Genomic DNA, 57,671 nt, shown 5'->3' on the forward strand with positions numbered 1-57,671 from the left:
ATCCACTCTGCCAAAATATTAACAATCAGTGTCATAATAAACAGAATTAGCCCAGTGTACATCAGAGCTGCTACTTGCAACCCGGAGGCTTCCGCAAACTGATTTGCCATCAGAGAAGCAATAGTATTTGCCGGAGCTAGCACAGAAAGACTTAACTGATTAGAATTGCCAATTAACAGAGTCGCAGCCATTGTTTCTCCCATCGCGCGACCGAGCCCAAGCATAATTCCGCCGACAATGCCGGAAAAAGCCGCCGGTACGAGTACCCTAAAAATCGTTGTCCACCGAGTAGCCCCTAAACCTAGAGATGCTTGTCGCAAATCGGGCGGGAGACTTGCCAAAGAGTCGCGGGAGATAGCAGTAATAATGGGCAAAGTCATGATTCCCAAAATTACTCCTGCTGGTAACATTCCCGGCCCAACTGGCGAGGTGCTAAAAATCGGCAGCCATCCGAAAGTGCCGTTGAGAAACTTGCCGAGAGTGGTAATCAGGGGAATCAATACAGCAATTCCCCACAAACCGTAGACTACGCTGGGAATGGCAGCTAAAAGTTCTACTAAAAAAACCAAAGCTGTGCGGACTGGCAGCGGCAAAAAATCTTCACTCAAGAAGATGGCAGTCCCTACTCCTAATGGTACAGCAATTAGGAGCGCGATCGCCGAACTGACGATCGTCCCGTAAATCATCGGCAGCGCACCGTACTCTTCTTTAACCGGATTCCAGCTACTGCCAAACAGAAAGCCCAAACCGTACTCTTGAATCGCCGGTAAAGCCCTGTAACCAACGGTGAGGGCGATTACCAGCAAAATTACACCAACTCCTATTCCCAAAATCCGCGTCAGCCAGATAAAGCCTTGATCTAAGGATTTTTCTGCCCCAGAGCGCGATCGGCTCTGTGATGGAGCGCTGTTATTATCTGAAATCATAGAAAAAAAAACCAAATATATAGTAGCGGAAAATAGCCTGTTTCGGAAAAAGCTAGAAGGAAGCAGAAAGAAAGACGATAAATAAAATCAAAGAGGGGCGGGTTTATTAATCCCCTGACTTTTCAACAAATATTTCTGGTAAAACCCGCCCCTACAGAAATATCTCTCTTTTTTTCTTCCTTCTTCCCTCTTTCTTCTTCCGTCTTCCTTCTTCCTTCTTCCCTCTTCCTTCTTCCTTCAATTACTATTTGGCAACCTCAATCTTGTAGTCTGGGCTGATGCCGTCTGCGGCCGCGGCTACTTTTTCTCTAACGTTTTGGGGTAGAGGAACGTAGCCCAATTCGGAGCTCACTTTTTGACCTTCAGTTAAGCCGTATTCAACCATTGCCTCGATGGTTTTGGCTTTGTTGGGGTCAGCAACTGTTTTGGGGACGAGCATCCAAGTGTAGGTGACAATTGGATAGGATTGAGCGCCTTCGGGGTCTTCGATAAATGCTCGCAGGTTTTCCGGCAGCGGCACAGTCGCTAAAGCTTGAGAAGCTGACTCGTCGGTAGGTACTACAAATGTGCCTGCTTTGTTTTCCAAAGATGCAAATTTGAGATTGTTGTTTTTGGCATAGCCGTATTCTACGTAGCCGATGCTGCCAACGGTTTGCAGGAGTTGGGCTGTGACGCCTTCGTTGCCTTTTGCGCCTACGCCTACGGGCCACTGTACTGTTTTGCCGTCGCCTACTGCACTTTTCCAGTCGGGGCTGATGGCACTCAGGTGTTTGGTGAAGACGGCGGTGGTACCGCTACCGTCGGAACGGTGGACGATGGTGATGGCTTGGTCTGGCAATTTAGCGCCCGGGTTGGCCGCTGCAATTTTGGGATCGTTCCAGTTGGTAATTTTACCGGCGAAGATATCTGCGTAAACGTCTCTGGGCAGTTTCAGTGGTTCGGTTAAGTCTGGCAGGTTGTAGCCCAGGACGATGCTGCCGGCTGTCATGGGCAGCAGTATCACGCCTTTGTCTGCTGGAACTTTGGCGATTTCGTCGTCTTTCATGCCGGTGTCGCTGGCCCCAAAGTCTACTGTGCCTTTGGTAAATTGTTCGACTCCGGCGCCGCTGCCTACTGATTGATAGTTAATTTGTACTTTGGGGTTGATTTTGTTGAAGTCTTGAAACCAACGCTGGTACAGGGGGGCGGGGAATGAGGCGCCGGCTGCGGTGATGGCTACGTCTGAGGCTAGGGCGAGTTTGGTGTTTTCCGCTGTGCCGGTGGCTGCAACGGGGGATGCGCCGGGAGATGCTGCGGTGTCGCCGGGGCTGGGGCTGCTGCTCGTGTTTGGGCTGTCACTGCGGCAAGCTGCTACACTGAGGGCGATCGCCATTACGGTAATTGCTGTAGTCAGACGCTTTGGATTAATCAAGTTGAGACGAAAAAGCATAGGTATAAAAAATCTGCGATCGTTATATGGGTGTCCCGCATCAGCATAGCGCGCAAAAGTAAAGGTTAGGTTAAGAATCTTTACACTTAATGGCAATTTAATATTAATTAATATTATTAATGTTATATATGAGCTTGACAAGTGTCAACATATAAGGTATATGGCAGAGACCGAGCTACGGAAACAAGCAGTCGATCGCCCGTTAGCGAAGCCCTCGAAGAGGATCGCGAAAAATTCCCTATTAAATTATCACAAGATCGAGGCTTGAGAATCAGAAAACAATACAATGGTGGTTATTTTGATAGTAGTGCTATTATTAAGAATTTAAAAGCTGCGGGCATTGAAGCTGGCATCTGACAAATACATTCTGAGGAATGCCGTTTGATGATATAGCAACCGCCCTGACGGTTAGGACGTTCTTAATTGCACAAACATAAACGGTCGATTGCAACTTCGGTCTTCCTTCTTTCTTCTGCTATAATGCCTGCTCCTATTGAATTAATCTGGGCTGTTATTGGTTTGCTCCTGACGATAGGAGGCACTTTTTTGCCTGCATCTGTCACAATTCCGATTGGGTTGTGGGACGATCGAGGACTTCAGGCGTACTCTTTAGGTGTTACCTATCAAATTGGAGCCGTTTTGCTAGTAGGCTGCATGGGGGGGAAAAATGCTGCGGCTCTCTCGCAAATTGCCTATTTGGCATTAGGATTAACTTTGTGGCCAGTTTTTTCTCAAGGCGGCGGCATCGGCTATCTCAAAGAAGCGAGTTTTGGGTATTTGCTGGGTTTTGTACCGGGTGCTTGGGTGTGCGGCTGGGTGGCTTTTAAGGTGGCTTCGCGGCTGGAATCTATGGCTTTTAGCTGTTTGTGCGGTTTGTTCACTGTTCACGCGATCGGCTTAATTTATCTAATTTTTACTTACTTGCTGCCTCCGGCAAAAACAACACCTTTATTCGATGAGATTCTTAAATATTCGGTTTATCCTCTGCCGGGACAATTGGCGGTAGTTTGTGCGATCGCAGTGCTGTCATTTACTTTGCGCCGCTTGATGTTTTATTGATTGGGAAGGAAGAAGGAAGTTCGGCAACGGATTGTGTAACGGATTGTGTAACGGATGTAACGGATGTCAGGAAGAAGGAAGAAGGAAGAAGGAAGAAGGCAGAAGGAAGAAGGCAGAAGGAAGAGAGAAGAAGGAAGAGGGAAGAAGGAAGAGGGAAGAAGGAAGAAGGAAGAAGGAAGGAGGAAGAGGTAACTGGTAATTGTGCAAAATAAGGTTATACTATAAATTGCCCAACGGGAGAGTCCTGTCGCTGCGGCTGGGATTGCTTTTATCCACTGCATTTTGCTCGCAATGACAAGTGAGATTGGAGTAAATTCTCTCATGTCCGATGCCCCATTTTCTATTGCTTAATTCATGCGTTTTAAAAGAAATCCCTTGTTCTGGGTTGCTGCTGTTATCAGTTTAGTTTTAGACCACCTGGCTAAGTTTTGGGTGGTGCAAAATTTTGAATTGACGGTTCCTCCGCAAACGCAGCCACTGTTACCTGGGGTGTTTCACTTCACTTATGTTGTTAATACCGGTGCGGCTTTTAGTCTGTTCAGCAATGGCGGGGCGATTTGGTTGCGCTGGCTGTCTTTGGCCGTTAGTGTCGGATTGATGGTACTAGCTTGGTTCGGGCCGCGAATTAACCGCTGGGAACAAGCTGGCTACGGTTTGATTTTGGGGGGAGCACTGGGGAATGGGATCGATCGATTTGTTTCGGGCCACGTTGTAGATTTTATCGATTTTCGGATCATTCGGTTCCCCGTATTTAATCTAGCCGATGTGTTTATTAATGCTGGGATTATCTGTTTGCTGATTGCAACTTTTCACAGTGCACCGCCTACTCCGACTACTCCGAGAACTCAGGACGATCGCAATTCTATTTCAGAGTAACTTGGATTTAATGCGATCGCGCTACACTAACCCAGTGATTCGATTCGATTGATAACCGGGAAAAACTCGATCGACCTCTTCTTGATTCAGGCCTAAATGAGTCTGCAACAAAGTCGCAATCGCATCTCGGAAATCCGTCGTCACTGCTAAATCGCGCTTTTGATACAACTGACTTTCATCCAATCCCGGCCACTCGCCGTAAACTTTGCCGCCCTTAATTTTACCGCCCAAAACCCACATCACATTTCCGTGTCCGTGATCCGTGCCACCGTTGCCGTTTTCGCGCACAGTGCGGCCGAATTCTGAGATAACTACGATCGCACTTTCGGAGTAAACATCGCCCAATGCCTGCACCAAATTCGCCAAACCCTGTCCCAGAGGGCGCAATCTTCCGGCTAATAGCCCTTGAGAACTTCCTTGATTGATGTGGGTATCCCAGCCGCCGAGGGCGAGGAAAGCTAGCTGAATGCTGGAGTCTCTCGCCATCAGTCGCCCCAATTGCGTCGCGTGGCCGGGGAAACCGTCGGCTAAGGGTGCGCCGTTATTGGCGGCTTTCATTTCTGCATCCAAGCCGGCAAGCAGGGTTTGGCGGGCGGCGCGGCCTTGTCGGTATGCTTGACCTAGTTGGTCGCTGTCGCTGTAAAGTCGATCGAATGCGGTGGCGGTTTGGGGTCTGTCGATCGCGATCGGGCGGTCAGCATTTTTACCTGGCCTAAAGCTGGCAACTGCCATTTTTCCCGACAGGATGCGCGGTGTGGTGGCGCCACCATTCAGGGCTTGGACGGGGGAATTGGCGGATATGACTGACAGCAGGCGGTTCATCCATCCGTCGGGGGTTTTGTTTTTGCCGGGGGTGCCGCTTTCCATGTAGTCTTGGGCCTCGAAGTGCGATCGGGTGGGATCGGGGGAACCGCAAGCGTGGGCAAATGCGAGGGTTCCTTGCTGCCACAGCGGGGCGATCGCGCTGAGTGCGGGGTGGAGCCCGAAACGGCCGTCAAGGTCGATCGCACCGCCTTGTAGCCCCGGTTTTGGGATGGCTATTTTGGGTCGAGATTGATAGTAATTCGCCTCTTGGTAGGGAACAATTACGTTTAAGCCATCGACTGCCCCGCGCAAAAAGATGACGATTAATCGTTTATTGTTGTTGGGTGCGGCGGCTTTTACGGCTAAACCGTGGAGTCCGACTGACACAATTGTTGAAGTAGAAAGTAATCCGGTTTGGATTAAAAATTGGCGTCGGTTCATGGTAATTGGTAATTGGTAATTGGTAAAATACAAGATTGCACTCCCAAGCTTTCCCTTCTGGAAATTATCTGCGTTGATCTGTGTTTATCGGCCCTATATCTGCGGTTGACCTATCAATCAAAGATTTATGCAAGAAGTCTAATTGGTAATCGGAAATTGGGAATGGGAAATCATCAGTTCAAAATTCACACCCTGTTCCTTGTTCCTTCTTCTGCCTCTTTTATCGGTGCATAAATTCTGGACTGCCCAGAATTAAGGCGGCGCGTAAATTAGCCGGACTAGACTCGATCGCACTTTTGGTATTCGCCGAAAAGTTATTCCCCAAAGTATTAGCTAACTGCGACGAATCTATGAGAACCCTACTCTCTTTCGGGCCCATTGGTAAAGAGGAGTTAGAGGGAGTTACGATCTGAGGCAACATCCATCCCGACTCATTTTTGTCAGCGGGAGGAGAGTTTAAATACAAGGGATTGCTCGCCAAAGCAGTGACAAAACTTAACCGACGGGGGATCGCATCTGGATTCAGCCAAGCATCTCGAGTATTCTTGTAACCGTCTGGAGTTGGGCAGCCGTAAGGTGGCATTCCTAGCTGTTGCAAAGTGCCGTACAGAGGCAGAAAGTTTTCTACTGTCTTATTTGTGGCTCGCACCGCTGATATAACATATTGGTAGGGAGTTTTAAACTTAGCGCTGTAGTTTTTTTCATCCCAAAATTCCCGGCTGCGGAACAAAGTATTTAAGACTTCGCGGATATCTCCATCTGTTTCTAGAAAGCGCTGGCCCAGGCGATCTACTAAGGCATTTGGCGGGCTGTCCGCTACAAAATATTGAGCTAATTTATAACTGACGTGTTTAGCTGTGGCTGGGCTTTTGGCTAAAATATTTAAAGCTTGTTCTCCCTCGGTTTCGCCAGAACCTTTGATAGTTTGTCCCAGAAATACTTTATCGCTAAAATCATGGCGTTTGGCATCAAAATAAAAGCTGTAACCATCTTTTTTTTGCGGTCGTGGCGAAAATCCCCATCCTGTAAAAATGCGAGCTAATGCGATGACATCTTGTTGCCTATAACCGCCGTTGACGCCTAATGTATGCAGCTCCATTAACTCCCGCGCATAATTCTCATTTAATCCCTGAAACCTCCCTTGAACTCCGCTAGTTTTGGGAGCGGTATTTAGCCAGTTATCTAAATAGTATAACATGGCAGGGTGACGGGAAGTTGCACCTAGTAATTCGCGGAATTTTCCCAAAGCGTAGGGTCTAATTGCTTCTTGTTCGTAGGCTCCAACCCAGAGTCTATCTAATCCTTTGTCTGAGGAAACATTAAAATGATTGTACCAGAAATCAACCATAACTTCTTGCAGTTGGCGGGGACTTTCTGCCGATCGCAATAAACGGGCCGCTACTGCTTGTTTGAGGATGATGCGGGATTTTAGGCTGGCGGCTCTGAGTGCTTCTGGCGTTGGTTTTTGACCGTTTTGCCTGGGGGGGCGACCGTATTCGGCAAACAGTTCGGCTGGTGTTTTTTGCAGGGTTTCTAAGCTATTGATGCGGGCGGTAAGGTTCGGAGGTTCGGGGATGGTTTCTGGGGAGAGTTGCTGTTGGATGTAATTTTCTGTGCCGCGCGATCGCACTTTTTCGATATCACCCAATCGGGGGCCAAAACTGATGCGGTTGAGGAGATGCAAAATTTTGGAATTGTCGGGGGGACTGGCGGCACTGCTTGAGGCAATCAGTCCCAGCCACAAGTATAGCAATAATGCCCCATATTTAAGTTTTAGGTTCATACTAGGTGCTGGGGGAACTGTTGGTTAATTCTGTATGCTTTAGACTGGTTTGGCGGCAAAAAAAGGTTCAATAGTTTAGGGTTTCGGCACGGGCCATCGGAAACCGGATGTTTTAACCAAATACTTGCTTAAAACTCTCAATAAGAGTTAAAAAACCCGGTTTTTTTGTGGGCGAGTGCGTAACTCCTACGGTTGTTAGTCCTTAGCGATCGACACGCATACGCGGATGACACAAAATTGCGCTCGGTATATACGTGTCGATCGCTGTCGGGCTATCAATCTAGTATATAGCATAAAATGAGAGATGAAAGAGATATTATATTTTTAAGGCTAAACTTGCCCGTGACTCCTAATCCCTTTGCCCAAGAACGCTTACTATTTGCCCCAGCAACCCCCGATGCTGATGCTATCCCGACTATTTTTGCTTTTCCCAACGAGTATACGGTGGGTATTACCAGTCTCGGCTATCAGATAGTGTGGGCAACTTTGGCTGTGCGATCGGATATTGAAGTGGGCCGTTTATTTACTGATATCCGCGAACCACTTCCCCGACACCCAGAATTACTGGGATTTTCGCTTTCTTGGGAACTAGACTATGTAAATATTCTAAATTTATTGGAATCTCTCGAAATTCCGATTTGGGCGTCAAAACGAACTGATAATCATCCGATAGTATTCGGGGGCGGCCCGGTTTTTACTGCGAATCCAGAACCTTTTGCCGATTTTTTTGATGTGATTTTGCTGGGAGATGGCGAACATCTCATTGACAATTTTATTGATGCTTATAAAGAAGTCCGTACCGCCGACAGACAAACTAAATTGCGGCATTTAGCCCAAGTTCCGGGAGTTTACGTCCCCAGTTTGTACGAAGTAACTTATCTGGATGCGGCTGAGGGTATTAAATCGATTCAGCCTGTCGATTCGGGAATTCCCAGTATGGTTGAAAAACAAACTTATCGCGGCAATACTTTATCTGCTTCCACTGTGGTGACAGAAAAAGCGGCTTGGGAAAATATTTACATGGTGGAAGTGGTTCGGAGTTGTCCAGAAATGTGCCGTTTTTGTTTGGCAAGTTATCTGACTTTGCCGTTTAGAACTGCGAGTTTGGAGGGTTCGCTAATTCCGGCGATCGATCGCGGCTTAGCTGTGACTAATCGTTTGGGTTTGTTGGGTGCTTCGGTGACTCAGCACCCGGAATTTGAAGCGTTGCTGGATCATTTGAATCATCCGAAATACGACGGCGTGCGGTTGAGTCTTTCTTCGGTAAGGACGAATACGGTGACAGTTAAGCTAGCAGAAATATTGACAAACAGAGACAGCAAATCGGTGACAATTGCGGTGGAAAGCGGGAGCGATCGCCTCCGCAAAATCGTTAACAAAAAACTCACAAATGACGAAATTATTCAAGCGGCGAGCAATGCTAAAGCTGGTGGATTAAAGGGAATTAAACTTTACGGAATGGCGGGAATTCCCGGCGAAGAAATGGAGGATTTAGAGGAGACGGTGGCGATGATGCGGGCGATTAGAAAAGCTGTTCCCGGTTTGCGCTTGACTCTGGGATGCAGCACTTTTGTCCCGAAATCTCACACTCCTTTTCAGTGGTTTGGAGTGAATAAAGATGCGGAGAAGAGGCTGAAGTTTTTAGATAAAGAATTGCGGAAGTTAGGTTTAGAATTTAGACCTGAAAGCTATAATTGGTCGGTGATTCAGGGTTTGTTGTCAAAGGGCGATCGGCGGTTGTCTCGGCTGTTGGAATTAGTGCGGCATTACGGCGATACTTTGGGCAGTTATCGGCGGGCTTTTAAGGAGTTGCGGGGACAGTTGCCGGAGATGGATTTTTATGTTTTTCAAGAGTGGGAATTGGATCAGGTTTTGCCTTGGAGTCATTTAAAAGGGCCGCTACCCGAAGCGACTTTGAAGAAGCATTTGGCTGAGGCGATGAGTCATACAACACGACAGCCAAATCAAGAATGTGAGAATTCACTAAGTCCCGTTTAGTAAAAAGGAGAACTGGAAAAATGACGACGGGTTTAAAAACTCCTAGTAGCTACTATATGGAGATAATCACAACTTTTCCACCGCGTCCAATTACTTGTGAAGCTGAGTTAATCGCTACACAAAATCGGATTGATTCTATTGTGAGTCGGAGAAATCTCACGCAGGACGATCGGGATTACTTAAACGTGTTGGGTACTCTTGTTTATGATTACGAACAAAAACATGAGCCAATGCCAGTATTGAAAGGTATCGCACTACTGAAAGCATTGATGGTTGAGGACAATATTCAAGAAAAAGATTGGGTTGATATTTTTGAATCCGAGTCTTGGGTATCTGAGGTGATGAAGGGAAAGCGGGAACTGACGGCGAGTCAAATTCAAAAGTTAGCTAAGTTTTTCCATCTTTCCCCTGTGGCATTTCTTGAGTATAATGAGGAGTGAAAATAATGCTTACAAGTTTACCTTACCATCCCTCACTAATACAATCTCTCAAAAACCCCATAGATTCTGCTATGTATATAGAGGCTTTTTTTGAAGAAGAAAACCCGGAAACCGAACTGCTAAAAATGGTACTCAGCAATATATCTGAAGCTCTTGGCAAACAGCAGATGTCTCGCGAACAATATGAATGGCACTTAAAAAAACTGGATGAATTGCTGTCGCAGCACGGAAGTGATGCGATTTATAATCTGGGAACTTGGCTGAATGCTTTGGGATTGAAACTAACAGTTGCTGTTTGTACTGATACAGAGGATAATACTGCAAATGCTGAAACGCGATCGCAAATAACTGTTTAACTTAATCTAGAAAATGCCCAATTTTAAATACTCATCCTTAATTAATGCCACCGTTGAAGCTGTCTGGAACTTTCACGAAAGGCCCGACATTCTGCAACTTTTGACTCCGCCTTGGCAACCGGTGAAAATCATTCGCCGCGAAGGGGGACTCGATGTGGGTGCTGTATCAGAATTTCGCCTGTTATTGGGGCCGATTCCTGTAAAATGGGTGGCGACTCACACTGAGTGCGAACAATATCGCTTGTTTGTTGATGAACAAACTGAGGGGCCGATGGCACGTTGGACTCACCGACACGAGTTTACCTCAGAAAATGGCAAGACTAGATTGACAGATGCGATCGCATTTTCGATACCGGGCGGCCCAATTGTCGATTTGTTGTTAGGTTGGTGGGTGGAAATGCGGTTAACAGATATGTTTCGCTACCGCCACGAAGTCACAAAAAGAGAGTGCGAGAAAGATGCAAACAACGGCTGAATATTACTGTGCTTTCTGCGGCGAACCGAGTACAACTTTTGTTGATATCAGCGGTGGTATGGAACAATCTTATATCGAAGATTGTCAGGTTTGCTGTCGCCCGAATGTTCTGTATGTCAGAATAGATGAAGATACCCTGGATATTGAAATAGATACTGACTATCAAGAATAAGTGACTATCCAAATGTATGAATTGCCTGTGATGCTGACTTGGTAGAGTTCATGAATTTTGAAGCTGCTGCTTCTACGAAAGCCTGAAAAATTCGAGCGTTGAACGAACAGTTGGGCGACATTTCCGGATGCCATTGAATTGCTATCATCCAAGGGTGATAGCAGTGTTCCATTGCTTCTACCAAAGTGTCAGGTGCATTGGCTACTATTCGCCAATCGGATGTTACCTTCCGCACTGCTTGATGATGCCAGGAAACAACTGTTGTTGAAGTTTTTCCCATAATTTTTGCTAGCCGACTGGTTGGCTCAATTTCAATGGTATGCTCGATCGCACGCGGGGGAATTCCCGATCCGTGATTAACCTCGTCTCCGTAAGCATCCGGTACGTGAATCACCAAACTGCCACCGCTGGCTACGTTCAACATTTGCATTCCCCGGCAAATCCCCAACACAGGTATGTCAGCCTTCAAAGCTAGCTTTGCTAAGTTTAATTCAAAATTGTCGCGTTCTGCATTAACCGAGTAAACTGTGCGATCGACATAACCGCCATAAAGTTCTGGGTTGATATCTCCCCCGCCGGAAAAAATCAAACCATCTACTGCATCCAAAATACTAGCCGGATCTAATTGATGGGGCGGCAGTAAAATCGGAATGCCACCAGCCGCCTGAACTGCATCAATATAAGTTCCATTTAAGCGATATTCGCCTGCTGAACAGCGGTTGTATGTTGTGATGCCAACAATAGGAAATTTTTTCATTTGCTAGAGACTGGGAGATAATTATTTACATTAATACTCAGATTTGGCAGTATTTGTAATCAGTGTTTCATGGGCGGGCTACTAGGAGCAACGACCCACAATAAAACTTACTTATTGTTGTGAAACAGGCATCTTGCCTGTTTCTTGTCTGATTACTTGTGATGGATTTCTAGATTAAACTGAAAATTCCCTGCACTGCTGTCTAATTTGTAACAGTTTCAGTATTAATTTCCGGTAGGGGTTTGCGCGTGCACAGATAAGCCAGCGGCCCGAACAGCGGCACTAATGTTACTGCCCAAAATGCTGTAGAGTTCTGCATTCCTCGGCGCGCCATATCGTCTCCTAATAAGGCAGGAAATAGTAGGCAAAGCATACAAAAATCTAAACTCATTACATGGATAAAGCGGCTAGTCTGCCACTGCTGAATAAAATCAGACCAATCGCCGTTTGTCAAGCCAAAGGCAACTAAACCAACCGCAGCTAATGTTAAGAAAATTCCAGTAAAACGGGAGTCTAATATCTTTAAAAAGATATTTTTATGACTGGGAAATTCTGGATTCGGTTCGCGCAGGGCTAAATAAGGCAGCAAGGAAAAAGCGCCGACGCCAAAGGATAAAGTGGCAAATAACCATGCAGGTATTTTCTGGCCCCTGCCGTCAGCAAATAAGACGCAACTGTAGATGAGCGGCCAGACTCCCATGAGGTTGAATAACGCTACAATTAAAGGGTTGATGTCTGCTATTTTGCCTGTGGAAATATTGGTAATTAGTGTGATGGTTTTTTCTGGGCTGTCGGGTGGTGCAAATACAAAGGCGTAGGTGATAAATGCAATCCAAAGCAGCCCAAATCCAATTTTTCTGAACATAGTTAGTTTTTCTTACTTCTGATATTACTATAGCAAGCTTAAAGGGTTTTTGAATAAGACTTTTTTTATTTACCGCAGAGGACGCAGAGGACACAGAGGAAGAGAGGAGAATATCTGAATGTCTTGCTATTTGGTATGGCGGGTTTTGGGCAGATTGCTAAATTTTTGCATAAATTGGCGATCGATCCAATCTTTCCAGTACCACAACAACCGTGATTCCCACATGAAAGATCCGCGAGATGCGATCGCCCTTTTATTCCCAGTACCAATTAAGCCTAAGTATTGTTCTTGCGGTACAAAGGGTTTCAGCGGTTTTCCCAATAAAAACTGCTGCAAATTTTCAAACAGCGGTTTGCCCTGACGCACGGCAAACACGCCTGCTTTGGGACGGGGATAATTAACCATCGCAGCGATATCTCCTGCCGCAAATACGTTGGGGTGAGAGACGGATTGCAGGCAATCGTTGACTTGCATAAAGCCGTTTGAGTCGGCTGCTAAACCGGATTCTCTTATCCAATTGGCGGCCGATGCTTGTGTTACCCAAAAAATGCGATCGCACTCTAATTCTAAACCTGATTGACAGGAAATTTTGGCATTGGGCATTGGGCATTGGGCATTGGGCATCGGGCATTCTTGATTATCTTCTATGTCAATCGTTTCTGGCTTTTCTATAGCACTAACTTTTTCCATTAAATGCAGTTTAATCCCACGACTAATCAGAATTTCTTTCAGGCGGCGACGCACTCGCTGGTTATGTGCAGGCATTAATTCAGCACCGCTGTGAAACAAATGAATTTCTGATGATAAATTTTCTAAAGTTTCTTCCCTCTTCCTTCTTCCCTCTTCCTTCTTCCCTCTTCCTTCTTGCCTCTTCCTTCTTGCCTCTTCCTTCTTGCCTCTTCCTTCTTCCCTCTTCCTTTTTCCTTCTTCCTTCCCCAATCGAAACTGCATATTTAATGCTAATTCTACGCCGCCTGCACCGCCGCCAACAATCGCTATCCGCAGCGGTTTTTCGGGATGGTTTTGCCTTGCGGAAATTAACTGATTCCAGCTAGCTAAAAACTCCGGTACGGGTTTAGCTGCAATTGCATATTCAGCAGCACCCGGTACAGATAAAGTCGCAGGAGTGCTGCCGATATCCACAGAAAGCACGTCAAAGTTAAGGGGAGGGTGAGTTTGACAAATAACTAAATTTTTGTTAAGGTCGATCGCGATCGCCCGATCGATTAATATTTGACACCCGGCAAATTCAGCGAGCGATCGCAAATCGATGTGACATTCATCATAATCGTAAAACCCGGCAACGTGTCCCGGCAGCATCCCCGAATAAGGCGCGTGCAGCACATCGCTAATCAGAGTCAAACGCACACCGGGCAGCGGTTTGAGCCCGAACATTTTTAATACAATAGCATGACTGTGACCGCCGCCAATTAACACTAAATGTTTCACAATTACAGATGTTCGATCGAGATATTCCAGCACCGATATTGTACAGCACTTGCACTCCTTGGGCCGCACAGTCCGGTAAGGAAGGCTTGCAGTGCGTAATTGATTTTCCAGCAGTTAGACAGAATGCTGTCACTTACCCTCTGTCTCAGAGATTATACTGAGCTCAGTTGCGATCGCATAATACCAATTTTTTATGAAGTTGCACATATCTCGCTCCCCCTAAATCCCCCTGATTGTTGGGAGTAGGGGTTGACTTTGAGAAGAATCTTGTCCCCCCCTTATTAAGGGGGGCTAGGGGGGATCGGATTCTATGCAACCTCATAAAAAATTGGTATAACATCAATTCACCCATTTCAGTTAACCGATCCCACATTCAGCGCAAATGGCTGTAGACTGTAGAGCGAGCAAATTTTATCACCAAATTATGCCGGGGTGTGTTTCAATAACTAACTCACCATTCAAAACTATGACATTACGCATCATTCCGCGCAGTTGGCAGCGATCGATTAAAACTCTTTTCCCGCTTCTGTTTGCCCTCTCATTCATTATAGTATTGCTGGCGAACAACTTCATTCCGGCGATCGCCCAGCAACCCCGCCAGGAAATTCGCGGCGTTTGGATGACGACAAACGACAAAGACATCCTCAGAGATCGTCGCAAACTAGGAGATGCTGTCAGCAAACTAAAACGGTTAAATTTCAACACAATCTATCCCGTTGTCTGGAATTCTGGCTATGCAATGTATCCCAGCGATGTAGCGCAGCAAAAAGACATTCAACCCTTTATTTACAGAGGGTTAGAGGGACAGGATATGATCGGAGATTTAATCGCTCAAGCTCACCGCCAAGGCCTGCTAGTAATTCCTTGGTTTGAGTTTGGTTTCATGGCTCCTCCCACCTCAGAATTAGCCTTAAATCATCCCGATTGGCTGACACAAAAACAGGACGGCAGCCAAACATCAATCGGTGCAGGTGGCGAAGTAGTTTGGCTCAATCCCTTTCATCCAGAAGTGCAGCAATTCATTACCCAACTCGTACTAGAAATCACCACTAAATATAACGCCGACGGTATTCAATTTGACGATCACATGAGTTTGCCGTCTGAATTTGGATACGATGAGTACACAGTTGCTTTGTATACCAAAGAAACAAAAAAAGCTCCGCCAAAAGATTTTCAAAATCCAGCATGGGTGCAGTGGCGAGCCAATAAAATCACCGCTTTTATGTCGCAGCTAAATCAAGCCGTCAAAGCAGTAAAACCCAATGCAATTTTCTCAATTTCTCCCAATTACTACGAGTTTGCTTACAAACATCACCTACAAGATTGGCGGGCTTGGGTGCGTTTGGATATTGCCGACGAGCTAATTGTGCAAGTGTACCGTTCCAATCTAGAATCATTTGTAGACAAGATTAACCGTCCAGAAATGCAAGAAGCGCAGCAAAAAATTCCCACCGGAGTTGGGATTATGACAGGTTTGAGAAATAACCCCGTACCGATTCAGCAAATTAAATCTCAGGTGCAAGCAGTCCAAGGATACGGCTTAGGTGTCGCTTTCTTCTACTACGAAAGCTTGTGGGAATATGCACCAGAACCTCTAGCAGTTCGACTTTCTCAATTTAGCGGTTTCTTCCCGTCTTCTGCATTCCGAACAGCGCTACAAATACCCAGACGCGCGGCGACTTTCCCTCCGCCTGCGCCACCAAAACCAGACCCCAAAGCTAAGCCAGAGGAACCTACCAAAAACAGCCCACCTTCGCCATCACCAACCACGTAAAAGAATTAAAGAGTCATCAGTCATTAGTAATTTTGTAGGGTGTGCAATTAGTCCGACAGTCCGACAGGGGTTTAAACCCCTGTCTCATAGCTGAAGTCGTCTAAAGACGACTGTAGCAATTCTATCAAAGCTGTTTTTGTATAGAGTTAGCGCCGAATATATGTGTAACTCTAATTTTCAAAATTGAGATTACTATTTGAGTCGGTTTTAACTGAGATGTTGCACCATTCTCAATAAGCTTTTTAGGAACAGGCAAGATGCCTGTTCCACAAGAAAATTCACTCTTTGTGGAACAGGCATCTTGCCTGTTCTTGACAATGGTGCAAGATGTGAGTTTTAACCGACTTATGCTATTAGACAGGGACTTGAGTCCCTGGCGGCCCGTGGCAGAATGAAACAGCTATACTGGGGGCTAGGCGATACCGAGTTATGTTCCTATAAAATATCCGTATTACCAACAACTACCATCAATAAAAATGCCAACTAACCAAAAACTTTTACTTCCAAAAATGGGCTGCGGCACTTGGGCCTGGGGCAACAGATTGCTCTGGGGCTACAATGAAAGTATGGACGACGAATTGCAAGCCGTTTTCAATCTTTGTGTTAGTAACGGCGTCACTTTATTTGATACGGGGGACTCTTACGGAACAGGGAAATTAAATGGCCGCAGCGAGCAGCTTTTGGGGCAGTTTTCTCAACAATATCAAGGTGCAAATAAAGACAGTATTTGTATTGCGACAAAACTAGCTGCTTATCCTTGGAGACTGACGCGACAATCAATGATATCGGCTTGCAAAGCCTCGGCTGCGCGCCTCGGAAAAAATGTAGATTTGGTGCAAATGCACTGGTCTACAGCTAATTACGCTCCTTGGCAAGAGGGGGCTCTTTTAGATGGTTTGGCTGACCTTTACGAGCAAGGATTAGTTAAGGGAGTGGGCTTGTCTAATTACGGGCCGAAACGGCTGAAATGGGTGCATCAAAGATTTAGCGATCGCCAAATTCCTATTGTTACTTTACAAGTGCAATATTCGCTACTTTCCACCTATCCGGTGACAGAACTCGGATTGAAAGATGTTTGCGATAAATTGGGGATAAAATTGATTGCTTACAGTCCTCTAGCCTTGGGTTTGCTGACGGGTAAATATTCCGAAAATGGATCTCTTCCTAAAGGTATTCGAGGTTTGGCGTGCAAGCAGCTACTTCCGGGAATGCGATCGCTTTTGGAATGTTTGCGAGAAATAGCAACATTCAGAAACAAGACTGTTTCGCAGGTAGCAATTAACTGGTGTATCTGCAAAGAAACTATTCCGATTCCGGGGGCGAAATCTGCGGCACAGGCGAGGGATAATATTGGTGCTTTGGGCTGGGAGTTAGACTCCGGGGAGATTGCCGAATTGGATAAGGCGGCGGCAAGTGTAGATAAAAAAATGGTGCAGAATATCTTTCAAACTCGGTAAAAAGACTCTCGCGTGGGGTGGGGGCGGGTTTATTTAAGCTGTCTGCATTCTTTAAATCTTTTGGTGAACCCGCCCCTACAGTTTTTTGACGGCGGGTGCAAGAGATCGGGTTAAATAGATATGATTGCTGTAGGGGCGGGTTTTACAAACTATCATTGCCTAAAATCAATAATCTCATAAACCCGCCCCCACCGGATGACACAATCTTTCATTGATTCACACAAAACTTTTCCACACACCGCACAAACATTTCTACACCCATCCCCAACGCAGTTTCATCAAAATCAAAGCGCGGGTGATGGTGCGGGTAAGCCAAGTTTTTCTCTGGATTTGCCGAACCTAAAAAGAAATAGCAACCGGGGACTTCTTGCAAAAAGAACGACATATCCTCGCCGCCCATCGTTTGACATTCTGGAACGATTCCCGCAGGAGTTTCGACAACTGATTCTGCCACGCCGCGCACCAATTCAGCTATTCTCGAATCATTAATAACTGGCGGATAAAGCGCACAATAATCTAATTGGTAATTTGCCCCGTGACTCTGACAAATTCCGGCAATTACTTGCTCGATTCGCTGTGCAAAATAACCTTGATATGCTGGATTGAAATAGCGCACCGTGCCACCGATTTGAGCGGTGTCGGCAATGACGTTGTGGGTGTGGCCTGCGTGGAATTTGCCGACAGTTACTACCGCTGAGTCGATCGGGTCAATGTTCCGCGCGACAATTGCCTGCAAAGCGCTGACAATTTGGGCTGTAACTACGATCGAGTCCACAGTCTGATGTGGCATTGCGCCGTGTCCACCTTTGCCAAAAATGGTGCAGTCAAAAACTTCGACAGCCGCCATCAGCGCGCCGCTGCGGACGCCTACAGTGCCCAAAGGTAGATTGTTCCACAAATGCAAGCCGACGATCGCATCAACATCAGGATTCTTCAAAACACCCGCTTCAATCATCGGTTTTGCGCCTCCTGGGCCTTCTTCGGCGGGCTGAAAGATAAATTTTACCTTACCCGAAAAGCTGTGTTTGTGCTTTGCCAGATAACAGACAGTACCAAGGGCGATCGCAATGTGGCCGTCGTGGCCGCAAGCGTGCATAATTCCATCATGCTGCGATCGATAATCCACCTCATTTTCTTCTTGAATAGGCAAAGCATCCATATCCGCCCGAATTGCCAAAACCCGCCCCGGTTTGCCGCTGTCTATAGTGGCGACAATACCAGTTTTAGCAATATTAGTTTCATGCTCAATTCCCCATTCCTGCAACTTTTGCGAGACAAACTGCGCCGTTAAATTTTCATCAAAACTCAACTCCGGTCTTTGATGCAAAAGGCGACGCCATTCGACTAGCAGAGGCTGCAAATTTCTAATCTCCAGCCGCAACTGAGATAAATCGACAGAGGTGAAATTCGGTAAAGTAGAAACCATTTTTTATTCTCCTTATAGCAATTCTGAATGAATAATTTGTGAAACTCTCTCTTCTCTTTCTCTGCGCTCTCTGCGCTCTCTGCGGTTAAAAGAAAATCTTCTTCAATCTTATCTGAGTTGTGCAGGAGATTTTTTTATGAACCGCAGAGGACGCAGAGTACGCAGAGGAAGAGAAGAATGAGAAAGAGAGGTGTTGAGAATAGGGTTATTTAGAAGTCTGAGGAACTAAATTAACCCCTGGCAGTAACTGTTCTAAATCTAAATCTGAAGCAACTTTAGCTAATTTAGCAAGGTCAGTCGGGTCATCTAAATGCGGCAAAATACCCAACACAGGTATTTGAGTCAGCGACTGGATCAAATCAACGGGCGCTAAATCGGCAATTTCTTGTTCAGAATAAGCTTTAACGCAATTAAGCACAATACCTCTGAGCTTAAAACCAGTGTGTCTGGCGAGAGCAACATTCGCCACAGCTTGCCCGATCGCCCCCAACCTCACAGGTACTACCAAAACCCCCCTCAGCCGCCAATCTCTGGCAATATCGGCCACCGTCAGTTCCCGCGTTACAGGTGAGCCCAGCCCTCCCAAAGCTTCCACCAACACAAAATCCTTGCGTTCAGAGAGGCTTTGCCACGCCGTCCAGACCTTTTCTAGTTCGATACGTCTCCCCTCCCGTTCCGCAGCAATCGGCGGTGCTAGAGGCGCATCAAAGTGCAGCGGATTGAGTTCTTCGGGGGATTGGTCGAGGGCAAACAAACGGGTGTAGAGTTCGCGATCGCCCGTTCCCGTTTGCATGAGTTTCATAATTCCCAAACTGCGATCGGGAAAATACATTTGCCAATAAGCAGCCAGAGCGCTGGTCAAAACAGTTTTGCCCGCGTCGGTATCAGTTCCAGCAATTAGCAGCGAGTTCATTGGCAGATAGCTAACAATTAATTGGCATCAACCTCAGTCTAGGGGAATTTTGCCAGAAGTTTAGAGTTCTGGCGATGGTGCGGGTGTTGGTGCTGGTTCCGGTTCCGGCGCTGGTTCCGGTTCCGGTTCCGGCGACGGTGCAGGAGTTGGGGCAGGTTCCGGCGATGGTGCGGGTGTTGGGGCAGGTTCCGGCGATGGTGCGGGTGTTGGGGCAGGTTCCGGTGTTGGTGCGGGTGTTGGCGCGGGAGTTGGTGCTGGTGTTGGCGACGGCGCGGGCGTCGGTTTGGGTGCGGGAGTTGGTGCGGGCGCCGGTTTGGGCGCCGGTTTGGGCGCCGGTTTGGGCGCGGGAGTCGGCGCGGGCGTCGGAGTTGGTGCTGGGCTTGGTTCTGGGCTTGGTTCTGGCAAAGGTTCTGGGCTCGGTTCTGGCAAAGGTTCTGGGCTTGGTTCCGGCAAAGGTTCTGGGCTTGGTTCCGGCAAAGGTTCTAGGGTTGGTTCCGACAAAGGTTCTGGGCTTGGTTCTGGCAAAGGTTCTGGGCTTGGGGTTGGCAAAGGTTGGGGGGTTGGGGTTGGCAAAGGTAGCGGGTTTGGTATGGGAGTTAGTGTCGGGGTTGGGCTTGTAAGTGCTGGCGGTGTCGGAGTGGGTTTGGGGCGCGAATTGTTGAGAAATGAGCCGACTAAAGCCCAGGAACCGAAGCCTGTCAAGATTACTAAGCCGGCCAGCAGTCCGATCGCAGCGATGGGATTGTCCCAAAAAGTGTCGCCAGCAGGCTCAATTAACGGGTCTGGCTGGTTTTTTTGCGGGTGGGAACTCTGGGCGACGGGCTCTGGCGGCCTGCCCACGGCCACCGTTGCTATTAGCGAAGGGTTTGTCGGTACCACTGCTGGCGGCGCGGGCGGTACAGTTGGCTGGCTAGGTTTAGGATTAGTTTGGGCGTCGAGTGCTTGGGCGACTTCGCTGACAGATTGATATCGATCGCCGGGAGACCGGCTCAACATCCGATTCAGCACCAAAGCCAAACCCGTGCTCACCTGCGCTTGCTGCTGCCAATTCCACTGCAGCGTTGTTTGATCGAGCAATTCCTGCGGTTCTTTGCCTGTCAGCAGGACGATCGCCGTTACAGCTAAAGCGTAGAGGTCGCTGCTGGCTGTTGCCCGCCCGCTTTGCAACTGTTCCATCGGCGCGTAGCCGATTTTACCGACAGTGGTTGCGTGGGCTGTTCCTTCGGGAGACTGGACTTTGGTGGCGAGTTCCTTCACCACTCCAAAGTCAATCAGCACCGGCATTTGGTCGTTTTCGCGCCGAATTATATTTTCTGGGGAGATGTCGCGGTGGATGATGCCGCGGGCGTGGATGTGAGCGAGTACCGGCAGCATTTGCCGGATAAATACCAAGACTTCGGCTTCGGTGAAGGTGCGACCATTTGAAGTTCGATCGAGCATTAGTTCGCGGTAAGTCATTCCTTCCACGTAATCCTGCACTAAAAACAAACGCTGGTTCTCTTCAAATATTGCCCGAAACTGGGGAATTTGTGGGTGCCCAATTTGGTAAAGTATTGCCGCCTCTCTTTGAAACAATTCCTTCGATTTTTCCAAAACGTATGGCCCGCTTTGCACCGGAATCAATTCCTTCAGGGCGCAGCGTTCTTGAAACCGTCCCAAATCTTCTACTAAATAAGTCCGGCCAAATCCTCCTTGACCTAAAATATTCACCAAGCGGTAGCGGTTTTGTAGGAGAGTTCCAATAGCAATAGGTGGCTGCATAAGTTTAAGTAGAAACTGTTAAAAAATAGACGATCGCTCACAGACTTAGTAATGCTAGGTCTTTCATGCTCTTGAGCAGACTTCACTCTCTGTAGTCCCCAGTCCCGACCAAAGTTAGTATTTTACATTTTTTTGACATTCTTGGACGCCATGATGGTCAGAAACCGGGTTTTTTCACGAAAACACAGAGGTTGCCACCTGCATATCCGATCGAAAACCCGGTTTCTGCGTCAATATCTCAAGGGAGAAATGCACGATTTTTCGTAGAAACCGGGTTTTTTGGCCTTAGCCCTAATAAATTGTCGCCCCCCGGCCTAAGCCATACATCTCTATAAAACTTGAGATTATTTATGGGAGATGTCTACTGACTACTGACTACTGACTACTGACTACTGACTACTGACTACTGACTACTGACTACTGACTACTGACTAAGCTTTGCTTTCACCATGTCTTGAATTCTGTTACCGTCTGCTTTGCCCTTAAGCTGCTGCATTGCCTTGCCCATCACCTTGCCCATATCTTTTGCAGAAGTAGCGCCAACCGAGGCAATCACTTCGTCAACAACTTGACTCACCTCTTCGTCTGACATCTGCGCCGGCAAATACTCTTCAACAATTGCCAACTCCGCCTCCTCTTGTGCCACTAAATCTTCGCGGCCACCTTTGCGGTATTGTTCGATCGAATCCCGGCGCTGTTTGGCTATTTGCATCAAAATTTCCATTTCTTGAGCTTCTGTCAGCGTTTCTTGCCCGGAGGGACGGAGGCTGACTTCTTTTTCGAGAATAAATTTCTTGATGCCGCGAACTGTTTCCAAGCGAACTTTGTCCTTGGACTTCATGGCTGCTTTGATTTCTGCGTCAATGCGTTCTCTTAAGCTCATCGATTTCTACCTTGCTTTGCCCGTTATCAAAAATCTGGAGTATGCTCCGATTCTTAACTTTTTTTACAGTATTTTTCCAGTTTATTGCCTGTTGGTGGCATTTTTATCGCCTTGAACCCGGATGCCTTGGGCTTTCGACTGAATTTGGGGTGGCTGCGCTTGCAGCCTCAGCCCCAAATTGACTCTCGCCAGAACTTTTAGACGCAGTGGCACAAGTGCGATCGTACTTCTGCCAGTACAGAGTTCGCTAGAACTCACATCTTGCACCATTCTCAAGAACAGGCAAGATGCCTGTTCCACAAAGAGTAGATTTTCTTGTGGAACAGGCATCTTGCCTGTTCCTAAAAAGCTTATTGACAATGGTGCAACATTTCAGCTAGAACCCACATTCCACACCCTGGGGGTGTCACACAGCATAATTACGCAGAATGCTCTATCTTTACAGTAATAAATTATGCCCTTAAAAAGTAATTTATCCGTTAATGTACGGTATTCTCGTATAACTTATAGTTTTATTGCTGGATAAAAATAAGTAAAAACCGATTGTGACCGTTGAGTGTGCCGAAAGTGGGCTAGAAACCCGGTTTCTCGGACATATTTCTGCAAGTGCTATTCAATTGGCCTAACTTAACACTTGTGGTCGCCTCGAAAGTTAAATCTATTAAAAAATTGGCTGAATATTTCTAGTTTCAGATGGTAAGATAGCGATGGAATAAACGTCCTGCAAGAGGCCTGCTGTGATCCGTTCTGCTACTTTACCGCTTCCGCTTCCCGAGCCGCCGGTTTCCGCTCATGACCGTCTGCGGCTGTTCTCCGGTTCTGCTAATATTCCCCTCGCCCAAGAGGTGGCTCGCTATCTGGGGATTGATTTGGGGCCGATGGTTCGCAAGCGGTTTGCTGATGGGGAACTCTACGTTCAAATTCAAGAATCGATTCGGGGTTGCGATGTTTACTTGATTCAGCCAACTTGCTGTCCGGTAAACGATCGCCTCATGGAATTGTTAATTATGATCGATGCTTGTCGCCGCGCTTCGGCTAGACAAATTACTGCTGTCATTCCCTATTACGGATATGCTAGGGCTGACCGCAAAACGGCCGGAAGAGAGTCGATTACGGCAAAATTAGTGGCTAATTTGATTACGGAAGCTGGGGCAGGTCGCATTTTGGCGATGGATTTGCACTCGGCTCAGATTCAAGGTTATTTTGACATTCCTTTCGATCACGTTTACGGTTCGCCGGTGCTTTTGGATTATCTGGCGAGCAAGCAATTGACGGATATTGTTGTGGTTTCGCCGGATGTTGGCGGAGTCGCTAGGGCGAGAGCTTTTGCCAAAAAGCTTGGTGATGCTCCCCTGGCAATTATTGACAAGCGCCGCCAAGCTCACAACGTGGCCGAAGTGATGAACCTCATCGGTGATGTCAGGGGCAAAACTGCTGTGTTGGTGGACGACATGATCGATACTGCCGGCACGATTTCTGAAGGTGCGAGATTGTTGCGCCGCGAGGGTGCGAGGCAGGTTTATGCTTGTGCTACTCATGCGGTGTTTTCGCCTCCGGCGATCGAGCGTTTGTCTAGCGGGATTTTGGAAGAGGTAATTGTTACAAATACAATTCCTGTGCCGGAAGAGAACCGTTTTGAGCAGTTGACGGTGCTTTCGGTAGCGAATTTGCTCGGAGAAACTATTTGGCGGATTCACGAAGATAGTTCTGTAAGTAGTATGTTCCGCTAGACAGGAAAGGCGCTTTTTGAATGTTTGTTTTAGGGTGCGTTAACAAGAGTGTAACGCACCGTTTTTTTGCCCAATAGTGCGATCGTTTCCCGCAAGTAATCAGCCCCGGCGCATCTAAATTTTACTGTCAACTCCCATCAAATTCTTGTGGCGTGGGCGTCCCGCCCGCCCGGAAAATACAATTTAGATGCCCAACAGCTTATCCAGTTCCTCGGTAAAATAACGGTTATAACTTTGTTGTAAGGACTCAAGTCCTCATAAAATTCGCTCGGACTTTAGTTCTCACTACGAACCAATGTGACGATCGCCGAGCGATCGCACTTGGTACCACCGGAACAAGAGATGGTAAAATTCTATCTTGTTGTTGGAAGAGGGCGACTTTTTTATATTCTAGATAAGTCTCATCACCATAAGGAGCCAATAGGGAAAAATCATGAAACATTCACTTCTACGAACAGTGGCAGCACTGGCAGGTTCAGCAATTTTAACACTGGGCGCGATCGGTTCGGCTAAAGCATTTACTTTTGACGAAACCGAAATTAACCAAGAGCGAGTAATTGTCATCGCCCAACCCCGCCCTTTCGGCGGCCACCAATTGCTAATTGTAGAACAAGTATCTGACAAGCGAAAATGCTGGAGCGAAAGCGGATCTAATCCCGTGAAAGTCGATCCGTTATTAGTTACTTTTGATTTTACCGGTATTTGTGGCCGCGCAACAGACAGCAACGGCTTTTCAATTCGCATGGCCGGCACAGATTTAGCATTAAAATACACCCTGACTTTGGAAAGTGTTGATGGTAATGTTCTACTAATGGGAACCCCGGTAGATTACCAAGGTAAATCTGTGATTATCGGTCGCACAAATGGCGCTCTTAACGAATTCATGAAAATTACTCTCGATCCTGCTTGGCGCTTGAGTAAAAGAGCTTATCAAGGCCGCACATTAGGTCACTTTTATTTCACTACCAATGAACCCGCACCGGGAGAAATTGGCAATACCGGAGGCAATACCGGAGGCAATACCGGAGGCAATACCGAAGCAATACCGCAGCCATTACCGCAGCCATTACCGCAGCCATTACCGCAGCCAATACCAATACCAATACCGCAGCCAATACCGCAGCCAATACCGCAGGAAATACCAATACCGTAGGCAATACTGGCTTTTCTACCATTCGGAGATAGCTACCGATGATATCTACTATTCAATAGCTTTCGACCGCAACTTGCTGTTACCAGAGAGCAATTGGTATCTTTAGTTTGGGAATCTTTGAAATGAATACAAGGCGCTAATATCACATTTCCTAGCCATATTTCTATCCGTCCATTTAGCGAAGTTGATATTTCCCGCTGGAGTGCGGGAAAAGTTCTCTTGGCGCGGGACAACAAGATAGTTAGTGGCTATCAAGATGGAACTTTTAAACCTACGCAGCCCGTCACTCGCGCTGAATTGATGGCGGTGCGCCGTCGAGCGACGGAATTTGGTTTGTCGGCGGGAATGCAGCCGAATTTAGTTGCTAAAGAGCCGTCTAAAACTTTTTCAGACATTCAGAATTATTGGGCTGCTTCTATTATTACTCAAATGTCTTCTTATTGTTCTGTTGCTGCCGCTATTAACGAAATGGGTTCTGTTTGTTTTCGAGAATTCTGCAAAACGGAATTACGCGGCGGCTACTTTACGGATGGTGAAATGCGTTAAGGCTCAGTAGGGCGAATTAAATCCCCGACTTCTTGAATAAGTCGGGGAGCTGAGTATTCTGTTTTTTTTTAGCTGGACATTTTACGCTACGCCGTAATCAGTATACTGCCGTTTGTAGGGGGGTTGCAACCCCAAAATAATATCCTCTCTCGGTACTCCCATTGCAACTAATTCCTCGGCAGGATTTTGCTCTGTCAAATTTTGTTGAAGCCAGATTTTTCCATCTTTTATGTCAATGTGAATGATGGTTTGATAAATCCGGGTTAAGTGTTCCCAGCCGACATTCATCCACTGATAATGATCTCGTTCTGTGTCTAAGATTAGTTGCACTTCGACTTCATCATCCGAAACATCTTCTTCGGCATAACGGCTCATTAATGTCTGAACGTACTGACGATATTGAGCTAGTTTGTCCATTGCACAATCACCTCATTTGTTGGATCGTATACGATTAGCAACACCTGATACTGTTGTACCGCAGTTTGAGTAAACTCAGACTGAAAAAATGTTTTATACACGTCAAGTGGTACTGCCAAATACAATTTCCGATTAGGTTCAACCGATGCCAAGCCAAGCCGATAACTGAGAAATTGTCCCAATGCAGCATAAAAGTCTGTAATTACAGAGGGATTGAGGAAGCTTTTGATTTCGACTGCAATTTTCTCCCCTCCTCGCTCCGCTGCGACTAACCTTTCTGCTCCCAAATCGACCTGAAATTTAACATTGCCAAACTTAAACTTTAGTGGATCGGCAGTAATCACCCACTGTTCTTTTTGAAGGGCCCGTTTTACGGATTCGTGGAAGGTATCTTTGGCAGACACAAACAAATTCTCAGCGCGATTGCAAATAACTATTAATTATAGCAAATTAGCGGTATATTGTCAATTGGTACAATCCTAATCGTATAAATAGTTTCAATTTTTAAGTTAATGAGGACTAAAGTCCTTATATTACTTGTTTCCTGACTCTGTTTCCTTGCGTTTCTTCTTAGATGCTGGTTTCCGATTTTTCGGAACCGGGATTGTCTCTGATTCTTGCTGTGCGCTGTCTGGGGTTACTTTACACAAGTCATTTAAGGAAAGTTTTTGCTGGGATTCAAGTTCGTTTAGCAAGTTTGATGCGGTTTCTAATATTTGTTTTCCCTGTCGGACTTGAATAGTAGTTTTATTTTCGATCGCATCTAACAACACAAAAATCGAGACTGTTTGCCAAATATCTAAATCGTCGCCGACGACATCGCACTCAGACACAATTTTGCCGTTTTCGGGGACGTGAATTCCTAAGCCGGAAGCTTGAATTAACGGCTGGATTTCTGCTATACTTAAATCGGCAAGGTCAGTAATTTTATGTTCGAGCGATACTAAATCTGCTAAATCTGGCAAGTTGACCGATTCTGCGGCTAAAGCATCGAATTTAAAGGTAAGAGTTTGATTCAGCGGATCGGAAATGGCATAAATTGATTGAATTTGCGATCGACTAACCGCACCTTTATCAAAAAAATCTCTGCCTTGCGGGGCGATCGCAATTTGCCCATTTTCAGCCACATCCAAGCTTTCCAAACTAACCAGAGTCGCCGCCGTAGTCTTCACAAAAATCTCGTCTAACCCCAGCAAATCCGCCAACTCCTTCAAAGTTGGCGCAGGTTCAAACTCAACACCCGCCCGCAAAATGAACTCTTCCAACACGTTAAACTGGCGCGGTTCGCTAATCGCCACCTCCAGCGGAGTTTGGCGGATGGCGAAGCGGAATTGACGCGCCGCCAACACAGACAAACCCGGATTTTGTTGCTCAATTTGTTCGGCTAGCGAACTTAAATTCGAGTCTATTGGTTTAGTTGAGGACGCTAGAAACATCTACAAAACCTCCGCAGTGACGCACCGTTTTTGAAACTTCCTGATACATTTTCCCCACTGTACCTGTTTGTTGGGTAAATAAATCGTGGCAGCCGACAACTACCAGCAATTCTTGAGCGCGGGAAAATGCCACATTCACCCGTTCCGGTTCCTTAGCAAATCCAATATCGCCCCTAACATTATTGCACACTGTGCTGACAATAATTACAGGTCTTTCCATGCCTTGAAATATGTCAACCGTACCAGTGCGGATGCTCAAAGCAGGGAATCTTTCGCCTTCAATTCTGTCTTTAATTGCATTTAATTGAGCAGCATAAAAAGTGATAATTCCGATTTCTTTCGGTGGTTCGCCGTCGGCAACTTTGGGCTGCCAAGCTATCTCCATTTGTTCGCACAAACGCTCGATCGCATCAATCTCCTTGACATTCAACCGCGAAGTACCCTGTTTTTCCTCTTCAAACCCTTGTCCGATAGGCGTTTTCACCCACAGAATGTGATTATTTTCTTGAATAATTCTACCTGCGAGGTTGTGGGCGCGCTTGGTGTCTGCTTCCTGAATACCACAGTTGAGCTTTTGCTGGTAAAACTGATTGATGGCGCCCATAATTTGCGGGTGCATTCGGTATTGAGTTGTCAGCATCTTTTTGATGCTGTCGCTGGCTGTTTCAAACAATACTTTAAACAAAGATTCTTTGATAAAACTTAATTCGTCTCCGGTACAGCCGATGTCTTCGGCAATATCGTCGATCGTACTTTGATTAAACATCGGCGGCAATTGCCTGTGATCGCCCACTAATACTAACTTTCTGCCTTTCAAAGCGGGAATTAATAACTCTGGCGGAGTGCATTTGCTAACTTCGTCAATGATAACTGCATCAAAGCTGGGAAAGTTTTTAGTAAAATCGAAGCTAGCAGCTTGCACGCAAGTAATGCCGATAACGTTGGCATTGTCAATATAAATTTGCTTTAAATCGTTGCGGTCTTTTTCTGATGGATTGCGGAGTTTTTGAATCCAATCTGTCACAAACGTTTGAGAGCGATTTAGTGCTGTTTCTTCTTGTTCTAATTTCCGCTGCCAAGTTTTGAAGAGACGCTTAATTTTGTTTAAAAAAGCTACGCTGAATAATCCTGTATTCGGAACTTCTGGCTGATATTGAGTGGGGATAGTTTGCCATGCTGACTCCCACCAATTTCTCTCACCAAGTAATGCTGCTGTCGGTTGCTGTTGTTGCAGTTGATAGTTAATTTCGCTCAATTCTGTTTGCAGTTGAGCGAGTTGCTGCTGCGAAGTTGCAGCCGCAATTTGCAGCGGAGATAAATGCTCGTCAAGAGTGTTTTTGATTGTCTCCAAAACCCCAAAAGGATCTAAGTCAGCAATTGATTTGTCAAGCTGAATTAGGCTTGCTTTCCAAGCCTCAACTTGCTTGACAAACTGCTGCGGTTGCTCCCAGATATTCGATTTTTGGGCGAGATATTGTTCGGATAAAATCCGCAATTTTTCAGGTACATTGGGCTGTTGGACAATTGCTTGCAACAAATTAGTAACTTCGCTAATTTTTAAGTTTGCCTCTTGCTGCGCTGTTTCTACCTGAAGTTTCGCGGCGGATATTTGCTGCTGGTTTAAGGTTTGACCGATTTTATCTAATAATTGTTGCTGTTTTATAAGCTGCTGTTCGGTTTCGGTTTTCAGGGGAACCACGCACTGACGGGCATTGGCGAGGATACTGTGCAGCAATTCTTTGACTAGGCGATCGAAGGTAGCCTGAATATGATTTGGCTGCAAGGATTGACTGTAAAATTGTTGAATGCTAGCTAAGAAAGTCGCTGCTTTTTCGATGATGAATTTGCGCTGACTTTGACTGACTTGAGAATAGCTGGCGAAGTCTTTGGCTAGTTGTTGCCACTGTGTACGATCGCCCGCAGAGAGCACGATCGGCGTTTGACTCAAATTTAGGTGCAAAAACTCGCTAAACCGGAACTGTTGCCCTTGTATGTCCTTAAAACCTGCGCTTTCTTCGTGGGCTACCGCCTTTTGCAACCGATCCAAATCGGGCAAATTGATTTTGCATTTGGGCGGCACGATCGGCAATTTGAGCGATCGGGCAATTTTCAGCAATCCTGCGGGCAATTCTACCATATCATCCGTCAGCATTGCGCCCGTTTCCCAGCAAGTTTTCACAACTTCATAGAGCCCCGTATCTGCTGTCTCAATCCACTGTGCAACGGCGACGACAACGGCTGCAATTTCCGCTTTTCGCAGTTCCAAATTCTTGATTTTCTGTTCGAGATTTTGGCGGTGTATCTGATTTTGCCGATCGCCCAATTCGAGTTGATTCACAGCCTCAGACATCTGCCGCGACACCCGCAACGACTCTGCAACCGCCGACATAGCGTGACAAACATCATCAGCGCGATCGAATGCCGTCTTAAATTCCGATATTTGGGCTGCTACAGTTTCCTGCAGCCAAACAGCAATCCCAAACGCGCCGCAAGCAGGGCGATCGAACCCTATTTGAATAGCATTGCTAGTGGCAATCCGAACATTAGCCATAAAGTTTTCTACTAAAACATTGCCTTCTGAATAGGGTTTTAGTCGGGGCATAAACTCGGCAACTTCGGGAGATTCCCAGTTAACTTGCGGTGCATCCAGCAGATTTTCTAACCCAGTAACTAGAGATTCAATCTCGCTTTTGTCGGTTAAATTCCGTTCATAATCTGCTGCTTGCTGGTTGCACTTTTCCTCAATATTTGCTTTACTGTCGTGCAGGTGCTTTAGTTCATTAAAAAAAGCTTTTTCGGCGGCACAGTAGGCGGTAAATCGCTCTGATTCTGCCACCAACTGCCGCAAAGATTTGACATTAGTCAGGCGCTGCGAGAGCTTTTCTTCGCAGTCAGTCGCCGTATTTTGCAGCCAAGTGCCGATCGCATTTTCCTCCAAAAACGGCTGCCCTTCTTCCTGCACCTTATGAGCTTTTCCCTTCCGCAAAGCCCGAATCGCCGGATTGTGAACTAACCGACTCAAAGCATTGTCTACAGCCAAATTTGCTTGCGAAGCAATGAGCGTTTTGCCACCCTGACGGGCAATTTGATAGCAAATCTCCGCAATCACAGTCGTTTTGCCCGTTCCCGGCGGGCCTTGAATCAAAATTAAATCCCGCGCCGAAAGCACCGTTTCTACGGCGGCAAGTTGATCGTCATTAGCATTGCGATTTAATAAGTTGTCCCGATCCAATTTAATCAGTTTTTCGGGCAGTCTCGCCTGAGAAGAGTCGAATAAAAACTCACTCAAATAGGGATTTTGAGCGCGGCCATCTGTCAGCATTTTTAAAGCTTTCTTCTTGCGTTCGATCTGACTAATATCGCCCGCCGCTTCAAAATACAAGAATCCTTGTTTGGGCATTTGATATCTGCCGCCCGCCATGCGAGATCCTAAATCAACATCTAACTTAATCCGTAATTTACCATGTTCAAAGTCAATTTCAGCGATGCTACCCAATGTCTCTCCATCTCGGCTGCTTCTGCTTCCGGGCGGCGAATCAAACAGGATAATTTCTTCATTTCGCGCCTTTTTTAGCCTTTCGCGAAAGTCGCCCAATTCTAAGGGATTTTCCTCATAGCCATCAAGAGTTGCGGAATTACGATCAATTTCAAAAGTGACGATTTTAAAGCCTGAACCATAATTATGACCGCGAAAAGGCACGCAAAATTGACGCGCTTCCGCGATGCGTTTTTCCACATTTAAAAAAGTATGCCAAACTTTTAGTTGTTCGGTAGTTGGTATGTGTCTGTCGTCCCAAAATGGCATTTGTTGGACGCGGGCGATCGACTTTACAGGAATTGGCGAGCGACTGTTAGCCAAAAGTCGCAACTGAACCGGCAAAGAATACCCATCTTTCCTTCCTCTGGGAACCGCCACCAAACCAGCATCCAGCAGTTTTAAACCGCCAATTCCGTCTTCACAGCGTACAGTTGCTAACAACCGCAAAGTGCGATCGGATTTTTGCAATAATTGGGGTAGTTCAAAATCATCTCCATCCGTAGCAAGCAGCAATTCCCAGATTTCTTCTTCCGAAAATCTTTCATTTACCTTTTGGCGGCGCACGTAGAAAAGACTGTGGGATTTGCCGGCCATCTCAGACATCAGAATTTCCGCACGCTCTCTGCATTCCCAATCGCAATATTTGGCTAAAGCCGCTTCTCCTTCTATATCCCGAATAAACTTATTAATTGTGCGATCGCCACTAAATTTATATCCCCAATCTTCTGTTACTAAAGATGGCATATTTAGATTTTAGATTTTAGATTTTAGATTGGATTTAAGATTAGCACATCGGAACTTGTGCCGACACAACCGCTACATCCCAAAAAAGATTAAGGCGTGCAATGCACACCCTACGACCATCGCAAATTACCGTACAGGCAACGGGCGATCGAATTAAACAAGTTGAGAATCAAAAGGGCGAACGATGGGACTTGAACCCACGAATGGTGGTACCACAAACCACTGCCTTAACCACTTGGCTACGCTCGCCGTATCAGTTTTAACTATAGCATCATATCTCAGCACAAGTCTAGGGGTAAGGCAAAAATATTTTGAAATATTTCTGAGCGTCCCTGAACCGGACAGATCGATGGTGCCTCAAGTTCCCAGCACAGTGAGACTATAGCACAATTTTCGCTCTGTGCGATCGGCCTGTGCGATCGGCAATTATCTCGCCCGCAGCACTCAATCGATTTTAGATTTTAGATTTTAGATTTTAGATTTTAGAATTGAAGCATTGACCCCACGGATAAATTCGGGGGCTCCTTTATCGGATACAGGTTTTTTATGTCTCCACGGATGAACCCGGGGGCTTGTATCCTGGATGCTTTCGGTCATGCGGCGTGGGTTCGGCAGCTCTGGCAGCGTCCCGATTCGATCCAGCGCATTAAAATAGCCTTATCAGCCCAGGCGCATCTACAGTCCAGTTTGATAAAACTCACCTCTGGCACCATTTTTAAGAACAGGCAAGATGCCTGTTCCACAAAGAATGAATTTCTTTTAGGGTGGGCTCTTCTAGCCCGCCCCTAAAAGCCTGATTGAGAATGGTGCAACATCTCAGAGGAAATGCTTGTGGGGTGTCCCGCCCGCCCGAAAAATACAACGCCAGAAGCGGGACAGTTATCAACCCTCTCTCTTCTGTCTCTTCTCTCTTCCCTATTCCTTCGCGCCGCTTCGCGTCTTCGCGGTTCGTTTAAAAAAAACTCTTGTCCGCAATATAAAATCCAAAATCTAAAATCGATATGAGCTACTGTATCAAACCAGAATGTCAAAATCCTCAAAACTCCCACACCGCCAAATTTTGCTTAAACTGCGGCTTTAACCTGTTGCTGAGACAGCGATATCGCCCGATTGAACTTTTAGGTAGAGGCGGATTTGGTAAAACTTTCCTAGCAATTGATGAAGACATCCCATCTGTACCCCGCTGTGCAGTCAAGCAATTTTATTTTTACGACCGCGACCCCGAAATTTTCAACAAAGCCGTTGAATTATTTCGCCAAGAAGCCGTCCGTTTAGACGAACTCGGAAAACACCCCCAAATCCCCACATTATTAGCCTGCTTTGAACAAGAAGGTCATATTTATTTAGTTCAAGAGTTTATAGAGGGAGCGACTCTTAAACAAGAATTAGACAATAGTGTATACGATGAAGAGCAAATTTGGCAAGTGCTGCAAGACTTATTGCCCGTGCTGCAATTTATCCACGACAAGCGCGTAATTCACCGCGACATCAAACCCGAAAATATTATCCGCCGCCAGTCAGACAACAAACTCGTATTGATCGATTTCGGCATAGCCAAACTGCTGACTGATACAGCAATACTCCGTCCAGCAACGCTCATCGGCAGTCAAGATTATGTAGCTCCCGAACAAATGCGCGGCAAAGTATTTCCTGCTAGCGACCTTTACAGTTTAGGGGTTACTTGCATTCGCCTAATGACGCAAGTTCCTCCCTTGGATATGTACGACTGCAACAATGAGCGCTGGTGGTGGCGCGAGTTTCTTCCCACAGCCACGAGTATTAGTGACGAGTTAGGTGAAATTTTAGATAAATTGCTGCAAACTCGTCTCACTCAGCGGTACAGTTTTGCTACGGAAGTTTTGCAAGATATCCAAGCAGCTTTAGATATTCGCCATCAACATTTGCTTTCGCCCAAAAAGCCGATCGCTCCTGCTCTTAATCATAGCGACAACTCAACCGATATCACCGCGCTACAAACTCCTGATTCTCCGATTTTACCCACAAATGCCGTAGCCAATTCCGCAGAAACTTTTCCCTTATCTGTTACTTCCAATCTCGATCAAACCATGATTTCGGCACGGGGAATTAATTATACCAAACTGCGAGATTTTTTGTCAAACAAAAAGTGGAAAGAAGCCGATCGCGAAACTTGGGGCTTGATGTGTCAATCTCTTTCCCAGCAACCGGGAACTCAGCTAGAAATTAGCCAAATTTACCAGCTACCCTGCGAAGATTTGCAAACAGTCGATCGCCTTTGGCTGCACTACAGTCAAGGTCGGTTTGGCTTCAGCGTCCAAAAACAAATTTACGAAAGCGTTAAGGGAGACTATATCAGATTTTGCGATCGGGTGAACTGGCAAACCTACAATTCTGCTACTACTTTAGGGCAGATTAAATTTAGTCAGCAAGCACCAATCGGACACCTCCCCTCTCGCAGTTGGGTTGGCGGCATTCAGTGGCTGCGACACCTCGATGCCCTGTCAGCAAAATTAACCGAGTGCGACAATAATCCTGCTCCTAAATTGTAATTTGGTCTACCGACTCACTAAGTATAATTTCATATTTAAACTCTACCTGAAAGCAGAGAAATTTGTCGCGAGAGATGTATCCATCGACCGAGGCTCGGTGCGATCGTTTGTCGCACAATGGATTCTGAAGGCGAACACCGATAAAGTCTGCAATCCTTTAGACTTTAACAACAGAACTAAAAAGAGGTACCGATCCATGTTTTTTCATAAAAAAGAATTAATGGCTGCAGTCACAGTAGACGAAGCCAACCCCCGTTTTGCCCAATTGCTGCTAGAACAGTTTGGGGGAGCAACAGGAGAACTGACAGCAGCTTTGCAATACTGGGTGCAGTCATTCCACTGTGAAAATGCAGGGATTAAGGATATGCTCCAAGATATTGCGATCGAAGAATTCAGCCACTTAGAAATGGTGGGGCAACTGATAGAAATGCACACCAAAAATGTTGACCAAACAGAAGCTTATAAAAGCACTTTGTTTGCCGTGCGCGGCATAGGGCCACACTTGTTGGACAGCCAAGGTCAAGCTTGGACAGCAGCTTATATCAATGAAGGCGGGGATGTGGTGCGCGATTTGCGCGCTGATATCGCTGCTGAAGCAGGAGCTCGCCAAACCTACGAAGAATTGATTAAGCTAGCACCGGATATGGGAACGAAAAAGACGCTGCACTTTTTGCTGACTCGCGAAATTTCTCACACTCAAATGTTCATGAAAGCTCTGGAATCGCTGGGTAAACTCACCGATCCGATGTTCGGCAATATTCCGCCAGATTCCACTGTGGATCTCTACTTTAACTTGTCCACAAATGGCAAGGATGAACGCGGCCCTTGGAACTCGGAACCTACTTTCAAATACATTGCCGATCCCGCTCCCAAAGCTTAATTTGAGATTTGTTTAGGATGTGTGGCTTAGAAGATTTAAGCCCTCTAGTAAGTAATTTTTAAGCCGCGCACCTTCTTTTGTAAGGTGCGCGGCTTAGAAGATTTAAGCCCTGTGTTGATTAATTTCCAAGCCGGGTACTTTGCTTTAGTTGTTAGAGGTGTGGGGAGCATCTCATATTTGTAAAAACACTTATTATGGCTCCTTCCTTCTTCCTCCTTCCTTCTTCCTTCTTCTTCTTTCCTCCTGACTCCTGACTCCTGACTCCTGGCTCCAATTTCTAGCGGAGGGCTGCATAAGTGAGATGCTCCCGAGGTGCGTGACTCGCAAGCTTCAGGTTGAGGGTTGAGTATTTTTCAAGTCACGCGCCCAACGGTGTTATAATTATTTGAAATCCGGCTCGAACATTAACATCAAATCCATATTGAAATTGCGATCGACATATTTATTAGTCTCTCACGGCAGCCGTGACCCCAGACCCCAACTAGCTTTGGAAAACCTAGGTCAACTGCTGTCTCAAAAATTGGCTGACTCATTCCCCGCAGTAGCAACCGCCACCTTAGAACTCGGCCCCGCACCGCTGCACGAACAAATTTGCAGTTTTGGCGAACGTACCCTGTCCCTGGGACTGACAGAATTGCAAATACTGCCTGTATTTTTATTGCCGGGAGTTCACGTCGCCGAAGACATACCGGCAGAGGTGGAAATTGCCCAAAAAACTTTTGGTGACAAGCTAAAAATTGCATTGCGCCCGCATTTAGGTTCCCAGGAAGCAGGCTTAACAAAATTGGTAAAAAGTCAGATGGAAGAGGTTGCTTTTCTCCCCAATCTGCTATTGCCAAAATGGATTTTATTATCTCACGGCAGCCGTCGCCCCGGAGGTAACTCGATTGTTGAGGAAATCGCCAGCAAACTCGGTGCGCTGACAGCTTATTGGTCGGTAAAGCCGAGTTTGTCAGAGCAAATTGACAGTTTGGTTCGTGGTGGACAGCAGCAAATAGGGATTGTGCCATACTTCTTATTTAATGGAGGAATTACAGATGCGATCGCCAAAAATGTCGCACAGCTAAAGCAGCAATTTCCTGCGGCAGAACTTCATCTCGCAAATCCTCTAGGCGCAAGTGTAGAATTAGCAGACTTAATTGGGAATTTAATTCAAGAATGAACCGCAGAGGCACAGAAGAGGTAAAGGAAGAAAGAAAAATGTCTTTAGGAAAAGTGTATTTAGTAGGTGCGGGACCCGGAGATCCGGGTTTGATGACCTTGAAGGGAAAAGCTCTGTTAGAGTGTGCTGATGTCGTGATTTACGACGCTTTAGTCAGCCCTCAAATTTTGGCAGCAATCAACCCCCAAGCAGAACGAATTGATGCCGGAAAACGCAAAGGGCGTCACTCGTTAATGCAGGATGAAACAACTCAGTTAATGATAGAAAAAGCTGGAGATAATGCGATCGTAGTTCGTCTCAAAGGCGGCGATCCATTTATCTTTGGCCGCGGGGGCGAAGAAATGGAAGAGTTGGTAAAAGCTGGAGTGTCAGTAGAAGTAGTCCCTGGCGTAACTTCTGGGATTGCGGCCCCTGCTTATGCGGGAATTCCTTTAACACATCGATCGTACAGTTCCTCTGTCACCTTTGTCACCGGTCACGAATCAGCGGGAAAATATCGACCGGAAGTAAATTGGCAGGCGATCGCCCGTGGCTCCGAAACCATTGTAGTATACATGGGAATCCACAATTTGCCTTACATTATCGGCCAGTTAACAGCAGCCGAATTGAGTGCAGAAACGCCCATAGCGTTAGTGCGCTGGGGAACGCGGCCGGAACAAGAAGAATTGATCGGGACTTTGGGTACAATTGTAGAGCAAGTTGAGGCGATCGGATTTGCAGCACCTGCGATCGCGGTCATCGGAAATGTCGTCAATTTGCACTCGATATTGTCTGGCTGTCGGCCAGTTTCTCAGACTGTAGAATAAGCGCAGAAATTGCCCCTAAATCCTCGTAGGGTGCGCCGGGCCGCGCACCTTACTGCTAAATCTTTTTTGGCGATTAGTTATGCTCGCCAACAACTAACAACCAACCACTAACTAATGACTGATGACTAATGACTAATGACTAATGACTAATGACTAATGACTAATGACTAATGACTAATGACTAATGACTAATGACTCAACGCGCCACCTGGCGCATATATTCCCCCCACAACTGAGCGGCATTTGAACTACCTCCCCCAGTCGGAGAATTATCATCATTTCCCAACCAAACTCCTGTCACCAGTTGCTGACTCGGAATATAACCGACAAACCACAAATCTCTATTATCATTAGTCGTGCCTGTTTTTCCAGCTTCTCCCAACCCCAAAGCAGCACTGCTACCCGTACCTCCCCGCACCACACCTTGCAGCATATCAGTCATCGTATCCGCTACGGCTTCCGAAACTAACTGCCGATTGGCAATGCCATCTTTTTGATACTCATAAATCACCCGGCAACTCTTAAAATCATTTCGATCTTTGCAATCGCTGCTGTCAATAATTCGCTTAATTACGTGGGGGCGATTGCCCAAACCCCGATTGGCCAAAACCCCGAAAGCGCCCGTTAATTGCAATACGTTAACTTCACTTTCACCTAATACTAAACCAGGGGCTGAACGCAGTTCAGAAGTAATTCCCAAACGTCTGGCCATTCCCACTACATTGTCTAAACCCACATCTTGTGCTATTCTCAAAGCAACTGCATTTTCCGACTGTGCTAAACCCCGATACATATCAGCATTACCGCTGGTTCTTTCGCAGCCGCTGTAACTTTGTCCGCCCCAAGAAAGGGGGGCGCAAGAATAAGTTTTATCGGGTGAGATTCCCTGTTCCAGGGCGGCTGCATAGCTGAAAATCTTAAATGTAGAACCGGGCTGTCTCAAAGCTTGGGTAGCCCGATTAAACTGACTTTTCAAGTAATCTACGCCCCCAACTAAAGCTAAGACTTCCCCGGTTGTACTATTGAGAGTTACCACGGCTCCTTGAGAAAAGCCAGCACTTGCTCCCGCATTTTCAACAGCATTTCTGAGGGAAGCTTCAGCCACTTTTTGCAGGCCGGGATTCAAACCAGTTTCTACAATAAAATTGCCTTCTCTGGCTAACTGCTCCCCCAGCAAAAACTCTAATTCGTCAAATACATAACTGTAGAAATAAGGAGCGATCGTACTTTGCAGATATTGGCGGGCTTTGGGATTAATCTCAATTCGCGATCGTCTCGCGCGATCGGCTTCTTCCTGAGAAATCGTCCCCAGTGCCCGCATCCGTTCGATCACTCGATCGCGATACTGCACCGCTAACTGATAATTTTGAATCGGATTAAAACTGTTTGGCGCAGGCAAAATGCCCGCCAAAGTTGCCGCCTCTGACAAAGTTAAATCCTTCGCAGACTTCGCAAAATAAAACCGAGCCGCATCCTCAAAACCGTAAAGGTCAATTCCCAAAAACACGCGATTCAAATAAGTCAGCAACAGCTCATCTTTGCTGTAATAATTCTCCAGTTTCAAGGCAACTACAGCTTCCCGTAACTTGCGCCCTGCCGAATCTTGAGTTCCCACATAATCTCGAAACAAACTCCTCGCTAACTGCTGCGTCACAGTGCTCCCGCCTTCGCGAATTCCTCCCCCGCGAACATTGGTCAAAAGCGCGCGCAAAACTCCGATCGGATCTACCCCCAAATGCCAATTGTAGCGGCTGTCTTCCGAAGCAAGTACCGCCTTGGATAAATAAGGCGAAAAATCCTCCAATTGCTTTAATTCTAAGTGAGCGTTATTCTGAGGAGGACGCAGCGGAGTTTGCCCATCGCGGGCGTAAACAATCACGGGGCCATTGATACTTCTCGGCAGAGGCCGCACTTTAAACTTTGTCGATTCCATACCTACCAACACCGCAATCAAAGCGGTGATTCCGCTTACGCCATAAAAGCTGTAACGCAGAAGTTGCAAATACCAAGGCGGCGGATATACGAATTGAATTCTAACAGCGGCGGCTAGTTCCGGCGGCCCTAAAGTGAACACGTCTCCGTGACGCAGGGACATACTTTTAACTCGCCTTTTGCCATTGTAAATGCCGTTTGTGGAGTCTTCATCTTTGATGACAAAAGGAGTCCGCCGCCGAGTATCGCGCGACAGGGATAAGTGCACGTGACTGACAACGGGATTGCGAACTACAATATCTGAAGATTTGGACGATCGACCTAACAAATATCGATCGCCCAACAGCGGATAAACCTCAGCTTTAGCTGCACCCGCATCCTGCACCCACAGTTCGGGTACTTTGGCATTAGGTTTCAGCGCTAGCTGGTTAAAATTAACCTTAGCAATAGTCTGGACTGCTTGGGTAATCGCACCCAAGACGGTTTGAGGTTTGCGGGGCGGCGGCGGTGGGGTCATATTTCGCTGTGCACTACGATCGAGCGATCGGCTCTTGCACCATTCTACTCGCAACTTTTGGCTAATTTCACGATCTGCCCCACAGAAGGAGGCGATCGTCGGCTAGTGGCGATCGATTTTGGGGTTATTGGTGAACCCGCAAGGCGAGCAGTTTCTTGAGCAAATCTCCATCCAGCCACAACAAATCCCGATCTCACCAGGAAATTAAATTATCATAAACTTGCCCAAAAATTAATACTTTCGATAACATTTATAGCGGTTCTCAAGGGTGGTTAGGTATGGGGTGAGTCCTATGCCTATGCCCTATGCCCTATGCCCTATGCCCTATGCCCTATGCCCTATGCCCTATGCCCTATGCCCGCCAGAGCACCTCATGTTACTGAGAAAGACTATACCAGATTTACCAACACAATTCGCCTAATAATTAAAACCCCCCTTTTTCAAGGGGGGTTAAAAGCCGAAAATCAGCTTGATTCTCCTTACATCGAAGAACCCAAACCGGCATAAGCACCGTAGAAGAAAAGACTCACAATGGTGAGAACACCGAGGCCTGCAACAGTAGCTACCAGCCACAAAGGAATTCTGCCACTTTCACTAAACATAGCCATCACCTCACTAATTTACAGGTAAACAAATTCGATCGAACTATCGAAAGCCAACTCAGACACCAGTTAATTAAAGAAATAACTGGAGAACAAAATACCCAAAACAAAAATCAGCAACAAACCCAAATACAAAGAAGTCCGGTTTAACTCAACAGGCTGCTCGTTGGGATTAGGAACGCGCTCAGGCATTGTAAACTCCTATCGTTGAATAAATTGCATTGCTGCGATCGCGCCCAAAAAGAAAATTGTTGGGACACCTAAAGTATGAACTGCCAACCAGCGCACCGTAAAAATCGGATACGAAATTGGCTCATTATTTGGGGTTCTGCTCGTCATTTTTCCAAATCCTTGTTAAATTACTTGGCGTTAATGAACTGATCTACTTGTTTCTTAGCTTCAAAGCGATCCGAGATAATCGGCACTTCTTCCCGCTGCTGTGTGAAATACTGGTTAGGGCGAGGAGTTCCGAAAGCATCGTAAGCCAAACCCGTTTGCACAAACAGCCATCCAGCAATAAACAAAGCCGGAATGGTGATGCTGTGAATTACCCAATAACGGATACTTGTAATAATGTCCCCAAACGGACGTTCTCCAGTTGTACCAGCCATTTAGAATCCTCCTTTCAACAACAAATTGACAGACAATCTCTATTACTATTCTACTATCAAGCAGCTTGCGCTGAACCTTGATATTTAAGTAGAGTACCGCTCGCGCCGATCACAAATCCGCGATCGGGGCCCATAAAGACAATCCTGTAAAAATTAGCGGGAACATCTTCTACTTCGCGGTCTTTTAGCCAAGTTTTCCCGCCGTCCAAACTGCACAGCAAATTGCCACCGCCGCCGGCTACCCAAACTTCATTATCAGTCCGGTAAGCCATGTCCAGCAAACCCCAACTCGCCTTGCGATCGGGAAAAAACGGTTTTCCCCAACCTTCAGGATTGGACGGGTCGCTAAACTGAATCTGACCACCACGGGCGAGCATCCACAAACGCCCGTCCTTGGTAAAGCCCATATTTTGCAGGCGGCGAGAACTATTGCGGTTGTGAGGTTCCCAAGCTTCTTGTCCTGGTTTCCACACCGAGTAGAAATTGCCCTTCGAGGAAACCGCAACATACTGCCCGTTTTCAGAACGGTTGATATTGCGAACTACCCCAAAAGAATCCTGCACGACAGCTTTCCAATTTTTGCCGCCGTCGGAAGTGCGGTAAATCGCCCCGACATCGGTCGTCATCTCGGCGGAATTCGGGCCCAAAGCTGCGATCGTACTCGGAGAACCGGGCAACTGAGAGCTCAAAGCAATCCGCGTCCAAGACTTGCCCTCATCGTTCGTGTGGAGCAAAACAGAAGGCTGGCCGACAATCCAGCCTTCGGAACCAGAAAAACTCACCGACGCAAAACGCGACCTCGGATCGTCGATATCCAGTGCTATAGACTTCCAGCTAGTACCGCCGTCCATCGTTTCGAGCAGAGTCGCCTCAGAACCCACAACCCAGCCGTGCTGAGGATTGCCCGTAAAGGCAATATCCTGCAAATTAGCTTCCGTCGGCAAGGAAATAACTTGCCAGGGGTTGTAACTCACAGAACCGATGGTGCTGCAACTCGTACAGATGAGCGCAGCGGCCAATAACATTACAATTCGTTGCCAAAATCTCACAATCGTTTTACTGCAAACCATACATACTAAGTAACAACAAGAAACCAACGACCAAGCCGCCAAAAATCAGCAAACTTTTCTGACCTTCGGTCATGCCGTTGACACCGACACCGTAGCGCTGATTTGCCTTAAATCCCGATACCCCTTCCATCTGACCGAGATTTTGAAACATCGATTTGCGCGCCCCGCAAACGGGACACACCCAAGTCGGGGTCACATCTGTAAAAGCAGTGCCAGGGGCAATTGCATTTTTAGGATCGCCTTTTTTAGGATTGTAGACGTAGCCGCAGGCTCGGCACTCGTGCCGATCGAGGGTATTAGTCTCCGTGGCTCGATCGCTCATAAAATCTCTAGGAGTGTGGAAACCGCGTACCTTGATGGTCACGTATGAAACAGGACGCTGAATAAATTCAGAGTCCCCGAAAGGGGTTGGATAAGTAGAGGAGTAGTGCTTATCCATTTCCCTGTATGCCGGGAAGCGCCTTGCTACTCCAGTAATGTGAGCTTCGCCAATGTTATCGGTCGGTACTTTCCCAGAGACACTTCCTTAACCCCTTACAGATGTTTAATCCCTAGGTTACAGAGCAAGGAACTAGCTACGGATTCCTTGGTGTGAACTTGAACTCTTGCCGATAACGTAGCCCCGAAAGGGGACTGAGGCTGGTCAACTTGGGGCTTCAGTTTTTATGCCCCAAGCCCGCGACTTGCCGTCGGGGGTAGTTGACAGCTCAAAAAGAGTAGGTAAGCTAATCTTAAAATATACATTAAAAATTATTGCAGAAGATGGAGGATTAATCTCAACTAACTCGTAATTTTAGCTACCCACAATCTATATAATGTAAAGACAAGTTACAGAACCCTTTCACCTAGGCAGTAATTATTCACCGTGTTTGCACTCAGCGGCTACGAGTATTTCTTAGGCTTCCTGTTAATTTCCAGCCTAGTCCCTATCCTCGCCCTCACGGCGTCTAAGGTACTGCGGCCCAAAAGTCGTCCCTACGACCGCCGCACTACCTACGAATCCGGCGTCGAGCCGATCGGCGGAGCCTGGATTCAGTTCAACATCCGATATTATATGTTCGCCCTGGTCTTCGTCATCTTCGACGTAGAGACGGTCTTCCTCTATCCTTGGGCGGTTGCTTTCAACCAGCTAGGACTGTTGGCTTTCATCGAAGCCTTGTTTTTTATCACGATCCTCGTTATTGCTCTTGTCTATGCATGGCGCAAAGGAGCCTTGGAATGGTCTTAAGTTCTGACAAATCACAAAAACCTCTAATTGTCAACCCCGCTATTCGCCCTGAAGTCACATCCGAATTATCAGAGAACGTCATCCTAACTACGGTTGATGACCTCTACAATTGGGCGAGACTTTCGAGCTTGTGGCCGCTGCTTTACGGTACCGCTTGCTGCTTCATCGAATTTGCAGCTTTGATCGGATCGCGCTTTGACTTCGACAGATTCGGCTTAGTACCGCGATCGAGTCCCAGGCAAGCCGACTTGATCATCACCGCCGGCACAATTACCATGAAGTACGCCCCCATCTTAGTGCGGCTGTATGAACAAATGCCGGAACCCAAATACGTCATCGCAATGGGCGCTTGCACCATCACCGGCGGAATGTTCAGCGTAGACTCCCCCACAGCAGTCAGAGGCGTTGACAAACTGATTCCCGTAGACGTGTATATCCCAGGCTGTCCCCCCCGCCCAGAAGCGATTATTGACGCAATTATCAAACTGCGGAAAAAAATCGCCAACGATTCTATGCAAGAACGGGCCAATTTGCTGCCAACCCACCGCTACTACACCAGACCCCACAAGATGAAAGTAGTAGCCGACATTTTAGATGGCAAATACTTGTCAGTTCCCGGCCGGATGGCGCCACCGAAAGAATTGACCGAAGCAATGGGAATGCCAGTACCGCCGGCCCTGCTTGCAGGACAAAAACAGGAGGTAAACCGTGGCTGAGACAGAAACCTCAATTGTTGAAGCCGGGAAGGTTTCCCAGTGGTTGACTCAGAATGGCTTTGAACACGAAGCTTTAGCGGCCGATAATTTGGGCGTGGAGATATTAAAGGTCGATCGAGACTTCTTAATTCCAATGTCAACAGCACTGTATGCCTACGGGTTTAATTATATGCAGTGCCAGTGCGCCTACGACCAAGGGCCGGGAGAAGATTTAGTCAGCGTCTACCACTTGGCTAAGCTGACAGACAATGCTTCCCATCCCGAAGAAGTCCGCGTCAAAGTATTCATTCCCCGCGAAGATCCCAGAGTGCCATCAGTCTACTGGATTTGGAAAGCAGCCGACTTTCAAGAACGGGAATCCTACGATATGTACGGCATTGTCTACGAAGGACATCCGAATCTGAAACGGATTTTGATGAACGAAGATTGGGTAGGCTGGCCGCTGCGGAAAGATTACATTTCCCCTGATTTCTACGAATTGCAAGACGCTTATTAAGGGAGTTTTGAGTTTTTAGCTCAAAATACAGTTGGTTATTTTGCACCCACTTCTTTGAGGAGTGGGTGCAATTTTTTTGCTCCTTTCTGGAAAACCCTCGATTGCACGGTATTTCTAAAAAGGCACTCGCCCAAGACAAAACTATTTTAAATTGATGCCGGAAAACCCTGAGTAGATTTGTAAAAATGATTAATATTTGAGATTCATTGAACACTAAGGAGTTAAAAATGCTCACCAAACCGACAACTCCACCCAGCAAAAGAGAACCCGACGGATTCCTCAAAATCAGTCTAAATCTCACAATGGGAATTGGAATTACTACCTTTATTGCAGCCTTAACTTTAATCGCTGTTCATTTTCATGACTCAAAATTAAAATACCGAGACACTTTAAATTTTGCGGTAACTACATTAGCTACTGCCGCAGGAATATCTAGTGCCGTATATGCTTTGCGGGGAATCGAAATCAATTTAGAGGACAAAAAAATCGATCGAACCTTACGTTACATACAAATATGGAACGATCCTAGCTATTTTAGTGTTCGACAAATTGCCGCAAAAATTCATAAAGATCTCAAACCGCTAGATGAGACCAAAAGTAATGAGTACATGAATCAGATATATGCAGATGCAGAGAAAAAGCAGGAAATAGTCAATATTCTTAATTTTTTAGAAGAAATGTCTATGTGTGTCCATTTCGGTCTCGTTGACGAAAAATGTTTGAAAGAGTTTTATCGATATATAGTTTGTACTTATTGCGATACCTTCACGCTCTTTGTTCACCGATCGCGAAGAGACAAACAGAGCCCGAGGCTTTACATCCACTTAACAGATCTATGTGAGCAATGGAGACATTAATTACCCGACTTTTTATTGTTTGTAAAAGGTTTTACCGAGCGGATTCAGGAGCGAACTGAGTCAAATGAAGAAAACAATCTGGAAATATTTCCGGATTGTTTCTCGACAAAGGGAATAGTCAATTAAATGAAGTGTAAACTGAGCCATAAAAAGGTGCATCAGTCTCATTGAAGGTCTTTACTACTCTGGAGACAAGGACGTAGTTGTGCTTTTTGTGTTGTAATAAAAGGAGAAATGATGAAACGATTTACTTGTTACTCAATCGACTTACTTTTTGAAGGTGATACAGGCTTCTAAAACCTGTTGGCTTTTGTCTGTCATTAATGATTATTAGTGTAGCAGATGCGATAGAAAGTCACCTATCTTGAAAATCGCATCCAACCGTGACAATTGTCACGAAAGCTAACATTTTCATACTCGACAGAACCGCTAATTTTTGCAGAGAGTGAGGGGCAACTCACTTTCTGCACTTGACTGTTACCTAATTCCCTAGAACTCATCAGCCTAATTTCCATCTAGAGAGTTAGGTTGATGAGTATCTCCATATTTCTCCACCCTCACACATCCAAGTTTATAGATCTCCCTCAAAATATGAAGGCGATCCCATTTGTTGATTCTCAGCATTACTTAACAGCGTAATCGACAAGCCCGATGCCACTCGCTCGTTATCTTTCTTGTGAAAGTTCTTCATTTTCTGCTTTCTCCAGAGTGTAGATGAGAAAATCTAGCTTGAGAATGGGGGAAACACTTTTATTCCCATACCTTTGGGTTGGGAAATCATCTAAGCCTTTGAATACTCTGAGAGTTAGCCACACCAGAATAATTCCAGGTAAACTCAATCTGCAAAACACCAAACATAGATTGGTGCAACACCCTAAGACTTATTATTTTTTCCTAATTCAGCTAAGTTATAATGCCTCATAAACTAACTCAAACATGGAGAAGTCCCGATTTACTTTGCGACAAATCATAGACTGAACTCTGTTTTTAAAAGTTTAGGCAATCATACTGGCTTAAAAAAATAATACACCAAAGAGCTTCTCTCTGTCAACTTTTTCGTTAACGAGTTCTAGAGAGGTCTTCGGATTATACAAGACTGAGCGCATTGAGCTATCAGCCTATGAGTTGTCGCACCTACAAAGATAAACAAGTTGCAATAAAAGTCAAGCTTGTCGGTGATATATGACATGAATTTTAATGATCTTTATCTCCAATCCTTAGTGATATCGATCACTGGAAGAGCCGATTAAAATCCTTTCCGGTATCTACAATAAACCCTGTACCGATAATTAACATCAGTTATCTTACTGAAAAAAACCAACTCGATATTTCAGAACCGGATTAACTCTACTATTTAACTGGTTCCCACGCACAGCCGGGGAACCGATGTCTAGAGGCTTTGCCTCACTTGCTTGGGAACATTGGAGGCAGAGTCTCCGGATCTGCGTTACCAGGCTGAAGCCTGGTAACAAGTAGAATTGAGCGTGCCGGACAACAAGACGGCGTTATCGCTGTTTACAACTTTAACTCATGATTTCCAACGATCGCAAAACCAAACTAGAATACGGGGATTTTCAGACACCGCTGGAATTAGCCGAGATGGTGTGTCGGAAATTGATAGAACTTGATGTTAACCCCAAAGTCATCATTGAGCCAACTTGCGGGATAGGTAATTTCATTAAAGCTGCTGCAAATTCGTTTCCATCCGCCAGCAAGATTATCGGAGTTGAAATCAATCAAAGTTATTTAAGAGAATTAATAGCTAAGCATGAATTGTTACAGGATGAAAGATGTGAGGTTAAGCACGGAGATTTTTTTGATTTTGACTGGACATCATTAATCCACCAATTTAATCATAGGGTGCTGGTACTTGGCAACTTTCCTTGGGTAACAAACTCACAACAAGGAACTATTGGTAGTGAAAACTTGCCTAAAAAAACTAATTTTCAAAAGCACACTGGCTTAGATGCACTAACAGGTAAAAGTAACTTCGATATCTCAGAATGGATTCCGATCCATGCGATACAATGGTTGCCAAATCGTGATGCCACTCTGGCAATGCTTTGCAAGACTTCCGTGACCAGAAAGTTATTGAGTTACATTCATTCAAAAAAACTTAATCTCGCTAGCTGTGCAACTTACAGAATAGATGCGAAAAAGTATTTTGATGCAAATGTTGATGCCTGTCTGTTATTCTGCAAGTTTGACTCAAGCTCCTAAAACTACTTCTGCGATGTATTTAGGAGTTTACACAGTTTAGAATGCCACCGCATCGGATATCAAAAAAATCTCCTGATTAAGGATATAGACTCTTTCAATAAATTGAGTAATTTATATGCTGTAAATTCAGGAACGAAATGGCGATCGGATGTAAAAAAGCACGGCCGATCGCTCGTGATGGAGTTTCGGAAAATTGACAATTATTTTGTATATATAGCAACCCTAAATCATTCGCCTAATTATGGTAGGGGCAATCCCCCCGTGGTTGCCCCGATAGATAGGGGTAGGCATTCTTAGCACTACCCTACAAATTTACATGAATGATGCGAGGATTGCTATACCTTGGGAGAAGTTGCTGACATTGAGAAAACTTATCTTTTTCCGCTGCTCGAAGGCTCTGCTGTTGCTCAAAATCGAATAAATGCTACAGATCCATATACAGCGTATTCCAGGTTTATGAAGTACAGTAGCAGCAGCTTGTAAACCAGTTTTTAAAGTGCTTAGGATTGACTAAATCAAGGGCCGTAGCCAGCAAAATGTCAACCATCTTGGTGGTGGTTGGTGAGAACTGACGTAGAAAAAATTTGAGTTGCGACCACCATAATTCTATAGGATTGAAATCCGGAGAATAGGGTGATAAGTTCAGTAAACTAGCACCAGCGGCTTGTATCAATGGTTCAATAGTCCCCAACTTGTGAGCAGGTAGATTATCCATAACAACTACTGCACCCTCCCATAAGTTGGGGACTAAAAAATGTTCAATAAAGACTTCAAAAGCTCTACCATCCATTGACCCATTGAGCGTCATTAATCCTACTACTTTTTTTAAGCTAATTGCTCCGACAACTGTGACTTTGGCGCCCCGATAAAATGGTTTTAAATCGTAGACTCTACTACCACATATTGAACGTGCATGAGTTCGTGTTAACCCTAATAAAACGCCCATTTCATCCAAAAAAACGAGGTTGTCAGGGTCAATATTTTTCACTTTTTCCCAATATTCACACCTCAGAATTTGCACTCTTTCAGTGGCAGACTGACTACTGCGTATGGTCTTTTTTTTCGCGTTAAATTTTGTTTTTGTAATTCACGACACATCATGCTCGGGCTGACAGCTTCCTTGTAGTTCATAAGCCAATATTCACAATATTCTGACAACGTGCTATCCGGATATTTTTATACCATCTGGATCAATTCAGTTGTGCGCGAGTTTAACACACTTTTAAGACTTCCACCTTGTTTTCTGGGTTGAACATGACCAATGGTTTGTTTTTGTTTTAAGATTTTTTGAACAAACCCTTTACTCACATCAAATCTGGCGGCTACTTTTCTAATCGAGGTATCACCTTGTTCATAAATTTTAACTATTTTCTCACGCAACTCGATCGAATAAGGTTTCATTTTTTTCGCTTATGTACTAAATACAGTGTATCATATATACATGGAATATGCTGTATGCTAATTACTCAAAAATTTATCGGGAAATCAACCGAAAATATCAAAAAAATTGCTCCAAAAACTGGGCAATATTTGGAGGATCGCGGGCATTATCTAGATAAACTGCGATCGCCCCTTCCTCTTGTCCCGCACCCTCAATGACCGAAAAAAGGGGAGACAAGCGCCGTCTTTTTAGGACGGCTTTCGCGTCTCTAATCCTCTAATTAATTGCCTGAGTGCTTCAACACACCCTACAGGTTTAAGCTTGAGACACTACTACAAGTTGCTACAATTTGCTTGAGAACGCGGTCTAACGCCTTGGGGTTATCCAGATCCACCGCTTGTAGCAGGCCCGAATCCACCAGTGCCGAGGCCCGTTCGTCTGTCACCGTTCCATTCAACGCCGCCACCAAAATATCCGCCGTCCTGCCACTGCCTGCGATCACCACGATCGGGCGCTGTGCTTTCACGCTTTGGGCTGCATCCTTCCAGGTAATTTCGCCCCCATTGATTAAAATGGTGACAGAGGGCAAACCACCCGATAGCACACTGCCGATTTGCGCCATCCACGCAGACTCATCCCCCCATTCCGAACCCGGAACCAGGATAAAATGGGTGTGATAGGGTTCTAAGCCACAGGCATCTTCTGCAGGAGGTGGCTGGTTCGGTAATGTTGCCAAACCGACGCAGGTAACACCAATCAGGGGAAATGTTCCACCCATTTGCGATCGCGCCTCCCCCATCATTTGCATGACGCCAGCATCAGTCCCGCCATCGACCACACAGGCATTTAAAGACTCGGCGAGGGCAGCCAGAACCGTTAGAAAGAGCGATCGCAGCCGTTGGCGATCGGCCTCACTGAGTTTACTGGCACCGCCAACCACCACGATGACCGGACGCGGACTAGAGAGTCCCAGTTGCTCCAAAGTTAGGGTCAGGTCGGCATGGGCTTGAGGATAGAGGGCTTTTGCCGTCAGACCGTTGGAAAATTCGATCGATAAAGATTCTTGCATGAAAAAAAATACAACTCAGGATAAGAGAATCGCTTCCGGGGAAATAGTTATAGCAACCGCCACATCGGTATTGACATAATTCAGCTCATGAATATATGGCCAAATCCCTCACTATAAACAGTCAGTCCTGTCAACTGTCAACTATCAACTGCTATATTATGTCTTGAAAATGAGGTCTATTGTTTCAATCGAGCCTTGCCGTTGTTTTTTGTAATTATCTGCTCTCGATTGACCAGAAATTGGGCATTTTGGGTGTCGTTCCAGATTAATTGCTGACAGGTTTTAGCAGCATCTTTAGCCACCTTGATCGTTTCAGCATCTTCTTTCAGCAGCGTTTCCGGCGCAACTAAGATTGGATGCGCGATTAACCGGTTGCACGCCACCTCCAGCCAATCTCGCCAATTGCCACCGCGCAACAGGCGAACAGTCCCGTCCTCACCGCCACTGACGATCGTCTTGCCATCCGGGCTAAATGCCACTGAATTGACCGCATCCTCATGCCCTTTGAAGGGCTGACCAATCGCTTTGCCAGAGGTGTCCCACAGCCGAACCGTCCTGTCCGAACTGCCACTGACGATCGTCTTGCCGTCGGGACTAAATGCCACTGAGTTGACCCAACCCTCATGCCCTTTGAAGGGTTGACGGATGGCTTTGCCAGAGGTATCCCACAGGCGAAGGGTCCCGTCCCAACCGCCACTGACGATCGTCTTGCCGTCGGGACTAAATGCCACTGAGATGACGCTACCCTCATGCCCTTTGAAGGGTTGACCGATGGCTTTGCCAGAGCTAATATCCCACAGGCGAACCGTCTTGTCCCTACCGCCACTGACGATCGTCTTGCCGTCGGGACTAAATGCCACTGAGTAGACGCTATCCTTATGCCCTTTGAAGGGTTGACCGATGGCTTTGCCAGAGCGATTCCACAGGCGAAAAGTCCCGTCACCACGGTTACTGACGATCGTCTTGCCGTCGGGACTAAATGCCACTGAGTTGACGGCACTCCCATCCTCTTTGAAGGGTTGACCGATGGCTTTGCCAGAGCGATTCCACAGGCGAACAGTCCGGTCATCACCGCCACTGACGATCGTCTTGCCGTCGGGACTAAATGCCGCTGACCTGACGCTACTCTCATGCCCTTTGAAGGGTTGACCGATGGCTTTGCCAGAGGTATCCCACAGGCGAAGGGTCCCGTCATCACCGCCACTGACGATCGTCTTGCCGTCGGGACTAAATGCCACTGAGATGACCCAACCCTCATGCCCTTTGAAGGGTTGACCGATGGCTTTGCCAGAGATGTCCCACAGGCGAAGGGTCCCGTCTTGACCGCCACTGACGATCGTCTTGCCGTCGGGACTAAATGCCACTGACCTGGCCCTACCCTCATGCCCTTTGAAGGGTTGACCGATGGCTTTGCCAGAGATGTCCCACAGGCGAACAGTCTTGTCCTCACCGGCACTGACGATCGTCTTGCCGTCGGGACTAAATGCCACTGAGTAGACGATACCCTCATGCCCTTGTAGGATATTTCGTTCTCTGGCATCCTCAATAGCATCTCGTAAACTAGACTGCACGTGGGGCAGAACGGTCTGTAATGTAAATAATGACGATCGGCTTTGGCCTGTGGCTTGAATTGCCAGAACGAGTGCTTCTACGGGTTCGATCGAGAGCAACAACTGAGCGCGGGCGGCTTTTTCCCCCAGCGTCGCAATGGTGGCAATTGCTTCAGCCCTCAACCAAAGACCCGTGACTACCCCCATCACACTCACAACTGCCCCGGCTAACACCAGCCGATTTTGGCGCTTATGCCCCCCACTTTTGGCAATATATGCCTTTTGTAACTTCGTCGCGGCGGGCTGTTTCTTTTGCGCTTGAGTCTCCTTCAACCAAGCTTCGGCAATTGCCAATTCACTTCCCCGCAAAAGTAAGTCTTTTGTGTTCTTTTTTTGTTCCCATTCGAGCGATCGCTGAGACCATTTTGTATGATTGCGTAAGTGTTCTCTGTCGGTATCGATCGTTCTCACCAATTGGTTGAAATTGGCATTAAAATCCCGATCGTTTTGATTGAAATCAATCCACTGCACCTTGGCTAACTCTGGATGCAGTTCGGCTGAAGCGATCGGCTGATGCAGCACCGTCACAAACCGTTTATTCAACCCAGCGGCATACTCGACCTCCGCCGCACAATAGGGAGACGCGATCGATCGGGGTGAGAGAATAAATAGAAAGTTATCGCAGACTTGAATTCCCTGGTGAATCTCCTGGGCAAAATCTGCGCCCGATGCAATACTTTCCTGGTCAAACCAAGTCGTTTTTCCCTGAAGTTGCAGTTCCTCGTTCAACTTTCTAGCTAAATCCGAATCCGCACGAGAATAGGAAATAAACACATCGAGCGACTCCGCAGGCGGTTGCCGCAAACTTTCAGCAATAAATTCTTCTTGCAACGGCGTGGGTGGATGCTGCGATCGTTTCTGGGCCACCTTCAACCACGCCTCAGCACTTCGCAAGTTATAGCCTCGCAGCAGAATACTGGGATTCTTGTGCTGTCGCTCCCACTTCAGTGCTTTGGTCAACAAAACCTTATGCTCGTTATAGTAAGCCTCATCTTGATGCAAAATCTTCAGCAGTTGACTTTCATCGAGCAAGTAATCGTCTTCTTTTATGTTGTCGGTGAGGTCGATATATTGCAAATTTCGCAGCGCATTTGGCATCTTTTCCGCTGATGTTTCTCGCACTAAAAGGGGAATAATTCGCTTGTTGAGCGATAAGGCAATCTCTAATTCTTTCCGAGCAAAATGCGAATCGAGCGAGTCTGGAGAGAGCAGATACACCACATTATCTGCCTGTTCGATTCCCCGCTGAATCGCCGCCTCAAAGGCTTCCCCGGTTTGAATATCTGTGGTATTCGTCCAAACGGTCAAACTTTCTCGCCTCAGACTGTTGCGAATTTTCTCCATCGTCGCCTTATCTTGCTCGGCATAGGACACAAACACCTGAGTCATTAAGTTGTTGGCATTCTTGATACTTTCGGTAATATATTCGCAATGCAAATCGGCTGGAAAACAAGGCGGTTGTTCATCTTTAAACCGGATTTTCAACCAAGATTCGGCTTGCTTTTTCTCATCGCCGACTAACAACCATCGATGTTGTTTTTGCTGGCGTTCCCACTCCAAGGCTTTGGCTAAAAATTGCCTGTGCTGCGCTACATAATCGGCTTGACGGTTCAATAACTCGAGTAATCCGATCAAAGACTTCTCGAAGTCATCAATTCCTTCGCGAAAATACACCCAGTTGATTTTGCCTATAGCCGGGTGCATATTCTGAAAATGCGAATGCAATCCTTTGGCTTTGTAGGCTTCCCACTCGTCGTCGGTTCCCTGGGGTTTTCTCTTCTGCCACAGGTGTCGATCGATCTGTTCGACGTGCAGTAAGGGAATTATCCGTTTGTTGCGCCTTATCGCCAGTTCGATTTCTTTGCCGCAATAAGGCGAGTTGATCGAGTGCGGTGCGATGATAAATAAGAAGTTGTCCGCTTTCTCGATGCCGTCGTCTATTTGATTTTGGAAATCGACTCCCAGGGGAATATCGTTTTGGTCGAACCAAATATTCAACCCTTCTTCTTTCAATCGATCGTATAACTTTCTGCCGAAAGCTAGACTATCTGCTCGTCCGTAAGAGATAAAAGCGTCAAAATTTGTTTTCATGAGGAAGAAATAGGTAAATGAGGGGCGTTGCTGAATACAGGTATGAATTAAAGATTTCGGCCTTGCTATAAGCCCGCTTGAGGGTGAGTTTTGTAAGGCATCTTTCAAGTCAATTAAAGCCTTTTGGTAGACAAGGATAGACAACAGGTTCCTCCCAGGGAATTCAGGTTGCTTCTTGACGTGGTTGGTGAGAACTTTTTTGACTTCATCCAACAGTCAACAGTCAACAGTCAACAGTCAACAGTCAACAGTCAACAGTCAACTGATAACTGTTGACTGTTGACTGATAACTGATAACTGATAACTGTTCCCCCTTTCCTCATCGCAACAACTCAGCGATCTCCTTCTCCGTAAACGGATCATTACCCTTTTTCAGGGCATCAATCCAGCCTTGCCGCCTTTTTTTGCGCTCTGCCGAATCCGTGCCCTCGATAAACGCTTGAAAATCTGCGATCGCCCCTGGCGTATCCCCCGTCAGCGCCCGGGCCAGCCCACGACTATCTCGAACGTCGCCATTGCCCGGTGCAAGTGCCACCGCCGTCTCGCACGCCGAGATCACGGTCTTTGCCCCTTTGTGCAGCGCACCGTACCAACACAGCGTATCCCAAGACTTTTGAGAGATCTTCGAGGTTGCGTCGAACTGCTTTGCTTTCAAGAAGGCATCCACTGCTTCCTGAACTTTACCCTCTTGGACTAGGTTTACCCCTTTTTCGATCGAACCTTCAGCAGCCCACCGTTTAACCTTGTCCTCTGCTGGCACCTTAATGCTGGGCGATAATTTCTTGGCCTGTTGGAATGTCGCGATGGCTTGGCCCAAATCGCCTTGCCGCGCGATCGATCCACCTTGATTGACTAAAAACTGGGCGTTTTCATCAGGGTTCCAGGCCCGCGTTTGACAGGTTTTCCCCGCGTCTTTCGCCACGGAGAGCATTTCCGTATCCTCACCAAAGTGCGTTTGGGGCGCGACTAAAGCGGGATGTAAAATTACTCGGTTGCACGCCATCTTCAGCCAATCTTGCCAAGTGCCAGGGCGCCATTTGCGAAGCGTGTTATCCTCACTGCTGCTGATAATGGTTTTACCGTCCGGGCTAAACGCAACTGAAGTGACTGATTTCGTATGTCCCTTGAGGGGCTGACCGATGGGTTCACCGTCCGTGTCCCACAGGCGAATGGTATTATCCTCACTACCGCTGGCAATGGTTTTGCCATCCGGGCTAAATTTCACCGAGCGGATTGAATTGGTGTGTCCTCTAAAAGGTTTCTCGATGGTTTTGCCTGAAGTATCCCACAGGCGAATTGTATTGTCCGCGCTGCCACTGACGATCTTTTTGCCATCCGGGCTAAATACCACCGAGTAGACCGCCTTTTTATGCCCTTTGAAGGGTTGACCGAGGGTTTTGCCAGAAGTATCCCACAGGTGAACTTTCCCGTCATAGCCACCGCTGACGATTGTTTTGCCGTCCGGGCTAAATGCCACAGACATGACCAAGTTTTCATGTCCCTTAAAGGGTTGACCCATGGGCTTGCCAGAAGTCTTCCACAGGCGAATTGTCCGGTCATAGCTACCACTGACAATGGTTTCGCCATCGGGGCTCCAGGCCACAGAAGTGACCGAACCTGTATGTTCCTTAAAGGGTTTACCGATGGGATTGCCCTTGCTATCCCACAGGCGAATTGTCTTGTCATCGCTACCACTGACAATGGTTTTGCCGTCTGGACTCCATGCCACTGAAAAGACCGTACCTTGATGTCCTTTAAAGGGCTGACCGATGGGCTTGCCATCCGTATACCACAGGCGAATCGTCCCGTCATAGCTACCACTGACAATGGTATTGCCATCGGGACTCAATGCCGCTGAGGATACTTCATCGTCCAGGGTCAAGGGTTGACCGAGGAGGTAGCCGTCCGTATCCCACAGACGAATCGTCCCGTCCCAGCTACCACTGAAAATGGTTTTGCCATCGGGGCTCAATGCCACGGACGAGACTGCATCCAGGTGCCCGATGAGGGGATGACTCAGCAGAGAATTCCCCCCCAGATCCCAAAGAGAAATGCTTCCATCCCCGCCCCCACTGACGATGACGCCCGTGGGACTAAATGCGAGTGACTGAATCGACGCACCCTCATGCCCTTTGAAGGGTTGACCGATGGGTTTTCCCGAGGTGTTCCACAAACGAATTCGCCCGTCATAGCTGCCACTGGCAATGGTTTTACCATCGGCGCTCCAGGCCACTGACGTGACCCCCTCCTCATGCCCTTTCCAAGGTTGACCAATGAGTTGACCCTGACGAGTCCACAAACGAATTGTCTTGTCATCGCCGCCACTGACGATGGTTTTTCCATCGGGACTTAATGCGATCGAGTTAATCCAACCCTTATGCGCTTTGAAGGGTTTACGGACGGGCTTGCCATTCGTGTTCCACAGGCCAATCGTCCCGTCATCACCGCCACTGACGATCGTGAGGCCATCGGGGCTAAATCGGATTGACCTGACAGGGCCTTGATGCCCTTTTAAGCGTTCGCCCATGAGCTTACCAGAGATGTTCCACAAGCGAATCGTCCCCTCTCCATCGCCACTGACGATCGTTTTGCCGTCTGGGCTCCAGGCCATAGAATAGAGGGCGGGTGGAAGCCCATTGGGCAACGGGTTCATCGGTTGACCGATGGGATAGCCGTCCGTATCCCACAGGTGAATCGTCCCGTCATAACCCGCACTCGCGAGGGTTTTGCCGTCTGGACTCAACGCTAATGAGTTGACTCCAGATGCGTCTGCTGTCAGGAGATTGCGCTCTCTGGCATCTCCGGCGGCATCGCGCAAGCTATACTGCACCTGGGAAAACGTCTTGTCGCGAACCTCGGGCAATGCAGATTTGCTTTCACCTGTGGCTTTAATCGCCAGAATGAGTGCCTCTACCGGACCGACATCGAGCAAAGTCTGCACGCGGCCAGCATTTTCCTTTAACTCGGCTATCTTCCTTAGCTCTTCCGCTTTTTTACGTGCCTCTGTGGCGCTCTGCGTTTGCTTTTGCGCATATTCAGTTTGCTTTTTCGCCTCTATTATCCCAAGTGTTGTGGCAATAGTAGCAAGTGTCATGATCGAGAGCGCCCCCACTACCGCTCCCCTTAATAACATCTTATTTTTGCGTTTTTCTCTGCTACTTTCGGCTATATATGCCTTTTGTAACTCCGTCGCGACGGGATGTTTCTTTTGTGCTTGAATGTCTTTCAACCAAACTTCGGCAATCGCCAATTCACTCCCGCGCAATAGTAGATCTTTCGTCTGATTTTTTTGCTGCCACTCCAAGGCCCGCTGAGACCATTTCGTATGATTCTGTAAGTGTTCTCTGTCTGTATCCAGGGTTCTGACCAATTGATTAAAATTGGCATTGAAATCCCCCTCGTTTTGATTGAAATCTATCCACTGGACTTTGGCTAACTCCGGATGCAAGTCTGCTGAATTGACAGGCCGATGCAGCAGAGTCACAAACCGCTTGTTCAAATTGGCGGCATACTCCACTTCCATCGCGCAATAGGGTGAATTTACCGCTTGCGGGGAAAGAATAAATAAGAAATTATCTGACGATTGGATGCCCTGCTCGATCTCTCGCGCAAAATCCGCTCCCGAGGCAATACTTTCTTGGTCGAACCAGGTCGTTTTTCCCTGTAGTTGCAGTTCGTTATTGAGCTTTCTGGCTAAATCCGAATCGGCGCGAGAATAAGAAATAAAAACATCGAGGGACTCCAAGGGCGGTTGCCGCAAACTTTCAGCAATGAATTCTTCAATTAATGCTGTTGGGCGATGCTGCGTCCGTTTCTGTCCTACCTTCAACCACGCCTCTGCCGTTCGCAAGTTATAACCTCGCAGCAGAATACTCGGATTCTTATGTTGTCGCTCCCACTTCAAGGCTTGAGTTAGGAACACTTTATGCTCGTTATAATAAACTTCATCCTGATGTATAATCTTCAGCAATTGACTTTCATCGAGCAAGTAATCGTCTTCTTTTACGTTGTCGGTGAGGTCGATATACTGCACGCCCTGCAATGCCTTGGGTATCGACTCGGCTGCCGTTTCTCGAACTAAAACGGGGATAATTCGCTTGTGCAGCGATACGGCATAGTCTATTTCTTTCCGCACGTACTCGGATTCTACAGAGTCGGGCGAGAGCAGATAGACCAAATTATCGGTTTGTTCGATGCCGCGATCGATCGCACTCTGAAAATCTTCTCCGGTTTGAATATCGGTTGTATTCGTCCACACTGTCAAGCTTTCTCGCCTCAGACTGTTGC

52 protein-coding genes and 1 tRNA gene (2 of these 53 cut by a window edge) are annotated in these 57,671 nt (G+C 46.7%); 24 read left to right on the forward strand and 29 right to left on the reverse strand.

Annotation, left to right across the window (positions count from 1 at the left end):
* Both pstC and pstS read right to left on the reverse strand, forming a co-directional pair.
* Positions 1-926, reverse strand: partial view of a phosphate ABC transporter permease subunit PstC gene (gene pstC, locus QUB04_RS04385; RefSeq protein ID WP_333139487.1) — the 5' portion only. The gene continues 31 nt to the left of window position 1, outside the view; 926 of the gene's 957 nt are visible here — the first part of the coding sequence; it begins with the start codon at positions 924-926; the stop codon falls past the left edge of the window.
* A gap of 244 nt (positions 927-1,170) precedes the next feature.
* Complete coding sequence (pstS, locus tag QUB04_RS04390) at positions 1,171-2,355, reverse strand: phosphate ABC transporter substrate-binding protein PstS (RefSeq protein WP_333281527.1); 1,185 nt, start codon at positions 2,353-2,355, stop codon at positions 1,171-1,173.
* A 141-nt stretch (positions 2,356-2,496) separates the two neighbouring features.
* Here pstS and QUB04_RS04395 point away from each other — a divergent pair, with 141 nt between their 5' ends.
* From QUB04_RS04395 to lspA, 4 genes are all read left to right on the forward strand, one after another.
* Positions 2,497-2,712 (forward strand): hypothetical protein, encoded by a 216-nt coding sequence (locus tag QUB04_RS04395; RefSeq protein WP_333281531.1) that lies wholly within the window; start codon positions 2,497-2,499, stop codon positions 2,710-2,712.
* Between the two features lie 123 nt (positions 2,713-2,835).
* Complete coding sequence (locus QUB04_RS04400; protein WP_333139483.1) at positions 2,836-3,414, forward strand: biotin transporter BioY; 579 nt, start codon at positions 2,836-2,838, stop codon at positions 3,412-3,414.
* The gene (locus QUB04_RS04405) at positions 3,411-3,626 is read left to right on the forward strand and encodes a hypothetical protein (RefSeq protein ID WP_333281534.1); all 216 of its coding nucleotides are present in this window, start codon (positions 3,411-3,413) and stop codon (positions 3,624-3,626) included. Before QUB04_RS04400 ends, QUB04_RS04405 begins: the two co-directional genes overlap by 4 nt.
* A 142-nt stretch (positions 3,627-3,768) precedes the next feature.
* Positions 3,769-4,290, forward strand: coding sequence for a signal peptidase II (gene lspA, locus QUB04_RS04410; RefSeq protein WP_333281537.1), 522 nt, complete (start codon positions 3,769-3,771; stop codon positions 4,288-4,290).
* A gap of 21 nt (positions 4,291-4,311) precedes the next feature.
* Here the strand turns inward: lspA and QUB04_RS04415 are convergent, their stop codons facing one another.
* Positions 4,312-5,535: a DUF1501 domain-containing protein gene (locus tag QUB04_RS04415; RefSeq protein ID WP_333281540.1), complete on the reverse strand. Its 1,224-nt coding sequence runs from the start codon at positions 5,533-5,535 to the stop codon at positions 4,312-4,314.
* 220 nt (positions 5,536-5,755) lie between these two features.
* Positions 5,756-7,318 (reverse strand): DUF1800 domain-containing protein, encoded by a 1,563-nt coding sequence (locus QUB04_RS04420; RefSeq protein ID WP_333281542.1) that lies wholly within the window; start codon positions 7,316-7,318, stop codon positions 5,756-5,758.
* A 342-nt stretch (positions 7,319-7,660) separates the two neighbouring features.
* Between QUB04_RS04420 and QUB04_RS04425 the strand changes: the two genes are divergently transcribed.
* The 5 genes from QUB04_RS04425 to QUB04_RS04445 are packed head-to-tail and all read left to right on the forward strand — an operon-like array spanning position 7,661 to position 10,759.
* Positions 7,661-9,316 carry a radical SAM protein gene (locus QUB04_RS04425; RefSeq protein ID WP_333281545.1) on the forward strand — a complete coding sequence of 552 codons (1,656 nt, stop codon included), beginning with the start codon at positions 7,661-7,663 and terminating at the stop codon, positions 9,314-9,316.
* Between the two features lie 20 nt (positions 9,317-9,336).
* On the forward strand, positions 9,337-9,756 hold the full coding sequence (locus QUB04_RS04430; RefSeq protein WP_333281548.1) for a transcriptional regulator: 420 nt from the start codon (positions 9,337-9,339) through the stop codon (positions 9,754-9,756).
* A 5-nt stretch (positions 9,757-9,761) separates the two neighbouring features.
* Positions 9,762-10,112, forward strand: coding sequence for a transcriptional regulator (locus QUB04_RS04435; protein ID WP_333281551.1), 351 nt, complete (start codon positions 9,762-9,764; stop codon positions 10,110-10,112).
* A gap of 13 nt (positions 10,113-10,125) precedes the next feature.
* The gene (locus QUB04_RS04440) at positions 10,126-10,587 is read left to right on the forward strand and encodes an SRPBCC family protein (RefSeq protein WP_190745192.1); all 462 of its coding nucleotides are present in this window, start codon (positions 10,126-10,128) and stop codon (positions 10,585-10,587) included.
* Positions 10,571-10,759, forward strand: a complete 189-nt coding sequence (locus QUB04_RS04445; RefSeq protein WP_006635525.1) for a CPXCG motif-containing cysteine-rich protein — start codon at positions 10,571-10,573, stop codon at positions 10,757-10,759. The genes QUB04_RS04440 and QUB04_RS04445 overlap by 17 nt, the downstream gene beginning before the upstream one ends.
* Before the next feature lie 4 nt (positions 10,760-10,763).
* Here QUB04_RS04445 and QUB04_RS04450 read toward each other — a convergent pair whose 3' ends face one another.
* The 3 genes from QUB04_RS04450 to QUB04_RS04460 form a co-directional block, all read right to left on the reverse strand.
* Complete coding sequence (locus tag QUB04_RS04450; RefSeq protein ID WP_333281554.1) at positions 10,764-11,516, reverse strand: gamma-glutamyl-gamma-aminobutyrate hydrolase family protein; 753 nt, start codon at positions 11,514-11,516, stop codon at positions 10,764-10,766.
* 202 nt (positions 11,517-11,718) lie between these two features.
* Positions 11,719-12,381, reverse strand: a complete 663-nt coding sequence (locus QUB04_RS04455) for a DUF2834 domain-containing protein (protein ID WP_333281557.1) — start codon at positions 12,379-12,381, stop codon at positions 11,719-11,721.
* A 126-nt stretch (positions 12,382-12,507) separates the two neighbouring features.
* A complete protein-coding gene (locus QUB04_RS04460; protein ID WP_445301033.1) occupies positions 12,508-13,776 on the reverse strand; it encodes an FAD-dependent oxidoreductase in 1,269 nt (422 codons plus the stop codon).
* A 436-nt stretch (positions 13,777-14,212) separates the two neighbouring features.
* On the opposite strand from QUB04_RS04460, the gene QUB04_RS04465 reads away from it, so the two are divergent.
* The 3 genes from QUB04_RS04465 to QUB04_RS04475 all read left to right on the forward strand — a co-directional run bounded on the left by QUB04_RS04465 (position 14,213) and on the right by QUB04_RS04475 (position 17,061).
* On the forward strand, positions 14,213-15,604 hold the full coding sequence (locus tag QUB04_RS04465) for a glycoside hydrolase family 10 protein (protein WP_333281563.1): 1,392 nt from the start codon (positions 14,213-14,215) through the stop codon (positions 15,602-15,604).
* A gap of 257 nt (positions 15,605-15,861) precedes the next feature.
* On the forward strand, positions 15,862-15,999 hold the full coding sequence (locus QUB04_RS04470) for a hypothetical protein (protein ID WP_333248800.1): 138 nt from the start codon (positions 15,862-15,864) through the stop codon (positions 15,997-15,999).
* 81 nt (positions 16,000-16,080) lie between these two features.
* Complete coding sequence (locus QUB04_RS04475; protein WP_333281566.1) at positions 16,081-17,061, forward strand: aldo/keto reductase; 981 nt, start codon at positions 16,081-16,083, stop codon at positions 17,059-17,061.
* A 208-nt stretch (positions 17,062-17,269) separates the two neighbouring features.
* On the opposite strand, the gene QUB04_RS04480 is transcribed toward QUB04_RS04475, so the two are convergent.
* From QUB04_RS04480 to QUB04_RS04500, 5 genes are all read right to left on the reverse strand, one after another.
* Positions 17,270-18,487 carry a M20 family metallopeptidase gene (locus QUB04_RS04480; protein ID WP_333281568.1) on the reverse strand — a complete coding sequence of 406 codons (1,218 nt, stop codon included), beginning with the start codon at positions 18,485-18,487 and terminating at the stop codon, positions 17,270-17,272.
* A 205-nt stretch (positions 18,488-18,692) separates the two neighbouring features.
* The gene (bioD, locus tag QUB04_RS04485) at positions 18,693-19,400 is read right to left on the reverse strand and encodes a dethiobiotin synthase (protein ID WP_333281571.1); all 708 of its coding nucleotides are present in this window, start codon (positions 19,398-19,400) and stop codon (positions 18,693-18,695) included.
* Between the two features lie 60 nt (positions 19,401-19,460).
* Positions 19,461-21,161 (reverse strand): serine/threonine-protein kinase, encoded by a 1,701-nt coding sequence (locus QUB04_RS04490; RefSeq protein ID WP_333281574.1) that lies wholly within the window; start codon positions 21,159-21,161, stop codon positions 19,461-19,463.
* 424 nt (positions 21,162-21,585) lie between these two features.
* Complete coding sequence (locus QUB04_RS04495) at positions 21,586-22,044, reverse strand: GatB/YqeY domain-containing protein (protein ID WP_333052152.1); 459 nt, start codon at positions 22,042-22,044, stop codon at positions 21,586-21,588.
* Between the two features lie 81 nt (positions 22,045-22,125).
* A complete protein-coding gene (locus QUB04_RS04500; protein WP_333281578.1) occupies positions 22,126-22,374 on the reverse strand; it encodes a hypothetical protein in 249 nt (82 codons plus the stop codon).
* 407 nt (positions 22,375-22,781) lie between these two features.
* Between QUB04_RS04500 and QUB04_RS04505 the strand changes: the two genes are divergently transcribed.
* The 3 genes from QUB04_RS04505 (at position 22,782) to QUB04_RS04515 (ending at position 25,473) form a co-directional block, all read left to right on the forward strand.
* Entirely contained in the window at positions 22,782-23,774 is a 993-nt protein-coding gene (locus QUB04_RS04505) for a ribose-phosphate pyrophosphokinase (RefSeq protein ID WP_333153616.1), read from the forward strand.
* A 433-nt stretch (positions 23,775-24,207) separates the two neighbouring features.
* Positions 24,208-24,927, forward strand: coding sequence for a DUF3747 domain-containing protein (locus QUB04_RS04510; RefSeq protein ID WP_333281581.1), 720 nt, complete (start codon positions 24,208-24,210; stop codon positions 24,925-24,927).
* A gap of 219 nt (positions 24,928-25,146) precedes the next feature.
* Positions 25,147-25,473: an S-layer homology domain-containing protein gene (locus QUB04_RS04515; protein WP_333281584.1), complete on the forward strand. Its 327-nt coding sequence runs from the start codon at positions 25,147-25,149 to the stop codon at positions 25,471-25,473.
* A gap of 81 nt (positions 25,474-25,554) precedes the next feature.
* On the opposite strand, the gene QUB04_RS04520 is transcribed toward QUB04_RS04515, so the two are convergent.
* The 5 genes from QUB04_RS04520 to QUB04_RS04540 all read right to left on the reverse strand — a co-directional run bounded on the left by QUB04_RS04520 (position 25,555) and on the right by QUB04_RS04540 (position 31,857).
* Positions 25,555-25,890, reverse strand: coding sequence for a XisI protein (locus QUB04_RS04520; RefSeq protein WP_333281587.1), 336 nt, complete (start codon positions 25,888-25,890; stop codon positions 25,555-25,557).
* The gene (locus QUB04_RS04525) at positions 25,878-26,294 is read right to left on the reverse strand and encodes a XisH family protein (protein WP_333281590.1); all 417 of its coding nucleotides are present in this window, start codon (positions 26,292-26,294) and stop codon (positions 25,878-25,880) included. Before QUB04_RS04525 ends, QUB04_RS04520 begins: the two co-directional genes overlap by 13 nt.
* Before the next feature lie 129 nt (positions 26,295-26,423).
* Positions 26,424-27,326: a hypothetical protein gene (locus QUB04_RS04530; protein ID WP_333281593.1), complete on the reverse strand. Its 903-nt coding sequence runs from the start codon at positions 27,324-27,326 to the stop codon at positions 26,424-26,426.
* Entirely contained in the window at positions 27,304-31,608 is a 4,305-nt protein-coding gene (locus QUB04_RS04535; protein WP_333281595.1) for an AAA domain-containing protein, read from the reverse strand. Before QUB04_RS04535 ends, QUB04_RS04530 begins: the two co-directional genes overlap by 23 nt.
* A 176-nt stretch (positions 31,609-31,784) precedes the next feature.
* A tRNA-His gene (locus QUB04_RS04540) sits at positions 31,785-31,857 on the reverse strand.
* A 752-nt stretch (positions 31,858-32,609) separates the two neighbouring features.
* Here QUB04_RS04540 and QUB04_RS04545 point away from each other — a divergent pair.
* From QUB04_RS04545 to cobA, 4 genes are all read left to right on the forward strand, one after another.
* Positions 32,610-34,136 (forward strand): serine/threonine-protein kinase, encoded by a 1,527-nt coding sequence (locus QUB04_RS04545; RefSeq protein ID WP_333281599.1) that lies wholly within the window; start codon positions 32,610-32,612, stop codon positions 34,134-34,136.
* Between the two features lie 196 nt (positions 34,137-34,332).
* Positions 34,333-35,016: a manganese catalase family protein gene (locus QUB04_RS04550; protein ID WP_333281602.1), complete on the forward strand. Its 684-nt coding sequence runs from the start codon at positions 34,333-34,335 to the stop codon at positions 35,014-35,016.
* Positions 35,017-35,401: 385 nt separating this feature from the next.
* Positions 35,402-36,178, forward strand: a complete 777-nt coding sequence (locus QUB04_RS04555; protein ID WP_333281604.1) for a sirohydrochlorin chelatase — start codon at positions 35,402-35,404, stop codon at positions 36,176-36,178.
* Positions 36,175-36,984, forward strand: coding sequence for a uroporphyrinogen-III C-methyltransferase (gene cobA, locus QUB04_RS04560; RefSeq protein ID WP_333281607.1), 810 nt, complete (start codon positions 36,175-36,177; stop codon positions 36,982-36,984). Before QUB04_RS04555 ends, cobA begins: the two co-directional genes overlap by 4 nt.
* Before the next feature lie 196 nt (positions 36,985-37,180).
* Here the strand turns inward: cobA and QUB04_RS04565 are convergent, their stop codons facing one another.
* From QUB04_RS04565 to QUB04_RS04595, 7 genes are all read right to left on the reverse strand, one after another.
* Complete coding sequence (locus QUB04_RS04565; RefSeq protein ID WP_333281791.1) at positions 37,181-39,433, reverse strand: transglycosylase domain-containing protein; 2,253 nt, start codon at positions 39,431-39,433, stop codon at positions 37,181-37,183.
* Between the two features lie 479 nt (positions 39,434-39,912).
* Positions 39,913-40,035: a photosystem II reaction center protein J gene (locus QUB04_RS04570; RefSeq protein ID WP_333109398.1), complete on the reverse strand. Its 123-nt coding sequence runs from the start codon at positions 40,033-40,035 to the stop codon at positions 39,913-39,915.
* Between the two features lie 69 nt (positions 40,036-40,104).
* Positions 40,105-40,227: a photosystem II reaction center protein L gene (locus tag QUB04_RS04575; protein WP_015176850.1), complete on the reverse strand. Its 123-nt coding sequence runs from the start codon at positions 40,225-40,227 to the stop codon at positions 40,105-40,107.
* 9 nt (positions 40,228-40,236) lie between these two features.
* Positions 40,237-40,374 (reverse strand): cytochrome b559 subunit beta, encoded by a 138-nt coding sequence (gene psbF / locus QUB04_RS04580; RefSeq protein ID WP_006635504.1) that lies wholly within the window; start codon positions 40,372-40,374, stop codon positions 40,237-40,239.
* A 20-nt stretch (positions 40,375-40,394) separates the two neighbouring features.
* Complete coding sequence (psbE, locus tag QUB04_RS04585) at positions 40,395-40,646, reverse strand: cytochrome b559 subunit alpha (protein ID WP_333139432.1); 252 nt, start codon at positions 40,644-40,646, stop codon at positions 40,395-40,397.
* Positions 40,647-40,702: 56 nt separating this feature from the next.
* A complete protein-coding gene (locus QUB04_RS04590) occupies positions 40,703-41,716 on the reverse strand; it encodes a photosynthesis system II assembly factor Ycf48 (protein ID WP_333281610.1) in 1,014 nt (337 codons plus the stop codon).
* The gene (locus QUB04_RS04595; RefSeq protein ID WP_333052113.1) at positions 41,703-42,038 is read right to left on the reverse strand and encodes a rubredoxin; all 336 of its coding nucleotides are present in this window, start codon (positions 42,036-42,038) and stop codon (positions 41,703-41,705) included. The genes QUB04_RS04590 and QUB04_RS04595 overlap by 14 nt, the downstream gene beginning before the upstream one ends.
* A 543-nt stretch (positions 42,039-42,581) precedes the next feature.
* Between QUB04_RS04595 and ndhC the strand changes: the two genes are divergently transcribed.
* From ndhC to QUB04_RS04620, 5 genes are all read left to right on the forward strand, one after another.
* On the forward strand, positions 42,582-42,944 hold the full coding sequence (ndhC, locus tag QUB04_RS04600) for a photosynthetic/respiratory NAD(P)H-quinone oxidoreductase subunit C (protein ID WP_006635500.1): 363 nt from the start codon (positions 42,582-42,584) through the stop codon (positions 42,942-42,944).
* On the forward strand, positions 42,935-43,660 hold the full coding sequence (ndhK, locus tag QUB04_RS04605; protein WP_333281613.1) for a photosynthetic/respiratory NAD(P)H-quinone oxidoreductase subunit K: 726 nt from the start codon (positions 42,935-42,937) through the stop codon (positions 43,658-43,660). Before ndhC ends, ndhK begins: the two co-directional genes overlap by 10 nt.
* The gene (locus QUB04_RS04610) at positions 43,653-44,156 is read left to right on the forward strand and encodes an NAD(P)H-quinone oxidoreductase subunit J (RefSeq protein ID WP_333084555.1); all 504 of its coding nucleotides are present in this window, start codon (positions 43,653-43,655) and stop codon (positions 44,154-44,156) included. Before ndhK ends, QUB04_RS04610 begins: the two co-directional genes overlap by 8 nt.
* A 206-nt stretch (positions 44,157-44,362) precedes the next feature.
* Complete coding sequence (locus QUB04_RS04615; protein WP_333281616.1) at positions 44,363-45,013, forward strand: DUF4760 domain-containing protein; 651 nt, start codon at positions 44,363-44,365, stop codon at positions 45,011-45,013.
* A 1,530-nt stretch (positions 45,014-46,543) separates the two neighbouring features.
* Positions 46,544-47,233, forward strand: a complete 690-nt coding sequence (locus QUB04_RS04620; protein WP_333281620.1) for a class I SAM-dependent methyltransferase — start codon at positions 46,544-46,546, stop codon at positions 47,231-47,233.
* A 454-nt stretch (positions 47,234-47,687) separates the two neighbouring features.
* On the opposite strand, the gene QUB04_RS04625 is transcribed toward QUB04_RS04620, so the two are convergent.
* The 5 genes from QUB04_RS04625 to QUB04_RS04645 form a co-directional block, all read right to left on the reverse strand.
* Positions 47,688-48,221: a transposase gene (locus tag QUB04_RS04625; RefSeq protein WP_333281623.1), complete on the reverse strand. Its 534-nt coding sequence runs from the start codon at positions 48,219-48,221 to the stop codon at positions 47,688-47,690.
* Between the two features lie 188 nt (positions 48,222-48,409).
* A complete protein-coding gene (locus tag QUB04_RS04630) occupies positions 48,410-48,634 on the reverse strand; it encodes a helix-turn-helix domain-containing protein (protein ID WP_333281626.1) in 225 nt (74 codons plus the stop codon).
* A gap of 287 nt (positions 48,635-48,921) precedes the next feature.
* The gene (locus tag QUB04_RS04635; RefSeq protein WP_333281629.1) at positions 48,922-49,683 is read right to left on the reverse strand and encodes a hypothetical protein; all 762 of its coding nucleotides are present in this window, start codon (positions 49,681-49,683) and stop codon (positions 48,922-48,924) included.
* Positions 49,684-49,859: 176 nt separating this feature from the next.
* The gene (locus QUB04_RS04640; RefSeq protein WP_333281632.1) at positions 49,860-53,384 is read right to left on the reverse strand and encodes a TIR domain-containing protein; all 3,525 of its coding nucleotides are present in this window, start codon (positions 53,382-53,384) and stop codon (positions 49,860-49,862) included.
* Between the two features lie 319 nt (positions 53,385-53,703).
* On the reverse strand, positions 53,704-57,671 hold the 3' portion of the coding sequence (locus QUB04_RS04645) for a TIR domain-containing protein (protein WP_333281634.1). The gene runs 760 nt beyond the window's last position; the window shows 3,968 of its 4,728 coding nt (coding positions 761-4,728); its start codon lies off the right edge, out of view; the stop codon is at positions 53,704-53,706.

Source organism: Microcoleus sp. D2_18a_B4 (assembly GCF_036702475.1).
In the GTDB taxonomy this organism is placed as follows: Bacteria; Cyanobacteriota; Cyanobacteriia; order Cyanobacteriales; family Microcoleaceae; genus Microcoleus.

Bases quoted from the DNA above. Each gene is read 5' to 3' on its own strand.
- QUB04_RS04550 (WP_333281602.1), top strand. From the start codon at position 34,333: ATGTTTTTTCATAAAAAAGAATTAATGGCTGCAGTCACAGTAGACGAA.
- QUB04_RS04530 (WP_333281593.1), bottom strand. From the start codon at position 27,326: ATGTTTCTAGCGTCCTCAACTAAACCAATAGACTCGAATTTAAGTTCG.
- QUB04_RS04435 (WP_333281551.1), top strand. From the start codon at position 9,762: ATGCTTACAAGTTTACCTTACCATCCCTCACTAATACAATCTCTCAAA.
- QUB04_RS04490 (WP_333281574.1), bottom strand. From the start codon at position 21,161: ATGCAGCCACCTATTGCTATTGGAACTCTCCTACAAAACCGCTACCGC.
- QUB04_RS04620 (WP_333281620.1), top strand. From the start codon at position 46,544: ATGATTTCCAACGATCGCAAAACCAAACTAGAATACGGGGATTTTCAG.
- QUB04_RS04465 (WP_333281563.1), top strand. From the start codon at position 14,213: ATGGCTGTAGACTGTAGAGCGAGCAAATTTTATCACCAAATTATGCCG.
- psbF (WP_006635504.1), bottom strand. From the start codon at position 40,374: ATGACGAGCAGAACCCCAAATAATGAGCCAATTTCGTATCCGATTTTT.
- QUB04_RS04440 (WP_190745192.1), top strand. From the start codon at position 10,126: ATGCCCAATTTTAAATACTCATCCTTAATTAATGCCACCGTTGAAGCT.
- cobA (WP_333281607.1), top strand. From the start codon at position 36,175: ATGAACCGCAGAGGCACAGAAGAGGTAAAGGAAGAAAGAAAAATGTCT.
- bioD (WP_333281571.1), bottom strand. From the start codon at position 19,400: ATGAACTCGCTGCTAATTGCTGGAACTGATACCGACGCGGGCAAAACT.
- QUB04_RS04400 (WP_333139483.1), top strand. From the start codon at position 2,836: ATGCCTGCTCCTATTGAATTAATCTGGGCTGTTATTGGTTTGCTCCTG.
- QUB04_RS04460 (WP_445301033.1), bottom strand. From the start codon at position 13,776: ATGTTCGGGCTCAAACCGCTGCCCGGTGTGCGTTTGACTCTGATTAGC.
- QUB04_RS04570 (WP_333109398.1), bottom strand. From the start codon at position 40,035: ATGTTTAGTGAAAGTGGCAGAATTCCTTTGTGGCTGGTAGCTACTGTT.
- QUB04_RS04535 (WP_333281595.1), bottom strand. From the start codon at position 31,608: ATGCCATCTTTAGTAACAGAAGATTGGGGATATAAATTTAGTGGCGAT.
- QUB04_RS04640 (WP_333281632.1), bottom strand. From the start codon at position 53,384: ATGAAAACAAATTTTGACGCTTTTATCTCTTACGGACGAGCAGATAGT.
- QUB04_RS04520 (WP_333281587.1), bottom strand. From the start codon at position 25,890: ATGGACAAACTAGCTCAATATCGTCAGTACGTTCAGACATTAATGAGC.
- QUB04_RS04500 (WP_333281578.1), bottom strand. From the start codon at position 22,374: ATGCCTGTTCCACAAGAAAATCTACTCTTTGTGGAACAGGCATCTTGC.
- psbE (WP_333139432.1), bottom strand. From the start codon at position 40,646: ATGGCTGGTACAACTGGAGAACGTCCGTTTGGGGACATTATTACAAGT.
- QUB04_RS04450 (WP_333281554.1), bottom strand. From the start codon at position 11,516: ATGAAAAAATTTCCTATTGTTGGCATCACAACATACAACCGCTGTTCA.
- QUB04_RS04495 (WP_333052152.1), bottom strand. From the start codon at position 22,044: ATGAGCTTAAGAGAACGCATTGACGCAGAAATCAAAGCAGCCATGAAG.
- QUB04_RS04455 (WP_333281557.1), bottom strand. From the start codon at position 12,381: ATGTTCAGAAAAATTGGATTTGGGCTGCTTTGGATTGCATTTATCACC.
- QUB04_RS04420 (WP_333281542.1), bottom strand. From the start codon at position 7,318: ATGAACCTAAAACTTAAATATGGGGCATTATTGCTATACTTGTGGCTG.
- QUB04_RS04565 (WP_333281791.1), bottom strand. From the start codon at position 39,433: ATGACCCCACCGCCGCCGCCCCGCAAACCTCAAACCGTCTTGGGTGCG.
- QUB04_RS04475 (WP_333281566.1), top strand. From the start codon at position 16,081: ATGCCAACTAACCAAAAACTTTTACTTCCAAAAATGGGCTGCGGCACT.
- QUB04_RS04630 (WP_333281626.1), bottom strand. From the start codon at position 48,634: ATGAAACCTTATTCGATCGAGTTGCGTGAGAAAATAGTTAAAATTTAT.
- lspA (WP_333281537.1), top strand. From the start codon at position 3,769: ATGCGTTTTAAAAGAAATCCCTTGTTCTGGGTTGCTGCTGTTATCAGT.
- QUB04_RS04470 (WP_333248800.1), top strand. From the start codon at position 15,862: ATGCCTGTTCCACAAGAAAATTCACTCTTTGTGGAACAGGCATCTTGC.
- pstS (WP_333281527.1), bottom strand. From the start codon at position 2,355: ATGCTTTTTCGTCTCAACTTGATTAATCCAAAGCGTCTGACTACAGCA.
- QUB04_RS04415 (WP_333281540.1), bottom strand. From the start codon at position 5,535: ATGAACCGACGCCAATTTTTAATCCAAACCGGATTACTTTCTACTTCA.
- QUB04_RS04480 (WP_333281568.1), bottom strand. From the start codon at position 18,487: ATGGTTTCTACTTTACCGAATTTCACCTCTGTCGATTTATCTCAGTTG.
- QUB04_RS04445 (WP_006635525.1), top strand. From the start codon at position 10,571: ATGCAAACAACGGCTGAATATTACTGTGCTTTCTGCGGCGAACCGAGT.
- QUB04_RS04545 (WP_333281599.1), top strand. From the start codon at position 32,610: ATGAGCTACTGTATCAAACCAGAATGTCAAAATCCTCAAAACTCCCAC.
- QUB04_RS04510 (WP_333281581.1), top strand. From the start codon at position 24,208: ATGAAACATTCACTTCTACGAACAGTGGCAGCACTGGCAGGTTCAGCA.
- QUB04_RS04635 (WP_333281629.1), bottom strand. From the start codon at position 49,683: ATGCAAGAATCTTTATCGATCGAATTTTCCAACGGTCTGACGGCAAAA.
- QUB04_RS04595 (WP_333052113.1), bottom strand. From the start codon at position 42,038: ATGAGCGATCGAGCCACGGAGACTAATACCCTCGATCGGCACGAGTGC.
- QUB04_RS04430 (WP_333281548.1), top strand. From the start codon at position 9,337: ATGACGACGGGTTTAAAAACTCCTAGTAGCTACTATATGGAGATAATC.
- ndhK (WP_333281613.1), top strand. From the start codon at position 42,935: ATGGTCTTAAGTTCTGACAAATCACAAAAACCTCTAATTGTCAACCCC.
- QUB04_RS04590 (WP_333281610.1), bottom strand. From the start codon at position 41,716: ATGGTTTGCAGTAAAACGATTGTGAGATTTTGGCAACGAATTGTAATG.
- QUB04_RS04575 (WP_015176850.1), bottom strand. From the start codon at position 40,227: ATGCCTGAGCGCGTTCCTAATCCCAACGAGCAGCCTGTTGAGTTAAAC.